The 43,544-nt window shown below is 69.0% G+C and carries 40 protein-coding genes, 2 tRNA genes and 2 pseudogenes (1 of these 44 only partly in view); 22 read left to right on the top strand and 22 right to left on the bottom strand.

Annotated features, from left to right (window positions below; genetic code table 11):
* From RZ1_RS14200 to RZ1_RS14180, 5 genes and pseudogenes are all read left to right on the top strand, one after another.
* Positions 1 to 1,129, top strand: a pseudogene (locus RZ1_RS14200) (transposase); the annotation flags it as partial.
* 101 nt (positions 1,130 to 1,230) lie between these two features.
* Complete coding sequence (locus RZ1_RS14195) at positions 1,231 to 2,502, top strand: pirin family protein (protein WP_072812774.1); 1,272 nt, start codon at positions 1,231 to 1,233, stop codon at positions 2,500 to 2,502.
* Positions 2,503 to 2,689: 187 nt separating this feature from the next.
* The gene (locus RZ1_RS14190; protein ID WP_238072223.1) at positions 2,690 to 3,898 is read left to right on the top strand and encodes an oxygenase MpaB family protein; all 1,209 of its coding nucleotides are present in this window, start codon (positions 2,690 to 2,692) and stop codon (positions 3,896 to 3,898) included.
* 284 nt (positions 3,899 to 4,182) lie between these two features.
* On the top strand, positions 4,183 to 5,166 hold the full coding sequence (locus tag RZ1_RS30860) for a DUF6745 domain-containing protein (protein WP_238072222.1): 984 nt from the start codon (positions 4,183 to 4,185) through the stop codon (positions 5,164 to 5,166).
* A gap of 18 nt (positions 5,167 to 5,184) precedes the next feature.
* On the top strand, positions 5,185 to 5,637 hold the full coding sequence (locus tag RZ1_RS14180; protein WP_072812772.1) for a DUF8820 family protein: 453 nt from the start codon (positions 5,185 to 5,187) through the stop codon (positions 5,635 to 5,637).
* A 4-nt stretch (positions 5,638 to 5,641) separates the two neighbouring features.
* Here the strand turns inward: RZ1_RS14180 and RZ1_RS14175 are convergent, their stop codons facing one another.
* The gene (locus RZ1_RS14175) at positions 5,642 to 6,001 is read right to left on the bottom strand and encodes an amino acid permease (protein WP_072812771.1); all 360 of its coding nucleotides are present in this window, start codon (positions 5,999 to 6,001) and stop codon (positions 5,642 to 5,644) included.
* A gap of 91 nt (positions 6,002 to 6,092) precedes the next feature.
* Here RZ1_RS14175 and RZ1_RS31770 point away from each other — a divergent pair, with 91 nt between their 5' ends.
* Entirely contained in the window at positions 6,093 to 6,380 is a 288-nt protein-coding gene (locus RZ1_RS31770) for a hypothetical protein (RefSeq protein ID WP_169917952.1), read from the top strand.
* Positions 6,335 to 6,490: pseudogene (locus RZ1_RS31870) on the top strand (dihydrodipicolinate reductase); the annotation flags it as partial. The gene RZ1_RS31770 and the pseudogene RZ1_RS31870, both read left to right, overlap by 46 nt.
* A gap of 45 nt (positions 6,491 to 6,535) precedes the next feature.
* On the opposite strand, the gene RZ1_RS14165 reads toward RZ1_RS31870, so the two are convergent.
* Both RZ1_RS14165 and RZ1_RS14160 read right to left on the bottom strand, forming a co-directional pair.
* A complete protein-coding gene (locus tag RZ1_RS14165) occupies positions 6,536 to 8,047 on the bottom strand; it encodes an HNH endonuclease signature motif containing protein (RefSeq protein ID WP_072812798.1) in 1,512 nt (503 codons plus the stop codon).
* An 868-nt stretch (positions 8,048 to 8,915) separates the two neighbouring features.
* Positions 8,916 to 8,989, bottom strand: a tRNA-Ile gene (locus RZ1_RS14160).
* A 172-nt stretch (positions 8,990 to 9,161) separates the two neighbouring features.
* Between RZ1_RS14160 and RZ1_RS14155 the strand changes: the two genes are divergently transcribed.
* Positions 9,162 to 9,950 (top strand): SDR family NAD(P)-dependent oxidoreductase, encoded by a 789-nt coding sequence (locus tag RZ1_RS14155; RefSeq protein WP_238072316.1) that lies wholly within the window; start codon positions 9,162 to 9,164, stop codon positions 9,948 to 9,950.
* Positions 9,951 to 10,014: 64 nt separating this feature from the next.
* Here RZ1_RS14155 and RZ1_RS14150 read toward each other — a convergent pair.
* Positions 10,015 to 10,087 (bottom strand) — tRNA-Asn (locus RZ1_RS14150).
* 151 nt (positions 10,088 to 10,238) lie between these two features.
* Between RZ1_RS14150 and RZ1_RS14145 the strand changes: the two genes are divergently transcribed.
* Positions 10,239 to 10,484, top strand: coding sequence for a hypothetical protein (locus tag RZ1_RS14145; protein WP_072812769.1), 246 nt, complete (start codon positions 10,239 to 10,241; stop codon positions 10,482 to 10,484).
* A gap of 4 nt (positions 10,485 to 10,488) precedes the next feature.
* On the opposite strand, the gene dnaG is transcribed toward RZ1_RS14145, so the two are convergent.
* The 3 genes from dnaG to RZ1_RS14130 are packed head-to-tail and all read right to left on the bottom strand — an operon-like array spanning position 10,489 to position 14,365.
* Positions 10,489 to 12,402, bottom strand: coding sequence for a DNA primase (gene dnaG, locus RZ1_RS14140; RefSeq protein WP_072812768.1), 1,914 nt, complete (start codon positions 12,400 to 12,402; stop codon positions 10,489 to 10,491).
* Positions 12,403 to 12,430: 28 nt separating this feature from the next.
* Positions 12,431 to 13,702 (bottom strand): deoxyguanosinetriphosphate triphosphohydrolase, encoded by a 1,272-nt coding sequence (locus RZ1_RS14135; protein ID WP_072812766.1) that lies wholly within the window; start codon positions 13,700 to 13,702, stop codon positions 12,431 to 12,433.
* 30 nt (positions 13,703 to 13,732) lie between these two features.
* On the bottom strand, positions 13,733 to 14,365 hold the full coding sequence (locus RZ1_RS14130) for a YdcF family protein (RefSeq protein WP_238072317.1): 633 nt from the start codon (positions 14,363 to 14,365) through the stop codon (positions 13,733 to 13,735).
* Positions 14,366 to 14,518: 153 nt separating this feature from the next.
* Between RZ1_RS14130 and RZ1_RS14125 the strand changes: the two genes are divergently transcribed.
* Positions 14,519 to 16,540, top strand: a complete 2,022-nt coding sequence (locus RZ1_RS14125; protein ID WP_072812763.1) for a TPM domain-containing protein — start codon at positions 14,519 to 14,521, stop codon at positions 16,538 to 16,540.
* Positions 16,541 to 16,612: 72 nt separating this feature from the next.
* Here the strand turns inward: RZ1_RS14125 and RZ1_RS14120 are convergent, their stop codons facing one another.
* A complete protein-coding gene (locus tag RZ1_RS14120) occupies positions 16,613 to 18,004 on the bottom strand; it encodes a glycine--tRNA ligase (protein ID WP_072812761.1) in 1,392 nt (463 codons plus the stop codon).
* 165 nt (positions 18,005 to 18,169) lie between these two features.
* On the opposite strand from RZ1_RS14120, the gene RZ1_RS14115 reads away from it, so the two are divergent.
* A complete protein-coding gene (locus RZ1_RS14115) occupies positions 18,170 to 18,505 on the top strand; it encodes an ArsR/SmtB family transcription factor (RefSeq protein WP_072812760.1) in 336 nt (111 codons plus the stop codon).
* Positions 18,506 to 18,513: 8 nt separating this feature from the next.
* Entirely contained in the window at positions 18,514 to 18,951 is a 438-nt protein-coding gene (locus tag RZ1_RS14110) for a Fur family transcriptional regulator (protein ID WP_072812794.1), read from the top strand.
* 36 nt (positions 18,952 to 18,987) lie between these two features.
* Here the strand turns inward: RZ1_RS14110 and RZ1_RS14105 are convergent, their stop codons facing one another.
* The 3 genes from RZ1_RS14105 to recO are packed head-to-tail and all read right to left on the bottom strand — an operon-like array spanning position 18,988 to position 21,009.
* Positions 18,988 to 19,413, bottom strand: a complete 426-nt coding sequence (locus tag RZ1_RS14105) for a hypothetical protein (protein WP_139281841.1) — start codon at positions 19,411 to 19,413, stop codon at positions 18,988 to 18,990.
* Complete coding sequence (locus RZ1_RS14100) at positions 19,410 to 20,216, bottom strand: isoprenyl transferase (RefSeq protein ID WP_072812758.1); 807 nt, start codon at positions 20,214 to 20,216, stop codon at positions 19,410 to 19,412. The genes RZ1_RS14105 and RZ1_RS14100 overlap by 4 nt, the downstream gene beginning before the upstream one ends.
* Positions 20,173 to 21,009, bottom strand: coding sequence for a DNA repair protein RecO (gene recO / locus RZ1_RS14095; RefSeq protein WP_072812757.1), 837 nt, complete (start codon positions 21,007 to 21,009; stop codon positions 20,173 to 20,175). The genes RZ1_RS14100 and recO overlap by 44 nt, the downstream gene beginning before the upstream one ends.
* 139 nt (positions 21,010 to 21,148) lie before the next feature.
* Between recO and RZ1_RS14090 the strand changes: the two genes are divergently transcribed.
* Both RZ1_RS14090 and RZ1_RS14085 read left to right on the top strand, forming a co-directional pair.
* The gene (locus tag RZ1_RS14090) at positions 21,149 to 22,567 is read left to right on the top strand and encodes an amidase (protein ID WP_072812755.1); all 1,419 of its coding nucleotides are present in this window, start codon (positions 21,149 to 21,151) and stop codon (positions 22,565 to 22,567) included.
* Positions 22,568 to 22,569: 2 nt separating this feature from the next.
* On the top strand, positions 22,570 to 23,145 hold the full coding sequence (locus RZ1_RS14085) for a TetR/AcrR family transcriptional regulator (protein ID WP_072812791.1): 576 nt from the start codon (positions 22,570 to 22,572) through the stop codon (positions 23,143 to 23,145).
* Between the two features lie 4 nt (positions 23,146 to 23,149).
* On the opposite strand, the gene RZ1_RS14080 is transcribed toward RZ1_RS14085, so the two are convergent.
* From RZ1_RS14080 to RZ1_RS14055, 6 genes are all read right to left on the bottom strand, one after another.
* On the bottom strand, positions 23,150 to 24,577 hold the full coding sequence (locus RZ1_RS14080; RefSeq protein ID WP_083583684.1) for a wax ester/triacylglycerol synthase domain-containing protein: 1,428 nt from the start codon (positions 24,575 to 24,577) through the stop codon (positions 23,150 to 23,152).
* Between the two features lie 139 nt (positions 24,578 to 24,716).
* Positions 24,717 to 25,634, bottom strand: a complete 918-nt coding sequence (gene era / locus RZ1_RS14075) for a GTPase Era (RefSeq protein WP_072812752.1) — start codon at positions 25,632 to 25,634, stop codon at positions 24,717 to 24,719.
* Between the two features lie 19 nt (positions 25,635 to 25,653).
* Complete coding sequence (locus RZ1_RS14070; RefSeq protein WP_072812751.1) at positions 25,654 to 26,964, bottom strand: hemolysin family protein; 1,311 nt, start codon at positions 26,962 to 26,964, stop codon at positions 25,654 to 25,656.
* Positions 26,965 to 26,987: 23 nt separating this feature from the next.
* Positions 26,988 to 27,530, bottom strand: coding sequence for an rRNA maturation RNase YbeY (gene ybeY, locus RZ1_RS14065; RefSeq protein ID WP_072812749.1), 543 nt, complete (start codon positions 27,528 to 27,530; stop codon positions 26,988 to 26,990).
* Between the two features lie 49 nt (positions 27,531 to 27,579).
* Positions 27,580 to 28,581 carry a PhoH family protein gene (locus tag RZ1_RS14060; RefSeq protein ID WP_138997630.1) on the bottom strand — a complete coding sequence of 334 codons (1,002 nt, stop codon included), beginning with the start codon at positions 28,579 to 28,581 and terminating at the stop codon, positions 27,580 to 27,582.
* A gap of 148 nt (positions 28,582 to 28,729) precedes the next feature.
* Positions 28,730 to 29,311 (bottom strand): TetR/AcrR family transcriptional regulator, encoded by a 582-nt coding sequence (locus RZ1_RS14055; RefSeq protein ID WP_083583693.1) that lies wholly within the window; start codon positions 29,309 to 29,311, stop codon positions 28,730 to 28,732.
* A 232-nt stretch (positions 29,312 to 29,543) separates the two neighbouring features.
* Here RZ1_RS14055 and RZ1_RS14050 point away from each other — a divergent pair, with 232 nt between their 5' ends.
* Positions 29,544 to 31,136 carry an MFS transporter gene (locus RZ1_RS14050; protein WP_072812746.1) on the top strand — a complete coding sequence of 531 codons (1,593 nt, stop codon included), beginning with the start codon at positions 29,544 to 29,546 and terminating at the stop codon, positions 31,134 to 31,136.
* Here the strand turns inward: RZ1_RS14050 and RZ1_RS14045 are convergent.
* The 4 genes from RZ1_RS14045 to hrcA are packed head-to-tail and all read right to left on the bottom strand — an operon-like array spanning position 31,133 to position 34,915.
* Complete coding sequence (locus RZ1_RS14045) at positions 31,133 to 31,891, bottom strand: alpha/beta hydrolase family protein (RefSeq protein ID WP_072812745.1); 759 nt, start codon at positions 31,889 to 31,891, stop codon at positions 31,133 to 31,135. The two genes, RZ1_RS14050 and RZ1_RS14045, sit on opposite strands and share 4 nt — an antisense overlap.
* Before the next feature lie 10 nt (positions 31,892 to 31,901).
* Positions 31,902 to 32,663: a 16S rRNA (uracil(1498)-N(3))-methyltransferase gene (locus tag RZ1_RS14040; protein ID WP_072812743.1), complete on the bottom strand. Its 762-nt coding sequence runs from the start codon at positions 32,661 to 32,663 to the stop codon at positions 31,902 to 31,904.
* A gap of 9 nt (positions 32,664 to 32,672) precedes the next feature.
* Positions 32,673 to 33,827, bottom strand: a complete 1,155-nt coding sequence (gene dnaJ, locus RZ1_RS14035) for a molecular chaperone DnaJ (protein ID WP_072812742.1) — start codon at positions 33,825 to 33,827, stop codon at positions 32,673 to 32,675.
* Positions 33,828 to 33,871: 44 nt separating this feature from the next.
* Positions 33,872 to 34,915, bottom strand: a complete 1,044-nt coding sequence (gene hrcA, locus RZ1_RS14030) for a heat-inducible transcriptional repressor HrcA (protein ID WP_072812741.1) — start codon at positions 34,913 to 34,915, stop codon at positions 33,872 to 33,874.
* Positions 34,916 to 35,077: 162 nt separating this feature from the next.
* On the opposite strand from hrcA, the gene RZ1_RS14025 reads away from it, so the two are divergent.
* Positions 35,078 to 35,479, top strand: a complete 402-nt coding sequence (locus tag RZ1_RS14025; RefSeq protein WP_238072028.1) for a type II toxin-antitoxin system VapB family antitoxin — start codon at positions 35,078 to 35,080, stop codon at positions 35,477 to 35,479.
* Positions 35,480 to 35,574: 95 nt separating this feature from the next.
* Here RZ1_RS14025 and hemW read toward each other — a convergent pair whose 3' ends face one another.
* Positions 35,575 to 36,798 (bottom strand): radical SAM family heme chaperone HemW, encoded by a 1,224-nt coding sequence (gene hemW / locus RZ1_RS14020; protein ID WP_283236161.1) that lies wholly within the window; start codon positions 36,796 to 36,798, stop codon positions 35,575 to 35,577.
* A 364-nt stretch (positions 36,799 to 37,162) separates the two neighbouring features.
* On the opposite strand from hemW, the gene RZ1_RS14015 reads away from it, so the two are divergent.
* The 6 genes from RZ1_RS14015 to ppk2 all read left to right on the top strand — a co-directional run.
* Positions 37,163 to 38,884 (top strand): nitrite/sulfite reductase, encoded by a 1,722-nt coding sequence (locus tag RZ1_RS14015; RefSeq protein WP_072812738.1) that lies wholly within the window; start codon positions 37,163 to 37,165, stop codon positions 38,882 to 38,884.
* Positions 38,881 to 39,609, top strand: a complete 729-nt coding sequence (locus tag RZ1_RS14010) for a phosphoadenylyl-sulfate reductase (RefSeq protein ID WP_072812737.1) — start codon at positions 38,881 to 38,883, stop codon at positions 39,607 to 39,609. Before RZ1_RS14015 ends, RZ1_RS14010 begins: the two co-directional genes overlap by 4 nt.
* Positions 39,606 to 40,550 carry a sulfate adenylyltransferase subunit CysD gene (gene cysD, locus RZ1_RS14005; protein ID WP_072812735.1) on the top strand — a complete coding sequence of 315 codons (945 nt, stop codon included), beginning with the start codon at positions 39,606 to 39,608 and terminating at the stop codon, positions 40,548 to 40,550. The genes RZ1_RS14010 and cysD overlap by 4 nt, the downstream gene beginning before the upstream one ends.
* A gap of 216 nt (positions 40,551 to 40,766) precedes the next feature.
* Positions 40,767 to 42,074: a sulfate adenylyltransferase subunit 1 gene (locus RZ1_RS14000; protein WP_072812734.1), complete on the top strand. Its 1,308-nt coding sequence runs from the start codon at positions 40,767 to 40,769 to the stop codon at positions 42,072 to 42,074.
* A complete protein-coding gene (locus RZ1_RS13995; RefSeq protein ID WP_072812732.1) occupies positions 42,071 to 42,820 on the top strand; it encodes a sirohydrochlorin chelatase in 750 nt (249 codons plus the stop codon). The genes RZ1_RS14000 and RZ1_RS13995 overlap by 4 nt, the downstream gene beginning before the upstream one ends.
* A 96-nt stretch (positions 42,821 to 42,916) precedes the next feature.
* Positions 42,917 to 43,544: the 5' portion of a polyphosphate kinase 2 gene (gene ppk2 / locus RZ1_RS13990; RefSeq protein ID WP_072812730.1), read on the top strand. 263 nt of this gene lie beyond the right edge of the window; the window shows 628 of its 891 coding nt (coding positions 1-628); its start codon is at positions 42,917 to 42,919; the stop codon falls past the right edge of the window.

Below are 43,544 nucleotides of genomic sequence, written 5' to 3'. Positions count from 1 at the left end.
GACCTGCGCAGGTACTACTCCAAACACACCAAGAACGACCGGATCGACTCCGAACTGCTGGCCCGGCTTCCCTGGCTGCACCCGGAAGGCCTGCGGGAGTATTCCGGGCAGGGACCGGCCGACGCGCTGCGCCGCCTGGTCAAGCAACGCTCCACGCTGGTCAAACGCCGGGTCGCGGTTTGTTCCCGCCTCGGTGCACTCGTCGAACTGCTGGGTCCGTCGTGGTATGCGGTACCGGGTTCGAACTACGGCGTCGCCGCGCTCGAGTTCCTGGCACGCTATGCCGACCCGAATGCGGTGATCCGGCTCGGTCACGCGCGACTGACCCGATTTCTGATCGCCCGACCCCGAGGCGGGTGGCGCGACGATCACGCTGCCGCGCTCGTCGCGGCCGCCAATGAAACACTCGCGCTGTGGGGTCCGGGCGGAATGGACTTCGCCGAGCTCGCCGGCGACATCGCTCATAAAGCCGAGCAGGCATTGTTCCTGACCCGTCAGATCAAACAGATCGACGAACGCGTCGCGGACCTCTACGCCGACACCGACCCGGACGGCATCGTCGCCTCGGCGCCCGGCGTCGGACCGGTCATCAGCGCGGTGATCGCCGGCCGGATCGGTGACCCCCACCGGTTCACCTCGCTGGCGGCGATCCGCGCGTACACCGGTCTGGTACCGAAGGTCAGTCAGTCCGGGGTCAGCAAGGTCGAGTCCTCGATCACCAAGGCCGGGGACCCGCTGCTGCGTGAGATGTTGTGCACCGCGGCCGATCAGGCCCGCAAGATCGACCCCCAGATCGCGGCGAAATATCAGCGGCTGATGGCCGGCGACCGCCACCACGATTCCGCGATCTGCCACCTGGCCACGCAGTTGGTGACCCGGATCGCTACCTGCATGCGCTCCGGGAGGCCCTCCGTGCTGCGCGATGTGGACGGCACCGCGATCACCGGAGCAGGGCAGAAAGATCGTCAAGGAGCGTTACCGGATCGAGCCGCGGCACCGCGACAACGTCCGGCACAAGCGGATGGATGAGCGTCGGAAGGTAGAGGCAGGCCGGAAGTCACAGGAGTCGCAGAGCGCTCCAACATCCCGGCCTGCCATCACCAAGCCTACAAACCGCGATGTGGCTTGACCCCTGTTAGGAACTCAGTTTTGCCCGGCATCACCCACACCGGAAGGAGGACGGCGCTTCCTCTCCCTCGCGAACGAGGGGGTATCCGCGCCGAACACCAGATGACCACCCAGCCTTCTCACGGCTCCCCCGACACCGGCCGCGTCTTCCGACTCGGCCGCCCCTGGCGGGCTCTCGACCCCTTCCTGTTCGCGATGCACCACGTCGACCACTACCCCGCCGGCACCGCGAACCTCGGCCCGGCGTCGGTGGCCGACCACGATCTCGGCAGCGACTTCGACAATCCCGCTGGCTGGAACATGTACCACGGCCGCACGGTGCCGGGCTTCCCCGCGCATCCCCATCGAGGGTTCGAGACGATCACGATCGTCGAACGCGGTTACGTCGACCACGCCGACTCGGCCGGCGCGACCGCGCGTTATGGTCAGGGCGATGTGCAGTGGCTGACCGCCGGAAACGGTGTCTCGCATTCGGAGATGTTCCCGTTGCTCGAGGAGAGCGCCTACAACCCGTTCGAGTTGTTCCAGATCTGGCTGAATCTGCCGGCCGCGGGGAAGGCCGCGGCGCCCGAGTTCACGATGCAGTGGAACGAGGACATCCCCGTCGTGACGGTCCGGAGCCCGGCCGGCGCAGCCACGGTCAAGGTGATCGCGGGGCGCTACGGCGCCGCCGAACCCGTTTCGCCGCCGACGAATTCGTGGGCAGCGAATCCCGAGTCGGATGTTGCGGTGTGGTTGATCGAACTGGAACCCCACGCGCGGGTCGAGCTTCCGGCATCCGCGGCCGCCGGGGCCCGTCGAATCCTCTACGTCTACGGCGACGACTCGCATGCGATTGTCGAGGGACTCGGCGTCGCTGCAGGCAACGGCTTCGCCCAGTACATTCACGGGACGACCACCGTGTCGACGGGCGATCGTTCCGCGAAGCTTCTTCTGCTGCAGGGAGTTCCGATCGGCGAGCCGGTCGCCCAGCACGGTCCGTTCGTGATGAACACGTCCGCGGAACTGCAGCAGGCGTACGACGACTATCGGCGCACCGAGTTCGGCGGGTGGCCGTGGGATCGCGTCGACGTCGTGCACGATCGCGGCACCGGCCGGTTCGCCCGGCACTCCGACGGCTCGGTGAGCACCCCTCGTCTCACCGAGCCGCGAGGCGACCGGCAACCGCCCCGACGCGAACGTCGATCAGAAGACCGGGCAGTTGACGATGTAGTCCCAGGCCGTATCGTCGAGACCGGTGACGCGAACCAGCACCGTCGCCAAGCTCGCTACTGCCGGCGCTTCCGGTGGACGGGGCAGCGGACGCGACCGCCGGTACGGCGACGGCCACCGCCACCGCGGTCCCCGCAACAGCAATCTCACTGCGGACCCTGAAGTTCGGCCGGATCGGATTTCCTGACACGTGGCCTCCGTACGTTCGCGGGTGATGTTCCGGCTCGATGGTTCCAGCGACGCCACGGATTGCGTATCGGCCGTTCGCAGGACAACCCCACAGACGAGACCGCATTTTCTGACCCCACCGGTATTGACAATATTCGTTGTCAGTTGCAAGGTGGTGCGTGTGACGATCCCGGCATACGCACCGACCCGCTACATGCGCGACCGCGATCGCAGCGCGCGCATCACCGCACCTCTGCGTCCGTTCGCATGGCCGAATCCCGATGCCGACGCGGAGGAGGCGGACCGGCTCCGGCGGGCGCTGCTCGAGCAGGACGAACCGAGCGCCGTATTGGTCCGCGCGATGCGCGAGGACCGCACCGTCACGATGGCGCAGTTCCGGCAGGCACTGCATCGAGGCATCGACGCCGTACCCGACGCCCCGGCACCGCTGCGCGACTACTTCACCATGCTCGAGGACACCCCGGCTTGGGTCGATCGCGACAAGATCGCCCTCGGTGCGCGCACCTTGCGGCGCGTCGGCACCGATGCCGCGGACGTCCTGGCCTACGGTTCCCTCCTCGGCGGGTACAACAACTCCGGTCCGCTGCCGGTCCTCACCGGATCGGGCAAGCTCACCGGCGACCGGACACTTCGGCGCATCGCCGAAACCGGCGCGTGGTGGTACGGCTGCACGGAGGACGGTGGGCTCGAACGCTTCGGCGACGGGTTCCTCCTGTCCGTCCACGTTCGCCTCATGCACGCCTTCGTCAACTATCACCACGAGCACGAAACAGATTGGGACACAGCCGAACGCGGACTTCCCATCAACCAGTTCGACCAGGCCGGCACGCTCGGCCTGTTCTCGATCACGTTCCTGCTGCACACCCGTGTCCTCGGTGTGCGCTACACCCGTCGGGAGGCCGATGCGGTCCTGCACCTGTGGTGCTACGTCGGATGGCTGATGGGAGTCGACGACCACTGGCTTCCGTTCGACCTCCGGAAGGGACTGCGCATGATGTACCGGATCGGTTCGGCGTCGCCCGCCGCGGACGAGAACAGCCTCCTACTCGCGAAGTCGTTGGTCGATCTGCCGCTCGATTCCGGCCAGACCGGTTTCGGCCCGATGCGCCGACGCTACGAGTACGAGCGCGGACTCTCGCTCGCGACCACGCTCCTCGGCCCCGCGGCGGTCCGCGCCCTGAAAGTTCCGACGCGTCCGCCGTGGTACCCGGCGGCCCGCATCGCGGTGAACGTGACCAAGCATCACGTGATCGGTCGCTTCCCTGCCGGGAAACGCTGGCTACAGCGACTCGGGGAACGCCGGCTGGTCGAGAATCGGCAGCGCATCCTCGGCGGCGAAATCGCCAGCGTCGCAGCGATTCCCGCCTGAACATTGCGCCGCGGCCGAATTCGTGCCATCCTCGACGACCATGACAACAGGAAAGGCGGCCTCCGCCCCCATCGCGTGACCGCCGTGGCGACCACACGGGCGGTCGAACACCGCGTCCCTTCCCACGGCACTGCCCCTCACGACCTGCTCTCCGACGTCCGCGAACTCCGCGACCACTGGCTCGCGCGCGGGCTGAGCACACGACCCGCCGATCGTTCCGTTGCGAATGCGCAGTCGCAGAACTGTATCGGCGCTCCGGTTTCGATCCACCCGAGTTCCTGTGGGTGCCGTCGCCCGCCGCGGCGTCGGCCCTGATCCCGGAATTGACACTTCGGGCTCCCTCGTCGGCCCTCGACGACACTCATCCGTCCGTACGCATCGCGTCGCTGTTGTCGGCCTCACGCGCACGGATGGACGAGCGGATCCGTCGTCGCTATCCTCCGTCGTCCCGATTCGCAGACCCGGGGCGCACGTACGGACCGCCCCTGAACCCGGGGCAGATCATCCGGTTGCTGATGTGGAATTCATTGCGCACCACACTTTTCGATGCGGTCGCAACCGCGATCCGCCGGACACTCCCCCAGCCGGTGGGCACCGTGAGCTGGTACGGGCAGCAGGAAGCCCATCGGGTCGGGTACTACGACGCCATCCGACGATGCGGCCTCGTCGGTTTCGGAGGCCGCGAGAACGACCTGCTCGACGTCCAGGCCGCGCTGGTCGGCGCGACCGGATGGTGGTGGGCGTTCGAGCGGGTGTGCGTGATGGCCGAGCGACCCTCCGAACTGCACACCGAACCGAACCCCGGTGGCGCCCACGGCGAACGCCGCCTCCACCATTCCGACCGCGCAGCCCTCGAATATCCGGACGGAGCAAAGACTTTCGTCCATCACGGCACCATCGTTCCGGAGTGGGTGGTGCTCGACCCTAGCGCCGAACGCATCGGACGCGAACGCAACGTCGAGATCCGGCGGTGCGCGATCGAGCGCATCGGCTGGGACGCCTACATCGACGCGGCCGGGCTCACACTCGTCGACCGCGCCGAGGATCCCGGCAATCCCGGCTGTCTGCTCGAGCTGTACGAGCGTCCCGGCGCCTGGGGCCCACCCGGGCGAATCCTCCTCGCCGTCAACGGATCGGTCGAGCGCGACAGCACTCGCCGCCGCTACGGACTGCCCGTTCCCGCCTGGGCTCCGTCCGCCCTCGACGCCGCCGGCTGGACGTACGGCATCAGCGGCTCCGACTACTCCCGACTCGTTCGCCGAACCTGATTCCCCGAGGTGATCCCCATGAATGCTCAACAATCTCTGTCCGACATCACTGCCTGGAGCGGCATCGACGTCTTCGACTACCTCGATGGTGAGGTGTCCGTCCCGGTCGTCGACGGTCCGCAGGCCCAGGGTGATCTCATCGTCGTCCCACACGCGATGCTCGCCGGCGTGGTGACACCCCACCCGTGGACTCGTTCCCTACCGGTGCCGCCGTCCGGAATCGAGTTGCTGCGCAGCGCTGCCGGCGGCAACCCGCATTCGCTCGTCGCGGACGAAGGTGCCTGCACGTGGACCGGGCCGGTCGCCGACCCGCGCGGTCTTGCGCTCGGCATCGTCGAGGTGACCGGAGTCGCGTACCTCATCCACCCCGAGCACGGCGCCACGGGCATCGCGCCCGGCCGCTACGTCGTCGGCCGGCAACGTGAGCGCAGCAGCGGTCTCTACGGTGCGGCACGGCTCGTCGCTGACTGACCGCTCACGTTCGGTCCCGCCGCCACGTCCAGATGCACGCGACGACTCCGACCGCGGCGACGGTTGGCAGGATCCGCTTCGCCTGCTGCAAGGTTTCGAATCGGCGATACTGCTCGCCGGACAGGAATTGCAGCGACGGTCGGTCGTCCGGGAGCGACAGGTCCCACCAGAAGCTGCCGGAGCCACTCACGAACGCGGGCGCGGCGGTGAATGCCGCGATTGCACAGGCGACCGCTACGCACGTGAGCGGAAAGGCCACCCAGAACCACGGAAACACTCCCGTGGGAGCGCGCTTTCGGCGTGACACGACTGCGCACGCAACCGTCACGACAACACCGAAGGCAACGATCAACAACCACGCCACGAGCTCGAGTTTATCGGGAACGCGCCATCCGCGAGGCGAACGCGCCGTTGCCCGCGAAGGCACGTTCCGCGAAGCGTTTCCCGATGAGCCGATGCGTTTCGGCGTCGGGGTGGAGCCGGTCCGGCAGCGGCAGCGCCCCGTGGTCTGCCTCCCCCTAGAGCTCGGTTCCGTCGAGGCAGTACAGGTTCGGGTCGTCCCCGACGCGCTGCGCGACGATGCGGGCAAGATCGTCACGGATCGTCGTGAGCGTCAGCTTCCCGGCTGCGCGCTCGGCCGGATCTCCCGTCGCGACGAACGCCAGCGTCCCGGCGGCAGGGCTTCGGTGTCGAAGGCATCACCCAGATCACCGGCGACCCGAACATTTACAGCAAGCACATGATCCTCCCTCGCAAGGGATTCGACCTGTCCAGCCCGTAGAACTTCGCGCCCATCGGCATGACGGTCACCGGTCTCCCCGCACTGAACGCGATCAAGGTGGTCGCGAGTTCGGGAGCAGATCGGGCAACGCTCCCCCACACACGGATCGGTCATCAGCTACGGACCGCCGCCGTTGCTCGCGTCTCCGGCGGGTTCCCGCAGCCACCGTCGTCGATGCTCGCGCAGTTCCGCTTCGCGGCGAGCGCGGTAGTGCGCCAACGCCGCCGACAGCAGATCACCGAGGTGATGCCGGTGATTGACCCGTGGCCCCTGCTCGGGGTCGATGTGCGGGGGCGGAATCCATTCGGTGCGGCCCGGATACCCCGAACCTGCCGGCGCTATGCGCGTCTCCCAGCCACCCGGCCCGTCGTGCACCAGCGCATGACATGCGTCGCAGGCAAGGTCCTCGTTGCTGATGTCGGTGGATCCGCCGTCCTTCCACTCGGTGATGTGATGAACCGCGGTGAGTGTGGCCGGTGCGTCGCAGCCGGGTCGGGTGCAGCCCACGGAGGCGGCGATCAACGCGAGCCGCTGATCGGCGGAGGCGAGGCGTTTCGCACGTCCGAGGTGCAGGGGACGGCCGTGATGATCGAAGATCGCCAACACCGGATGTGCAGTCTCGGCCATCCGCAGCGCGTCCCGGACCGGCACCAGTCCACCCGAGGCGGTGGTCACCACCCCGGCCCCGTGTTCGAGTTGCTGGACGCTCATGGTCAGGATCGCGGTCACCGGCAGGCCCCTGTAGCTGCCGAGCACACCCGACGACAGGAGTTGCCGCAGGGCGACTTTCAACGCGTCGTGGTTGCGTTGCACCACGGTGCGGGTGTCGCGGGCGGCGGCCTTGGCCAGGGCGTCCCGGTCGAGGGTGTCGGATTCGACGTCCCCGCGCGGGGAGTCGGGGTCGTCGGGGTTGTTCATGCCGGGCCGGGCGAGTTTCGCGAGCACCGGTTCGAGCAGCGCCCGCGTCTCGGGGTCGAGGAGCCCGGAGATCGGGGTCATGAGGTCGGTGCCTTGTTTGCCGATCCGCAGGCCGCGGCGGCGCGTGCGTTCCTTCTCGTCGGGGACGTCCCCGTCCGGGTTCAGATAGGCAAGCAGGTGCGCGCCGAGTTTGGCGACGTCCTCGGGGGTGACCGAGCAGGCCGCGTCGGCCAGGATCTTCTCGGCGACGGTGATCTCGTCGAACCCGACCCCGTACGGCACTTTCCGCATGACCTTCGCGACCGCGGCGACATGGTCCGGTCCGATCACCCCGGAGCGAATCGCTGCGGCGGTTGCCGGTAGTTCCTCCGCCATATCACCGCCGTCGGCGCCGTGCCACGTGCCGACCTTTTTCGCGCCTTTCACTCTTCTGGCGGCGTCGGCTGCGGAGATGCGCAGGGTACCGATGAGGAAATCATTCACCGAGCGACAGCCGAGTTCCTCTGGGATCCGGCGTTCGACCGATTCGACGGCCAGCCGGTGCCCGACCGCAGAGGCCTTGCGCAGCGACGCTTCCATGCGTTGCAGGACTTCGACGATGTCGTCGCGGGACAGGCCGGTGAAGTCGTGGCCGAGCAGGCCGTCGACCGCGGTGTCGAGGGCGGTCAGCCGCACCTCAAGCGTGTCCCCTCCCACCCGGTTCGAAAGCATGTTCGAAGTGTAGCGAGACCCACCGACAACTTTCCGAGCCGCTTTCACGACAGTCGATAGTCGATAGTCGGACAGAATCAACGTTCCCGGTGGTGCCGCCAGTCCCAGATCGCAGAGTTCAGCCGCCAGTGCGTAGCGGCCGGGCGGGAAGTCCTCGATATCACGCGTAGCGATATTGACACGCAGAGACATTCGATCACCGGGTTCGATGTCGGGCAGCGACGGTGCATGCGAGAACAACAGGATCCCCGGCCGTATCGGCTCACCGTTCTCATCGAGTACCCACCCATGGACAGTCGTGTGATCCCCGGCGCCGTTGACCCATCTCGTGTCTGCAGCATTCACGAGGTCGATCGCCACTGCGGGTAACAGCCCTGCTCTACAGGTTTGCTCACCAGGCCAGCGCAACTCCAGACCAAGGCGACGGGCAGCGCGGCAGGGATACACCCGGATTGGACCGGGAAGCGTACTTACCGTCCAGGCCGTATCTGCATCGTCGACAAACACCATCGCCCATGCATCTGACACCTGCCCGTGCGGTGCACCGAAGGCCTCCCTCGCTCGCGTGAGTTCGGACCAGTGGGGATAGAGCCGCCGCCAACCGTGACACGGGAGATCGAGTACGTCATCAGGCGAGCCCATCTCGACGTGGCGGTCACCGATGAGATCCCACAGCGACGACCCCTGCCCTTCCAAAGAAGCGGGGTCCACCTCGAGTGGTCCAACCTGGACCAAACCGAGGTCCGGAGCGGACGCGGGATCCGAACCCATCCCAGAATCTTGACGCACGCACGATCCGCACGAGACCGATTTCCACGTCCCCATCCACGGAACGTTCATCGCCCACCGAGGTGGGGCGTCTCTGATGTGGGGCGGGCGGGGCTCGAACCCGCGACCAATGGATTATGAGTCCACGGCTCTAACCGACTGAGCTACCGCCCCATCGCGGCCGTCTCGGCAGCGCGTCCCGAATGCTACCCGCCTTCACAGGGGGACTCGCGCACCGGGTCACCGGTGATTGCCGAGGAGATCCGAACCCACCCCAGACCGCTTCAGAATCCTCATCGCACAAATCAGAATGATATTCTCACTCCTAGAAATATTGTTTCGGCATATGGCTGACACGAACGAGGGGATCGCGATGGAAGGACTGAAAGACAAGGTCGTACTGGTCGCCGGCGCGGCGACCGGACTGGGCGCCGACTCGGCGGCCCGGCTCGCCCGCGAAGGAGCGAAGGTCGTCGTCGGCGACCTCGATGGCGCCGGCGCAGAGAAGACCGCCGCCGCCATCGGCGAGGCAGGCGGTGACGCGATCGCCGTGCATTTCGACATCTCCGACGATGACTCGGTCCGGGCGCTCGTCGACGCCACGACCAACGCGTACGGGAAGTTGGACGCGGTTCACATCAACGCGGGCGACATGGGCTCGGTATCGAAGGACACCGACATCGTGGACATCGACCTCGAGATCTGGGATCGCATGGTGGCCGTCAACCTGCGCGGCCACATGCTCGTCACCCGTCACACCGTCCCGCACCTGCTCACGACCGGGGGTGGCGCCATCGTCTACACGTCGTCGATCGCGTCGTTCACCGGCGATCCGCAACGTCCCGCCTACGCCGCGACCAAGGCCGGAATCAACGCCCTCACACGCCACGTCGCCTCTCGCTGGGGCCGCGAGGGTATCCGCGCGAACGCCGTCGCGCCGGGTCTGATCCTCACCGACGAGATCCGTACCGGCGCCGACCCCGAACTGCTGAAGGGACTCATCGGACGCTCCCGCAGCACCCGGGCGGGTGAGGCCCGCGATGTCTCGAGCATGGTCGCATACCTGATGTCCGACGAAGGCTCGTGGATCAACGGGCAGATCATCAACGTCGACGGCGGCACCGTGCTGCGCTGAGGCTGCGAACGACCACCGAAGAGAAAAAGACCCCCACCCGATGATCGGGTGGGGGTCTTCTCTGCTCCCCCGGCTGGACTCGAACCAGCAACCGTTCGATTAACAGTCGAATGCTCTGCCAATTGAGCTACAGGGGATTGTCCTGCGGTGCTCCGCGGTTTCCCTCGGTGCGAGAAGAACTGTAGCCTCCCACCCTCCGCGGTACCAAATCGCCTGCATGTGGGCATGTGGCGCCGGATCGGGCAGGATGGACGCGACGCACAGACACAGGTGGAAAGGACACTCACATTGTTCGGATTGTTGGTCGGGGTCGCGGCGGGATATGTGCTCGGTACACGGGCTGGCCGAGCCCGGTACGAACAGATCAGCAAGACCGCGAAGGCCGTGGCGGACAGTCCCGTCACGAAGAAAGCCATCGAGGTGGGCCGCCAGAAGCTCGCCGACTCGATCAACCCGCAACCGAAGCTCGAACCGATGAAGCCGATCGACGAGCAGACGACGATCCTGATTCCGCGCGATCAGCTGAAGCGGTAGCGGCTCAGCCGGCCAGACCCTCGCCGGTGGCGTCGCCGATGGCCTGGTCCAGCAGGCTACGGCGATACTGCTCGAGGGCCACGAGATCGCCCAGCAGAGCGTGGAATTCGTCGGACTCGGTGGCCGGCGAGATGCGCTGCAGCTTCGACTTGAGTTCGGCGACCTGCTCGCCCACCCAAACCTCCTGCAAGCGCGCGAGCACCCCGCCGATGTACCGCGGCATGCGTTCCTCGTCGGCGGGCAGCGGCTCCACGGCGAGTTCGCTGACGAGCGAATGCACGACGGGGTCGGCGGCGGACCGGCCCACGGCGTCGACCCATTCGGCGCCGCCCATCCCGGCACCGGCTCCCCCGGCGGTCGCGACGGCCTCCCGCACCGCGGCGTAGGCGGGATCGGTGAACGTCTCCCCGGGCAGCGAATCGAACACGGTGCCGGCGATCCCCGGGTACTGCAGCGCGGCCTTCAACGCGTCGCGCTGCGGCCACAACGACGGGTCGTTGGGCCGCGGACGACGCAGCACCGACGCCGGAGCCTCGGGAGTCCCCGCGGCAACCGCGCGGCTCTTCGGACCCGGCGCACGACTTCCCCGGCGGGCTTCTTCCTGCACGCGGCGACGCACGGCCGGGATGTCGTCCCAGCCCACCCAATGCGCGAGTTGCACCGAATAGTTGTCGCGCAGTGTGCGGTCCTTGATGTGCGCGACGACCGGCACGCAGCGGCGCAGCGCCTCCACGCGACCTTCCGCGGTGTCGAGGTCGTGTTCGGCGAGAATCGATCGGACGACAAACTCGAACATCGGGGTGCGGCGGGCCACCAGGTCGCGGACTGCGCCGTCGCCGCTGGCCTGCCGCAGTTCGCACGGGTCCATGCCCTTCGGAGCGATCGCCACGAACGTCTTCGCAGCGGTCTTCTGATCGCCTTCGAACGCCTTCATCGCCGCGGCCTGCCCGGCGGCATCGCCGTCGAAGGTGTAGATGATCTCGCCGCGGAAGTAGCTGTCGTCCATGAGCAGCCGCCGCAGCATCGACAGGTGTTCGTCACCGAAGGCGGTACCGCACGATGCCACAGCGGTTTTCACACCGGCCAGGTGCATCGCCATCACGTCGGTGTAGCCCTCGACGATCACCGCCTGATGCGACTTGGCGATCTCCCGCTTTGCCAGGTCGAGGCCGAACAGCACCTGAGACTTCTTGTACAGCACCGTTTCCGGTGTGTTGACGTACTTCGCGGCGAGAGTGTCGTCGTCGAACAGACGGCGTGCACCGAAGCCGATGACGTCGCCCGCGAGGTTGCGGATGGGCCACAGCAACCGGCGGTGGAACCGGTCGATGGGACCGCGGCGCCCCTGTTTCGACAATCCCGCCGCCTCGAGTTCGGCGAACTCGAAACCCTGCGACAGCAGGTGCTTGGTGAGCGCATCCCACCCGGCGGGCGCGTAGCCGCAGCCGAACATCTGCGCGGCGGCCGCGTCGAAGTTGCGTTCGGTCAGATAGTCCCGCGCAGCCTGGGCTTCCGGAGTGCGCAACTGCTCGGCGTAGAAGACCTGCGCGGCGGCGTTGGCCGCGACCAGCCGGGCCCGGGTCCCGCGGTCGCGCTGGACGGACGGGCCGCCGCCCTCGTAGCTGATGGTGTAACCGACGCGTTCGGCGCACTGTTCGACCGCTTCGACGAAGCTGATGTGCTCGATCTTCTGGAGGAACGAGTAGACGTCGCCGCCTTCGCCGCAGCCGAAGCAGTGGAAATGGCCGTGGTTGGGCCGGACGTGGAACGACGGCGACTTCTCGTCGTGGAAGGGGCACAGGCCCTTCATCGAGTCGGCGCCACCGCGCTTGAGGGCAACATAGTCGCCGACGACGTCCTCGATGCGGATGCGGTCGCGGATGGCCGCGATGTCTCTGTCAGAAATTCGGCCGGCCACGGGGACGAGTCTAAGCGCTCGCGGGCGCCTACCCCCAGCCCGCCTGCGCGGCCAGGCTGTCCTTGTCGATCCGCTCCAGCCGGGACTCGGTGCACGAGGCGATCTGGTCGACGACGACCCGCACGCGCGCCGCGTCGTCCTTCACGTCGTCCCACGCCGGGACGAACAGCGGATCGAGGCCGACCGGGGCGGTCCGCAGCAACCATTCGGCGACCCGGTGGATGCGTTCGCGCTGCCGTTCCTGCCGGGCGCGGTGCGCGGCGTCGGACATCACGAACTGCAATGCCATGGTCTTGAGCAGCGCGACCTCGGAGGCGACGACCGACGGCACCACCAGGTCCACGGCGTAGCGGCTGACCGGTTCACCGCCGGTGACCTCGCGGGTGCCGCTGATCGCGGCGGTGGCGTAGCGGCCGACGAGTTCGCTGGTGAGTGTCTTCAGGGCAACCGAACTGGCGAGGCTGCCGTCGTAGATGCCGACACCGAGGATCACCGGCATCCGGGACAGCCGCTCGGCGGCCTCGACCAGCTCGTCCGGGATCAGCCCGGAAAACTCGCGCATGCCGACGTCGACGAGGCCCTGCACGGCCGCCGGGTCGGACAGCACCCGCAGGTCGATGCGACCGTCGATCACACCGTCTTCGACGTCGTGCACCGAATAGGCGACGTCGTCGGACCAGTCCATGATCTGCGCCTCGAGACACTTCGTCCGATCGGGTGCGCCGTCGCGGATCCACGCCAGAACCTCGGCGTCGTCGTCGTACGCACCGAACTTCGCGCCGGGCCGCGGGCGGGTCCACGGATACTTGAGGGTCGCGTCGAGGGTCGCGCGGGTCAGGTTCAACCCGGCACTGTGCCCGTTCGGGTACAGGATCTTCGGTTCCAGACTGGTGAGGATGCGCAGGTTCTGCGCATTGCCTTCGAAACCGCCGCAACTCGCCGCGACCTCGTCGAGCGCACGTTCGCCGTTGTGCCCGTACGGGGGGTGCCCGATGTCGTGGGCGAGTCCGGCCAGGTCGACCAGGTCGGGGTCGGCGCCGAGTCCCTCCGCGATGCTGCGGCCGATCTGCGCGACCTCCATCGAGTGGGTCAGCCGCGTGCGCGGGGTGTCGCCGTCGCGGGGCCCGACGACCTGGGTCTTGTCGGCCAGCCGCCGCAGCGCGGCACAGTGCTGCACACGGGCGCGGTCACGCGCGAACGGGCTGCGTTCGGCGGCAGCGGATTCCGCGCCGGCGATCCCCGACCGTTTGGGCGCCTCGACGACGCGGCGCTCGAGTTCGTGCTCGGTGTAACCCTGCATCCACCTGTCCTTAGCTCGCTGCGCCGGAGATCATTGCGCCGCAGTGTAGGGAAAGTCCGCCGAGCCGTGGGTGACCTGGTACCAGACCAACGCTCCGGTTTCGCGGGCGATGCCGTGCATCTGCGATTCGCGGGTGAACACCGCCGGTCCCGTCCGGGTCGGCGCGGTCCAGGCGTCGAGCCCGGCATCGCGCGCCATGGTGCGGGTTCGCAGCGAATGCCACGGGTCGCTGACCAGCACCGCCGACGACAGGCCGCGCTCGTGCATCTCCCGGCTGACCGCCTCGACGCTGAGCAGCGTGTCCGTGCCTTCCTCGACTGCGACGATCGCGTCGCCGGGCACCCCGCGCGACATGAGGTAGTTCTTGCCTGCCGCGGCCTCGGTGTACAGGTCACCTTCCTGTTTGCCTCCGACGGTCACGACCGTGTCGGACACCCCGTTCTCGTACAGCCGCACGGCCTGGTCGAGCCGGGCCTGGAACACCGACGACGGAGTACCCGAGTACTGCGCGGCGCCCAGGACGACGATCGCGTCGGCGTGGCTCCAGTCGTCGATGCGGGCGACCTGCCACACCCGCACGGCGGTGCCGGCGACGACGGCGATCGCGGCGAGCAGCACTCCGACCACGATCCGCCGGGCCCACCGTGCGATGCCCGCACCGATGCCACGGCGCTCCGGGGCGGGCGGCGGGGTCGGCCGGGATCGGCGGGCTGCGGTACTCACCCCACGATTCTGCCAGCGGTCGCACCGGGTTCCCTCGGCGACGCGCCACAGCGCCGCACGCGCCGCGCTTCCGCGACCGATAGATTCGACGCCATGCCCGTGTACTCGTCCGCTGTCGCTGCGGCGCCCACCCGACCGGTCCCCCGCCCGATCTTCGCGGCTGTGCCCGCGGTGCTGGCGCTGCTGGCGCTGCTGCTGTGGCCCGCGGCCGCGTCCGCCGACACCCCGCTGCGGCTGCCCGGTCAGATCACCGACACCGCCGGGGTCCTCGACGCGAACGCGGAGACCGAGGTCCAGGCTGCGCTCGACCGGTTGTACGGCGATCATCAGGTGCAGTTGTGGGTCGCGTATGTACCGAGCTTCTCCGGGCAGTCCGGCGCCGACTGGACCGAGGCGACCGCCCGGGCGAGCGGATTCGGGCCGAAGACGGCTCTGCTCGCCGTCGCCACCGCCGGCGACTACAACCTGTGGGTGTCGAATGACGTGACCGATGTCTCCGACGCCGAGATCGAGTCGATCGCCACCGACCGGGTGAGGCCGGAACTGGTGAACGGGGACTGGGCCGGCGCCGCGGTCGCCGCGGCCGAGGGCCTCGGCGACGCGATGACCCCCGCATCCCTGACACCGCTGATCGTCGGCGGCGGCGTGGTCGTCGTCGGCGGGGGTGGCCTCTACCTGTACACGCGGCGGTCCAAGCGCAAGCGTGCCGAGGCCGGTGCGGAGGCGGCCGCCTCGATCGACCCGACCGACACCGCGGCACTGGCCTCGCTGGCGCTGGACGTGCTCGACGTCCGGGCGCAGGACATCCTCGTCGACACCGACAACGCGGTGCGTACCAGCGCCGAGGAGCTCGAGCTCGCCCGCGGCGAGTTCGGTGAGCAGGCGGTCGCACCGTTCGCGACGGCCTTCGCGCAGGCCGGAGCGGCGCTCGCGAAGGCGTTCGAGATCCGGCAGCGCCTCGACGACGCGATTCCCGAGACCCCGCAGCAGCGCCGCGACATGCTCGTCGACCTGATCTCCACGTGCGGTCGCGCCGGCCGTGAACTCGATGCCCGGGTCGCCGAGTTCGACGGTATGCGCGATCTGCTGCTCGATGCTCCGGCCCGTCTCGACGCGCTCACCCAGCAGGTCGTCACGCTCACGGCGCGGGTGCCCGCCTGCGAGTCGGTGCTGACCGCACTGCGCGCCGAGTTCCCGGCCGAGACGCTCGCGCCGGTCGCGCAGAACACAACGCTCGCGCGCGAGCAACTCGCGTTCGCCGAGAAGTCGATCGCGGACGGTCGCGACGCGGTCGCGTTGCCGGCCGGCAAGCAGGGCCCGGCGGTCGGTGCGATCCGCGCCGCCGAGGGCGCGTTGATCCAGGCCTCGACGCTGCTCGACGGCGTCGATCATGCGGAGACCGACATCCGGCACGCGATGGCGACGCTGCCCGCGGCGATCGCGGACCTGGAGCAGGGTGTCGCCGCCGCCGGGCAGCTCGCGGCGAGCGGGGGCGCGGACCTGGCGACCGCGAAGGCCGCGGCCGCCGAGGCGCTCACCCACGCACGGGCGTCGCAGGCGACCGATCCGCTGGGCAGTTTCACCCGCATCGTCGAGGCAGATGCCACGCTCGACGCCGTGCTCGCCCGCACCCGCGAAGCGCAGGAGCAGGCGGAGCGTGCCCGGCAGAAGCTGCAGCAGGATCTGACGGCCGCGCAGTCGCAGGTCACCTCCGCGGCCGATTTCATCGGGACCCGGCGCGGCGCAGTCGGCGCCGAGGCCCGCACCCGGCTGTCGGAGGCGCAGCGGCACCTGCAAGCCGCGCAGCAGCTGGCGTCGACCGATGCGTCGCAGGCGCTGCAGCACGCGCAGGCCGCGACGCAGCTCGGTGCGAAGGCGCTGTGGGCCGCGCAGAGCGATGTCCGGCAGTGGGAGCAGCGGCAGCAGCCGCGCAGCTCGGGCAACGACATGACCGGGGCGATCCTGGGCGGCATCCTGATCGACAGCATCCTGCGCGGTGGTGGCGGCTTCTCGCGCGGCGGGGGTTACCACGGGGGCGGTGGCCGCGGTCCCGGCTCGTTCGGTGGGCCCAGCAGCTCGGGCCGGATCGGCCGCAGCAGCGGCGGACGTTTCTGACCGCGGCCGCGGGTTCGGCACGACGACACCGCCCGGCCTCCGATTGGAGGCCGGGCGGTGTCGTGGTGGTTGTCAGGCGCCGAGCAGGCGCTGCGCGAGGTACGACTCGACCTGATCGAGGGCGATGCGCTCCTGCGCCATGGTGTCGCGCTCGCGGATCGTGACGGCCTGGTCTTCGAGGGTGTCGAAGTCGACGGTGATGCAGAACGGGGTGCCGATCTCGTCCTGGCGACGGTAGCGGCGGCCGATGGCGCCGGCGTCGTCGAACTCGACATTCCAGTTCCGGCGCAGCTGCGCAGCGAGATCCTTGGCCTTGGGGCTCAGGTCGGCGTTGCGGCTCAGCGGCAGCACCGCGGCCTTGACCGGCGCGAGCCGGCGGTCCAGGCGCAGGACCGTGCGCTTGTCGATACCGCCCTTGGCGTTAGGGGCCTCGTCCTCGGTGTACGCGTCGACGAGGAACGCCATGAGCGAGCGGGTCAGGCCGGCGGCCGGCTCGATGACGTACGGGGTGTAGCGCTCGTTCGTCGTCTGGTCGAAGTAGCTCAGGTCGGTGCCCGAGTGCTGCGCGTGGGTCGCCAGGTCGAAGTCCGTGCGGTTGGCGACGCCCTCGAGCTCACCCCACTCGCTGCCCTGGAAGTGGAAGCGGTACTCGATGTCGACGGTGCGCTTCGAGTAGTGCGACAGCTTGTCCTGCGGGTGCTCGTACAGGCGCAGGTTGTCTTTGTTGATGCCCAGGCCGGTGTACCAGTCCATGCGGTAGTCGATCCAGTACTGGTGCCATTCCTCGTCCTCGCCGGGCTTGACGAAGAACTCCATCTCCATCTGCTCGAACTCGCGGGTCCGGAAGATGAAGTTGCCGGGGGTGATCTCGTTGCGGAAGCTCTTGCCGATCTGGCCGATACCGAACGGCGGCTTCTTGCGCGAGGTGGTGAGCACGTTCGCGAAGTTCACGAAGATGCCCTGGGCCGTCTCGGGGCGCAGGTAGTGCAGACCCTCTTCGCTCTCGATCGGACCCAGGTACGTCTTGAGCATCATGTTGAAGTCGCGCGGCTCGGTCCACTGGCCCTTGGTGCCGCAATCCGGGCACGCGATCTCGGACATGGGAACGGCGTCCGGGTCGTCGAGCTTGTTCTTTTCCGCGTATGCCTCCTGCAGGTGGTCCTGCCGGTGCCGTTTGTGACAGCTCAGGCACTCGACCAGCGGGTCGTTGAACACGCCGACGTGGCCGGAGGCGACCCACACCTGGCGCGGCAGGATCACCGAGGAATCGAGGCCGACGACGTCCTCGCGGCTGGTGACCATGTTGCGCCACCACTGCTTCTTGATGTTCTCCTTGAGCTCCACGCCGAGCGGCCCGTAGTCCCAGGCCGACTTGGTGCCGCCGTAGATCTCACCGCACGGGTAGACCAGGCCTCGGCGCTTGGCGAGGTTGGCGACGGTATCGATCTTGGATTTGGGTGCCACGCGGATTCTCTCCATCTTCGATGCGGGGTTCGCAACATACGTCGGCGACAAGCCTATCGCCCCCGCGGCACTGCCCGAATTCCGGCGCGGTTGACATGCACATTCGTGCATATCAAAATGGAATCGGTTTGCATTAACAATACCCGTTCGGTCGAAGGAGAATCGTTGAGCGTCCCCACAGGCCAGCACGACTGCCGGGGCGAGCACCTTGCACCCCCGTCGCAGCACACGCTCACGCTCGCGGGCGAACTGCTGCGTGCGCTATCCGCGCCGGTACGCATCGCTATCGTGCTGCAGCTACGCGAATCCGAACGCTGCGTGCACGAACTGGTCGGGGCGCTCGGAGTGACGCAACCTCTGATCAGCCAGCACCTGCGGGTGCTCAAGTCGGCCGGTGTCGTGTGCGGGGAACGGTCCGGCCGCGAAGTGCTCTACCGTCTCGCCGACGACCATCTCGCCCACATCGTCGTCGACGCCGTCGCCCACGTCCAGGAAGGTTGAAGCTCGCCGTGACCACTGCCCGCAAGCCCGTCGTCGGGGTCCGCTCCACCAGGCAGCGCAGCGCGATCGTGGCCCTGCTCGAGGACGTCGAGGAGTTCCGGTCGGCCCAGGACCTGCACGACGCCCTGCGCAAGCGGGGTGACGGGATCGGGCTCACCACGGTCTACCGCACCCTCCAGTCGCTCGCCGAGGCCGGCAGCGTCGACGTGCTGCGCACCGACACCGGCGAGTCGCTGTACCGACGCTGTTCGTCGGGCCACCACCACCACCTGGTGTGCCGCACCTGCGGTTTCACCGTCGAGGTGGACGGACCGGAGGTCGAGCGGTGGTCCCACGAGATCGCCGAGTCGAACGGGTTCGCCGACGTCAGCCACACCGTCGAGATCTTCGGCACGTGCCGCGACTGCGCCACCGCCGAGGGCGAGCAGTCGCGCCGGCCGGAATAGCGGTCGCGCCCTACCGGTCGCCAGACCGCTCGCCGCTCACTGCTCCCCCGCTCCCGGGTCCTCGGCCGGTTCGACAATCGCGGTGCGCGCGTCGGCCGCGCCGCCGAGGACCAGCAGCAGCATCGTCGTCAGCGCCGTATCGCCCAGGCCGGTCGCCGGGAACGAGTAGCGCAGCACCACATCGGCGTCGGAGTCCCGCTCGACGGCGTGCACCGACCCGAACTGCACCGCGTCCGCCGCGGACGCGACCCGGGCCCGCAGACCGTCGTCGAGGGCGAGGTCCCAGCCGAGCACGCTCGTCAGCGACACGACGTCGAGTCCCTCGCTGAGGGTGACCACCCGCAGCGCGCAGGGCACACCGGCGTAGTCGAATCCGAACGCGTCGTCGCCGTCGACGGACGGCGCGTGCATGTCGACGAAGGATGCGAGCGCCGCACCGATCCGTTCCCGCAGTTCGTTCACTTGACCCCACCGAACCTGCGGTCGCGGGAAGCGTACTCGACGCACGCGGCCCACAGGTCGCGGCGGTCGAAGTCCGGAAAGTTCTTGTCCTGGAAGACGAACTCGGCGTATGCCGCCTGCCACAGCAGGAAGTTCGACGTGCGCTGCTCGCCGGACGGGCGCAGGAACAGGTCCACGTCGGGCATGTCGGGTTCGTCGAGGTACCGCTCGATCGTCGCCTCGGAGACCTTCTCCGGGTCGATCTCACCGGCCGCGACGCGACGCGCGATCTCGCGTGCGGCGTCGGCGATCTCGGCGCGGCCACCGTAGTTGACACACATGACCAGGGTCATGACGTCGTTGTTCTTGGTGAGCTCCTCGGCGATCTCGAGTTCCTTGATGACGCTGCGCCACAGCCGCGGTCGCCGGCCGGCCCAGCGCACCCGCACACCCATCTCGTGCATCTCGTCGCGGCGGCGGCGGATCACGTCGCGGTTGAAGCCCATGAGGAAGCGGACCTCTTCGGGGCTGCGCTTCCAGTTCTCGGTGGAGAACGCGTATGCCGAGAGCCACTTGACGCCGATCTCGATGCAACCTTCGACGGTGTCCATGAGGACGGCCTCGCCGCGTTCGTGTCCGGCGGTGCGCGGCAGACCGCGTTCCTGCGCCCAGCGGCCGTTGCCGTCCATGACGAGGGCGACGTGCCGGGGAATCAGTTCGGGTTGCAGGATCGGGGGCCGGGCACCGGAGGGGTGGGGGTCCGGTGGCCGGATCGCGCGGTCAGGCGATGCTTGCGGGGCGCGTCGTCGAATCACGGTCCTCATCCTGCCTGACGGCTTCGGCATGCTGCCCCACGGCACCGGCCGGCTCGGCGGCCGGATGGTCGAGGGAACGCTCGACGAGAGGGAGCGTGCGCAGCCGCCGCTCGAGATGCCATTGCAGGTGCGCGGCGATCAGGCCGCTGGCCTGGCTGCGCACGGCCGGTTCGGCGGTCTCGGTACCGTCCCACCGTCCGTGGTTCAGGGCGTCCATCAGGGCGAGGACGCCCGGTGCCGGGGTCGCCGCGCCGGGCGGCCGGCAGTGCACGCAGACCGCTCCCCCCGCGGCGACGTGGAACGCGGTGTGCGGCCCGGGCCGGTCGCAGCGGGCGCAGCGGCCGATCGCGGGCGCCCAACCCGCGTAGGTCATGGCGCGCAGCAGGTACGCGTCGAGGAGCAGATCCGGAGGTCGGGTCCGGTCGCACAAGGCCCGCAGCGCCCCGACGGTCAGTGCGTGCAGGCGTGGCACCGGTGCGCGTTCCTCACCGGCGAGGCGCTCGGCGGTCTCGAGGATCGCGCAGGCCGTCGTGTACCGGGGGTAGTCGTCGACGATGTCGGCTGCGAACGCGTCAAGGGTCTGCACCTGCGTGACGATGTCGAGCGATCGGCCAGGATGCAGCTGAACATCGATGTGCGCGAAGGGCTCGAGCCGAGCGCCGAACTTCGATCGGGTGCGGCGCACGCCCTTCGCGACGGCCCGCACCAGCCCGTGCCGACGGGTGAGCAGGGTGACGATGCGATCGGCCTCGCCCAACTTGTGCTGGCGCAGCACCACCGCGTTGTCCCGATACAACCTCACTCCCCGAGTCTGTCATGGGAGACCGACAGCCGTGGCCTCGTGCGCACCCGGCACGCCTCCACCGACCGAAAGACGCACCGCAGGCTTGCCCGCCCGAGTGGAACACGTTACTGTTCGTTCGAACGAACAGGGGATCGCCATGACCACTTCCAGGGAAGACACCCGCGCGGCCGGTCTCGCCGCCGAAGCCGCCGCACTCGCCGCCGGGACCACCACGTCGGTGCAACTGACGCGGGCCGCGCTCGACCGCATCGAGACCGCACAGCACACACTCAACGCATTCCGGGTCGTGCGCCGCGAAGCCGCGCTCGCCGAGGCCGCGGACGCGGACCGCCGACGGGCAACCGGCGCACGTCTGCCTCTGCTCGGCGTCCCGATCGCGATCAAGGACGACACCGACATCGCCGGTGAACCCACCGCGTTCGGCTGCGCCGGTGACTTCCCCGCCCAGGACTACGACGCCGAGGTCGTGCGACGCCTGCGCGAAGCGGGGGCCGTCATCGTCGGAAAGACGCACTCCCCCGAACTGGGCCAATGGCCGCTGACCGGCGGCAGCGCCTTCGGGCACACCCGTAACCCGTGGTCGCGCGAGCACACACCGGGCGGGTCTTCCGGCGGCAGCGCCGCCGCGGTCGCGGCCGGACTGGTCTCGGCAGCGCTCGGTTCCGACGGCGCCGGATCGGTCCGCATCCCCGCCGCGTGGAGCCACCTCGTCGGCATCAAACCGCAACGCGGCCGCATCTCGATGTGGCCCGACCCCGAAGCGTTCAACGGTCTCACCACCCACGGCGTCCTGGCGCGCACCGTCGCCGACGCGGCCCTTCTGCTCGACGCGGTGTCCGGCAACCACGCCGGTGACCGGCACCACCTCGACCCGGTCACCGTCACCGACGCCGTCGGCCGTGACCCCGGGCGCCTGCGCATCGCGCTGGCGCTGCGCACCCCGTTCACCGCGACGCCCACCCGGCTCACCCCCGAGGTCCACGCAGGCGTCGATTCGATCGCCCGGGCGCTGCGCGAGCTCGGCCACGAGGTCACCGTCGCCGATCCCGACTACGGCATCACGTTCGGCCTGAACTTCCTGCCCCGCTCGATGGCCGGTCTCGACGACTGGCTGCACCGGCTTCCCGACCCGGCCCTCGCCGACGCCCGCACCCGCGCCAACGCCCGCACCGGACGCCTGCTCGGTGGCGCGCCGCTGCGCGCGGCACGCGCCCACGAACCGCGGTTGCGACGCCGGGTCGGCGCGATCTTCGACCGATTCGACGTGGTCCTCGCCCCCACCACCGCCACGCCCCCACTTCCGATCGGAGCGATCGACGACATCGGCGGCTGGCAAACCGACAAGGTCATCACCGCCGCGTGCCCCTACGCGTGGCCGTGGAACGTGCTCGGGTGGCCGGGGATCAACGTGCCGGCCGGTTTCACCGACGCGGGCCTGCCCGTCGGCGCCCAGCTGCTCGGTCACGAGAACACCGAGCCGATGCTGGTTTCCCTTGCTGCCCAACTGGAGTCGTCGCTGCGGTGGCACGAGGCGAGCCCGGAACGCTGGTGGTGACGATGTCCACCTCCGTCCGCGACCGCATCATCGCCTCGACCCTGTATCTGATCGGGACCGACGGCATCGCCGGGATCACCAACCGCCGGATCGCCGCACACGCGAACGTCTCGCTCGGCTCGGTCACCTATCACTTCCCGAGCCAGCCCGATCTGCTGCGCTCGGCGCTCACCACCTTCGTCGCCGAGGAGACAACTCGGCTACGCGAGATCGCCGAATCCCATCGCGGACAGGGCATTTCGCTCGCCGAAGCAGCCGGGTTCGCCGAACGCGTCGCCGAGGACCTGTCGTTCTCCGCCGAACGGATCGCGCCGTTCGAGCTGTACGTCCAGGCCGGCCGCGACCCCGAACTGCGCGCGGCCGCGGACCGCTGCTGGGCCGCGTACGACGAGCTGACGGTCACGATCCTCACCGAGCTCGGGCTACCGAATCCCGAAGCGATCGCGCCCACACTGGTCGCGACCATCGCCGGGCTTCAGTTGCGGCGCTTGTCCACCGGTGGCGGCAGCGATCTCTCGACGTCGGTGCTGTTGCTGCTGCGGGGAGCCGTCCTCGCCGGCGCCGGCCAACAGCGGTAAACCGCTACCGCACCGACGTGGTCGCGGGAAGGGCAGACCGCAGACGCGCGAAGGCCGCCTCCAGCAGATGCTCGTACTCCTCCGGGTCCGGCATCACCGCCCGCTTCGTCGAGAAGGTCAGGTCGAGTGAATCACCGAGCGTCACCACCGCGTGCATCAGACCCAGCAGCCGGTTGAGGCAGGGGGCGCTGAATCCGTCGACCGCGGGACTGTCCCCGAACCGCAGGTCGTCGACGGTGCCGCGCGGCACGTTCGACAGACTGGTGTTCGTCGGTCCGACATGGTCGCCGGTCGACGCAGTCACCTTGCGCACGGCACGCCTGATCGAATGGCGCAGGCACACGGCCGGCATCGCGTCGAGGGCAGCTTCGACGACGATCGACTCCGGCCGCCCCACCCGGTCCTTCTCCCGGGCCGCGGACTCGTGGATCAGGCGCAGCCGGGTCAGCGGATCGGTCCGGTCCGTGTGCAGATCGACGCGCAGGTCGCTGGTCTTGTTCTCCGACACCAGGTCGGGCCTGCCACTGAGAGAAATCGGAACCTGAGCGGCCAGCGAGCCCGCAGGTGTCTCATCCCGCTCCGCGAGGTAGGTGTGCACCGCGTCCGAGACGACTGCCAGCATCACGTCGTTGACGGTCGTTCCGGTAGCGTGTCCGAGCGCACGGACGTCATGGAGGTCGAAACGAACCCGGCCGAACAGTCGCGGGCTGTAGTCCACGACGTTGAACCGGGTGCGCGGACGCCGACGCGGAGGCTCGACGATCTCACCCGCGCGGACCAGCGCGTCGAGCGATCGTCGGCCCGTCATCCACCGGCCCACCGCCCCCGCGTAGCTCAGGTAGTCACCCGGCAATTTCCGGGCCGCCGTGGCCGGGCCGGGGACCGGGGCCGGCCTGCCTCCGGTGGAGGGCTCCGCATCCGGATCCTCGAACAGGGCCCGCGCAATCTGTACCGCACCTCTTCCGTCGGTCACCGAGTGGTGCACCCGCAGCACGACGACGGTCGCGCGATCCGGGAGGTCGCTCACGCCCCGGACATCGGTCAGCACGTGCAGTCCCCAGAGCGGCCGCCCCAGGTCGAGCGGCCGCTCCGCAAGCGAGGCAAACAGCCGGTGCAGGTGGGTGCGGGTCGTCTGCCCGATCCGCCGGAACTCGATGTGGTGATCCGGGTCGATGCCGGCCTCGACCCAGTACGGATAATCCAGGTCACCCGGCACCCGGTGCAGGCGCCTGCGCAACGCGGGGGTCCGGTGTGTGCGCCGGAGGATCCAGTCGACGGCGTGCGCGCGGGTCGCGACCGGCGTTCGTCCCTGTCGTGTGTCGAACACATAGAAATGCGACATGATGCTGGGAGTGTCCCCCCGGCTCGCTTCGTCCCCGAAAACGTACACGGCGTCACGCGCCGAGAGCCCGGTTCCCGACTTCCTGGCCATGGTCTCTTACCCCGTGCGGTTACTCTGATCGGCTATCGAGCTTGTTCGGTCAGGCACGTCCATATTTAGTGACGTACCCGAAAGACCGTACCTGCTCGGGGCCCGAGCCGCTGTGCGGGTGCGCGCCGAGGCGCGCGTGTCAGAAGCCGAGTCGCCCCAGCTGCTTCGGGTCGCGCTGCCAGTCCTTGGCGACCTTCACGTGCAGGTCGAGGTAGATCTTCACCCCGAGGAGCTTTTCGATCTGGGTGCGGGCCGCCGTGCCGACCTCGCGCAACCGCGCACCGCCCTTGCCGATGACGATGCCCTTCTGGCTCGGCCGCTCCACATACAGCAGGGCGTGCACGTCGAGCATCTCGCCCTGCTTCTCGGTGCGGCCCTCACGCTCGACGATCTCGTCGATCACCACGGCCAGCGAGTGCGGGAGCTCGTCGCCGAGGCCTTCGAGCGCGGCCTCGCGGATGAGCTCGGCCATGAGCGTCTCTTCGGGCTCATCGGTGAGTTCGCCGTCGGGGTAGAACGCCGGTCCGGGTTCCATGTGCGAGGCCAGCACGTCGACGAGCACCTCGACCTGCTCACCGGAGGTCGCGGAGACGGGCACGACGTCGGCGTCCGCGCCGAGCAGTTTCGAGACGCCGAGCAGTTGTGCGGCGACCTGCTCCTTGCCGACCTTGTCGATCTTCGTGACGATGCCGACCAGCGGGGTCTTCGGCGCGACGTGCCGGAGCTGATCGAGAATCCACCGGTCGCCGGGGCCGATCTTCTCGTCCGCGGGGAAGCACATGCCGATGGCGTCGACCTCCGAATAGGTGTCGCGCACCAGGTCGTTGAGCCGCTGTCCGAGCAACGTGCGGGGCCGGTGCAGGCCCGGGGTGTCGACGAGGATCAGCTGGGCGTGGTCGCGGTGCACGATCCCGCGGATGGTGTGCCGGGTGGTCTGCGGCCGCGACGACGTGATGGCGATCTTGCTGCCGACCAGAGCATTCGTGAGCGTGGACTTGCCGGTGTTCGGGCGGCCCACGAAACACACGAAGCCGGAACGGAAGTCGGTGTCGGTCATGCAAGCTCCTCGGGGTGGGTCATCGTTCGGGTTCCTCGGCGGGTTCCGGCTCGGGCTCGTCGTCGACCGGGGCGCGCTGGACATGCACCGTGTTGATCCGCACCCGGCCGCGCACGCTCGAGCCGCCCTCGCCGCGCAGGATCAGTCCGCGGGTGGTGACCTCCGACCCCGGCAGCGGCACACGGCCGAGGGCGAATCCGAGGAGACCGCCGACGGTGTCGACCTCGTCGTCCTCGATCTCGATGTCGAACAGCTCACCGAGATCCTCGACGGGCAGTCGCGCGGACACCCGGTAGGAACCGTCACCGAGGTCCTCGACGTCCGGGATCTCGCCGGTGTCGTATTCGTCGGCGATCTCTCCGACGATCTCCTCGATGACGTCCTCGATCGTGACCAGGCCCGCGATGCCGCCGTACTCGTCGACGAGCACCGCCATGTGGTTGCGGTCGCGCTGCATCTCCGCGAGCAGGTCGTCGAGCCGCTTCGAATCGGGGACGAAGACCGCGGGCCGCATCACGTCGGCGACCTTGACGCTGCGCCCGCCGTCGCGCGAGTAATACGTCTGCTGGACGAGGTCCTTGAGGTAGACGACGCCGCGGACGTCATCGACGTTCTCGCCGATGACCGGGATCCGGGAGTGCCCGCTGCGCACCGCGAGGGAGGTGGCCTGCCCTGCGGTCTTGTCCTCCTCGATCCACACCATTTCCGGGCGCGGCACCATCACCTCGCGGGCGGTGGTGTCGCCGAGATCGAACACCGACTGGATCATGCGGCGTTCCTCGTCGGCGACGACACCGCGTTCCTGGGCCAGGTCGACGAGTTCGCGCAGTTCGATCTCGTTGGCGAACGGGCCGTTGCGGAAACCACGGCCGGGTGTGAGGGCGTTGCCGATGAGGATGAGCAGCCGGCCGAGCGGACCCAGCAGCACACCGAGAAACCGCAGCGGGATCGTCGCGGACAGCGCGATCGGATAGGCGTGCTGACGGCCGAGCGTGCGCGGCCCGACACCGATGACGACATAGTCGACGAGCACCATCACCGTGGCGCTCACGACCAGCGCCCACGTCCGGTCCATGACCTCGAGCAATGCCCCGGCGAGCACCACGGCCGCGGTGATCTCGCACAGGATCCGCAGCAGGACCATGAGATTGACGTAACGGGGGCGATCCTCGAGGATCACCCGCAGCCGCTGCGCTCCCGGGCGTTCGTCCTTGGCGAGCTCGTCGACGCGGGCGGCGGAAACGGTGTTCAGCGCCGAATCGACGGCGGCGAACAGCCCGCCGAGCGGCACCAGGACGACCGCGATCGCCACGAGTGCAGCGGCGCTCATGCGTTTGCTCCCACGACGCCCCGCTACTGCTCGGGAGTGTCGGACAAACCGACCTTGCCGAGAAGCTGCTGGTCGCGCGCGGCGAGACGGGCCTCGTGCTCGGCGCGGCGCAGTTCCTCGTACCACTCCTCGAGGAGCTGGTTCTGCAGGCCGAACATCTCCTTCTCCTCCTCGGGCTCGGCGTGGTCGTAGCCGAGCAGGTGCAGCATGCCGTGCACGGTGAGCAGGGCGAGCTCGTGGTCGAGGGAATGCCCGGCCTTGGTGGCCTGTTCCGCCGCGAACGACGGGCACAGCACGATGTCACCGAGCATCGACGGACCCGGTTCGGGTGCATCCGGACGACCGCCCGGTTCGAGTTCGTCCATCGGGAAGGACATCACGTCGGTGGGACCCGGCAGGTCCATCCACCGCATGTGCAGATCGGCCATGGCGTCGCAGTCGACGAGCACCATCGACAGTTCCGCCGCGGGGTGCACGTCCATCCGCGCGATCACGAAGCGGGCGACGTCGAGCAGGTTCTCCTCGACGACGTCCATCCCGGATTCGTTCGAGATCTCGATGCTCATCGGTGTCGTTCCTTCTGCACTGCGGGCTGGATTCCAAAGTGGGGGTTGCTCATCGGCGCTGTACCCGGTGCTGGGTGGCGCGCCGCTGCGCCCGGTTGCCGATGCCGACACCGCCGGAGCGTTCGGCCTCGTAGCGGCCGTAGGCGTCGACGATGTCCGACACCAGCTTGTGCCGCACCACGTCGCTGCTGTCGAGCATCGCGAAGTGGATGCCGTCGATGTCGTCGAGGATCTCGGTGGCGGCGCGCAGGCCCGAACGGGCCCCGCCGGGCAGGTCGACCTGCGTGATGTCGCCGGTCACAACGATCTTCGACCCGAATCCGAGACGGGTGAGGAACATCTTCATCTGCTCGGCCGTGGTGTTCTGTGCCTCGTCGAGGATGATGAAGGCGTCATTCAACGTGCGGCCACGCATGTATGCCAGCGGAGCGACCTCGATGACCCCGGCCTGCATGAGCTTCGGGATCGACTCCGGATCCATCATGTCGTGCAGCGCGTCGTGCAGCGGGCGCAGATAGGGATCGATTTTCTCGTGCAATGTGCCCGGCAGGAATCCGAGGCGTTCGCCGGCCTCGACCGCGGGGCGGGTCAGGATGATGCGCGTGACCTGCTTGGTCTGCAGGGCCTGCACAGCCTTCGCCATCGCGAGATAGGTCTTGCCGGTACCGGCGGGACCGACGCCGAAGACGATGGTGTTGGAGTCGATCGCGTCGACGTAGCGCTTCTGATTGAGCGTCTTGGGCCGGATCGTCTTTCCGCGCCGCGACAGGATGTCCAGGCTCAGCACATCGGCCGGGGATTCGGACAGCCCCTGGGTGAGCATGCCCACGGTGCGGCGCACGGCGTCGGGGGTCACGCGCTGGCCGCGGCCGACCAGGGTGACGAGTTCCCCGATGACCCTTTCGGCGAGTGCGACGTCGGCGGAGGTCCCGGTGAGGGTGACGGAATTGCCGCGCACGTGGATGTCCGCGTCGAGTACGCGTTCGAGGGCGACGAGGTTCTCGTCGGCCGCCCCGAGCAGCGGTGCCGCGGCCTCCGGCGGCAGGTCCATGCTGGATCGAACGGTGACCCGTTCGGCATTTCCGGGGTCGCGGGTGTCGTCTGATTCACTCACGTGGACGGTACGGCCTGCTTTCGATTCAGCTCGCACACGACGGTTGTCGCGTGCGTGTCAGTCTAGCGCCGGACAGCGGGGACATTCACCGCATTACCCCCGCCTCCGGGTCGGGAGCGTGCTCGCGCAGCCACCGGCGAGCCTGTTCGACGACCTCCGCGGCACGATCCGGGGCGACCCCGGCCAGCACCAGCGTGCCCAGCGCGACGCTGTCCCCGGAGTCGCGGACGAGTCCGAGATTGGCCTGTTCCAGGGTGGCCATGGTCAGACCCTCCATCATCCCGACGAGTACCACCGCCGGCAGATAGCCGGAGAAGATCCCCGCGGCGCGACCACGTTCGACGACATCGAGCGTGCGGGTGCGCACGGGTGCGACGAGGTCGGCGATGCACTGCTCGCCCACCTCCTTGCGGGCGAAGGACAGCAGCAGCCGGAACCGGTCCCCGACCGGCCAGATTCGCAACGCACCGACCGCGAGGGCGAGGTCGGGGCCGTCGGGTTCGGCGAGATCGACCGCGGCGGCCAGTTCCGCGGCGGCGTCGGCGGCGATGCCGTCGACGAGGGAGTCTCGATTCGGGAAGTGCGCGTAGACGGTGCGGCGGACGACACCTGCGCCACGCGCGACGTCGTCCATGCTGGCGTCGGGGTCGGCCGCGAAACACTCCATCGCCGCGTCGAGGATGCGGCGCCGGTTGGCCTTCGCCCGGGTCCGCGGCGGCGGAACGCGAGAACTCGCGCGCGGTTGCGCGACCGATTCCTGCACGCTGCACACCTCTTCCACGAATTCCTGTGATCTCGATCAAGTTTAGTTGCACACCCGTGTGCAGAAACCTAGGTTGCACACTGTTGTGCAATTAGTGTTCCGCGTCACCCCGTTCCGAAGCGTCGAAGGAGAGTTCATGACGACAGTCGCCGGCCACGCGCCGTCCGCACCCGCCCCGCCCTATCCGCGCCGCTGGGCTGGACTGGCGGTGCTGTGCCTGAGCCTGCTGATCGTCGTGATGGCCAACACCGCGCTGATCGTCGCGGCACCGAGCATGCTCCGCGAACTCGCGCTCACCAGCGCCGACATGCAGTGGATCATCGACGGCTACACCGTCCCCTACGCAGCGCTGATGCTGCTGTGCGGGGCGCTCGGCGACCGCTACGGCCGGCGAGCAGCACTGCTGACCGGTCTGGCGATCTTCGCGGCCGGTGCGATCGCCGGCAGCCTCGCCGACACCGCGACCGCGGTGATCGTCGCGCGCATCGTCATGGGCACCGGCGCCGCGGTGATCATGCCCGCGACCCTGTCGCTGCTGGTGGCGATGTTCCCCGCCTCCGAGCGGGCACGCGCGATCGCCGCGTGGGCCGCGACGTCCGGGCTTGCCATCGCACTCGGGCCGCTGCTGGCAGGGTGGCTCCTCGAGAGCCACTCCTGGGGATCGACGTTCCTCATCAACGTTCCCATCGCCGCGTTCGCCGCGGTCGCGGCGCTCGCGCTGGTTCCGGCATCGAAGGCCGACGGGATCACGCGCGTCGACTGGATCGGCGGCGCCCTGTCGGTGATCACCCTCGGCGGCATCATCTATGCGATCATCGACGGCTTCCACTTCGGTTGGAGTGCCCCGGCACTGGGTGCGCTCGGCGCCTCGGTCGTCGCCGCGCTCGCATTCGTCGCGTGGGAACTGCGGCATCCGCAGCCGCTGCTGAACCTGCGGCGCGTGACCGATCGCCCGGTCGGCGGTGCCTGCATCGCGGTGCTGCTGCTGTTCTTCGCGACCTTCGGGCTCATCTATTTCGTCGCCCAGCAGTTCCAGTTCGTGCTCGGGTACGGACCACTCGAGACGGGCCTGCGCCTGCTGCCGCTCGCGGCGTCGGTCTCGGTCGGTGCCGCGCTCAGCGGCCGCCTCGTCCCCCGGCTCGGCGCGCGCTTCCTCGTGTCCGGCGGCATGGCCGCGACGTCCGCCGGGGTGCTGCTGCTCGTCCTGCTCGAACCGGCTTCCGGTTACGGCATCTTCCTGGCGTCACTGCTGCTGGTCGGTCTCGGCATCGGCCTGGCCGTCCCCCCGGCGACCGATCTGATCATGGGGGGATTCCCCGGCACCGAGCTCGGTGCGGCCGGTGGCCTGAACGACACCGCCGTCGAGTTCGGCGGCTCCCTCGGCATCGCGCTGCTCGGGTCGGTGCTCGCCACGTCGTACCACGACGAGATCGCCGGGTTCCTGTCCGGCCTACCACTGAACAACCTCACCGGCGATCTGGCCGACCAGGCTGCCCTCGCGCTGGAGGCGGCCGGCGATTCGGTCGGTGGCGCCGCGATCGTCGCGGAGGAACTGGCCGCGAACCCGTTCGCGAAGTCCTACGCCCAACCGCTGCTGGATTCGTCGAGCGCGGCGTTCGCCCATGCGATCGTCGACGCCGCGCTGGTCGGCGGCATCGCGCTGGCTGTCGGCACCGTCGTGGTCGCGCTGATCCTGCCTGCGACGGTCTCTGTCGGCAGGACCCCCTAGGACTGCGCGAGCAGCAGATCCAGCGACAGCTTCCAGCAGGCGGTGTCCCTGTTCAGGAACGCGAAGTGGTCCTCCCCGTCGACGACGTGCAGGGCCACTTCGTCACCGGCCTCCCGGGCCGCATCGGCGTAGCGCGCGGCGATCTTCGCCGGGACCTGCTCGTCCTCGGAGCCGTGGACGAGCACGATCGACCGGCCGATCGGCAGGCGGTGTCGCGGCGACGCCGACCGGTACACGTGCGGGTTCTCCTCGAAGGGCTCGCCGAACAGGTCCTCGAGATAGTCGACGCGCCGGCCCCGCTCCCCGGCCGACGCCAGATCCAGGGCGGCGGCCTGGCCCACCACCAGCGACGGTCGCACCGCGGTGTCCTCGCCGGCGAGCCAGACCGCGAGCTGTCCACCGGCCGAGTGCCCGACGACCCGCACCTGCGTCGGATCGAGTTCGACGCCGGCGGCGCGGGCGTCGTCGGCGACGAGCGTCGCGGTCGCTTCGAGCGCGGCCACCACGTCCGCGGACATCTCCGGCCACCGGCCGCCCGCCCCGAGACGGCGGTATTCGATGTTCCACGCGGCTACGCCGCGCCGGGCGAGTTCCGTCGCGAGCGGGGTGCCGAGGTTGAGGTGGTAGCTGCCGCTCCAGTACCCGCCGTGGATGACCATCACCACCGGCACCGGCTCCCCGGCCGTACCGTCCGGCAGGTAGAGATGACCGAACTGCTCGGGCTCCGGGCCGTAGGCGATGCGGGTACGCGACATGCCCGAAACGCTAGTCGAGCGGGCGTGTGCCCCAGCGACCGGACAGCACCCCGACCGCCCCGAGCGCGACCGCGGCGGCCGTCGATGTGCGCAGCACGGTCGGCCCGAGCAGCACCGGCGTGGCACCGGCCTCGGTGAGCGCCGCGACCTCGCTGTCGTCGAGTCCGCCCTCCGGTCCGACGACGAGTACCAGCTCCGGAACATCCGCGAGCGGCAGCGACGCGAACGGTGCGGTCGCCGACTCGTGCAGCACCGCGACGACACCGCCGCGCGCGACCGTCTCGCGGACCAGGGCGACGACTCCGGCGGTGCGGGTCGCCGGCGCGACGGCGGGAATGTGCGGCCGCCGCGACTGCTTGGCCGCCGCGACCGCGACGGCCTGCCAGCGGGCCACACCCTTGTCGGCCTTCGGTCCGTCCCAGCGGGCGATGCACCGCGCGGCCTGCCACGGCACGAACGCGTCCGCGCCGGCTTCGGTGGCGAGTTCGACGGCCAGCTCCGACCGCTCCGACTTCGGCAGTGCCTGCACCACGGTCACCGAGGGTGCCGGTGCGGCCAGCTCACGACGGTTCAGGACCGTCGCCTCGAGCCGGTCCTTCGCGACGGCGCTCACTTCGACCTCGGCGACACCGCCGCGACCGTCGGAGAGCACAAGCCGCTCCCCGACCGCGATGCGGCGGACCGTCGCGGCGTGCCGGCCTTCCTTGCCGTCGAGCACCGCGACCTCACCGGTGCCGGGCAGCGGATCCAGATAGAACAGGGTCGCGGCCACCGCGGTGGCCTAGCGGGCGCTGAACGCGTCGCGCAGCCGGGAGAACAGGCCCCCGGAATGCTGCGAGGTGTTGGACACGACCTCGGCGCGATCGCGATCGCTGTGGCGCCGCAGGTCCTCGAGCAGCTTGGCCTGCTTGTGGTCGAGCTTCGACGGCACGACCACCTCGAGGTGGGCGTGCAGATCGCCGCGGATGCCCGAACGCAATTTCGGCATGCCGTGCCCGCGCAGCACCGCGACCGAGCCGGGCTGCGTGCCGGCGTCCACGGTGATCTCGGTGGGGCCGTCGAGGATCGTGTCGAGCGTGACGGTGGTGCCCAGTGCGGCGTCGACCATCGGCACCCGGATGGTGCAGTGCAGATCGTCGCCGTCGCGGACGAACACGTCGTGCTGCTGCTCGATCACCTCGACGTACAGGTCGCCGGCGGGGCCGCCACCGGGGCCGACCTCGCCCTGCGCGGCGAGCCGGATGCGCATGCCGTTGCCGACACCGGCCGGCACCTTGACGGTGATGTCGCGGCGCGAACGCACGCGGCCGTCGCCGCCGCACTTGCGGCACGGGTCCGGGATGGTCTCACCGGCACCCCGGCAGGTCGGGCACGGTCGGGACGTCATGACCTGGCCGAGGAACGAACGCTGCACGGACTGGACCTCGCCGGCGCCGCCACAGGTCTCGCACAGGACCGGCTTCGAATCGCCGTTGGTACCCGACCCGGTGCAGCCGTCACACAGGATCGCGGTGTCGACGGTGATGGTCTTCGTGACGCCGGTCGCGCATTCGTCGAGGGTCAGCCGCGTACGCAGCAGTGAGTCGGCACCGGGTTGCACGCGACCGCGAGGCCCCCGCGTACCGCCGCCCCCGCCGCCGCCGAAGAACGCCTCGAACACGTCGCCGAGGCCACCGAATCCGGCGCCGCCGAAGCCGCCCGCCCCGGCGCCACCACCGGACGCCAAGGGGTCCCCGCCCAGGTCGACGATGCGCCGCTTCTCCGGATCCGACAGCACCTCGTATGCCGCGGAGATCTCCTGGAAGCGCTTCTGCGCCGACTCGTCCGGGTTCACATCCGGGTGATGCTCACGCGCCAGCTTGCGGTACGCGCGCTTGATCTCCTGGTCGGTCGCGTTCTTGGACACGCCGAGCGTCCCGTAGTAGTCCCGTGCCACGTTAGGTTCTCGTCCTTACTTCTCTACACAGATATGGACGGTGCTCAGCGTTCGCCGAGCACCTCGCCGATGTATCTCGCAACGGCCGCGACCGACGCGATGGTTCCCGGATAGTCCATCCGGGTGGGGCCCAGCACACCGAGGCCGCCGAATACGGTACCGGCGGTGCCGTAGCCGGTGGACACCACCGACGTCCCGCGCATTTCCGCAACCTTCGTCTCCTCCCCGATCCGGACGGTCACGCGGCCCGCGTCCTGACTGGCGGTGAGCAACTTGAGCACGACGACCTGCTCCTCGAGGGCCTCGAGGACCGCACGCAGCGAACCGGGCACGCCGGTGTGGCCGTCGAAGTCGCCGGCGTTGCGGGTCAGGTTCGCGGTGCCGCCGAGCACCAGCCGCTCCTCGGGATGTTCGACGAGCGTCTCGACGAGCACGGTCGCACAGCGGATCACCGCGTCGCGCAGGTCGTCGGGCGCCTCCTCGGCCAACTCCGAGACGGCGATCGACGCCGCGGCGAGCCGCTTGCCGGCCAGCGCCGCGCCGAACAGGTCGCGCAGCCGCGCCAGGCCGTCGTCGTCGACGACATCGCCGAGCTCGACGATGCGCTGATCGACCCGCCCCGAGTCGGTGATGAGCACCAGCAACAGCCGCGCCGGGGTCAGGGCGACGACCTCGAGGTGCCGCACCGACGATGCCGACAGCGTCGGATACTGCACGACCGCGACCTGCCGGGTCAGCTGCGCGAGCAACCGGACCCCGCGGCGCAGGACGTCGTCGAGGTCGACGCCGGACTCGAGGAACTGCAGGATCGCGCGACGTTCGGCGCCCGAGAGCGGCTTGACGTCGGCGATCCGGTCGACGAACTGCCGGTATCCCTTGTCGGTGGGCACGCGCCCCGAACTCGTGTGCGGCTGGGTGATGTATCCCTCGGCTTCGAGCACGGCCATGTCGTTGCGGACGGTCGCGCTGGATACGCCGAGGTTGTGCCGCTCCACGAGCGTCTTCGACCCGATCGGTTCCTTGGTGGACACATAGTCAGCAACGATCGCGCGCAACACCTGGAATCGCCGTTCCTCGGTGCTCGACATCCCCGCCCACCTCCGTCTCTGCCGCCACGAACCGCGCGCTACGCCCGCACGTAGCCTGCACGCGGCGCCGTGCGCTACGTGCCTCGTCGACCCAGTCTAGTCGCCGCACGAACCACCACCCGAGGACACGGCGGTCTCGCGAGGCCCACGTACTGTGGGTTCATGATTTTCAAGGGTGTCCGGGACGGCAAACCGTATCCCGATCACGGCCTGTCGCTGCGCGACTGGTCTCGGATCCCCCCGCGGCAGGTTCGGCTCGACGAGATCGTCACCACCACGAAGGTCCTCGAACTCGACCGCCTGCTGTCGGAGGATTCCACGTTCTACGGCGATCTGTTTCCCCACGCGGTGCAGTGGCAGGGCGTGCTGTATCTCGAGGACGGCCTGCATCGTGCGGTGCGGTCGGCGCTGCGCAACCGCGTCGTGTTGCACGCGCGGGTTTTCGACTACGACGCGCTGACCCCGGGTGGCGACCTCGGCCCGAGCGCCGAGGCACCGAGCGCCGAGGTGAACTGGTTCGACCTGGACGCGGACCGCCCGGACGAACGCGGCGACGCCGACTGACCCGATTTCCGAGCGAACGGCACGTTCAGTCGGATGACGAAGACGAACGGTACATTCGCTCGGGAAAACCCGTAGAAGGTCGGGCCGAAATCCGGTTAGACGAGGATCGAGCGGACCACCGCGTCGGCGAGGAGCCGACCGCGGCCGGTGAGGACCAGGTGGTCACCGTGCAGATCGGCGAGCCCGTCCGCGACGACCGTGCGCGCGGCATCCCGCTCCGACGGCGCGAGCGCCGCCCACGGCAGGCCGGTCCGCAGCCGCACGGTGAGCATCACGAGTTCGGTGTGGACGTCCTCGACGGTGAGCTGCTCGCTGCCGCCGACCGGCAGCCGCCCCTGCGCCAGGGTCTCGGCGTAACGGGCCGGGTGTTTGACATTCCACCAGCGGACCCCACCGACGTGGCTGTGTGCGCCGGGGCCCGCGCCCCACCAGTCGCCGCCGTCCCAGTACCCGAGGTTGTGGGCACACCGCGCGGACGGATCGCCGGCGCGCGCCCAGTTCGACACCTCGTACCACGTCAGCCCGGCGGCCGCGAGGCGTGCATCGATCCGTTCGTAGCGGGCGGCGAGCACGTCGTCGTCGGGTGCGGGCAGTTCACCGCGACGCACTCGGCGCGCGAGGGCGGTGCCGTCCTCGACGATCAGGGCGTACGCGGAGACGTGGTCGACGCCGGCGTCGAGCACGGCGTCGAGGGAGCGGTCGAGGTCCTCGTCGCGTTCCCCGGGGGTGCCGTAGATGAGGTCGAGGTTGACGTGGTCGAACCCGGCGGCGCGGGCCTCTCGGGCCGCCGCGACCGGCCGCCCGGGGGTATGGGTGCGGTCGAGCACGGCAAGCACGTGCGACGCGGCCGACTGCATGCCCAGCGACACGCGGGTGTAGCCGGCTGCGCGGATCCGCGAGAAGAACTCGGGTCCGGTCGATTCGGGGTTGGATTCGGTGGTCACCTCGGCGCCGGGCGCGAGCCCGAAACTCGACCGGACAGCGCCGAGCACGTCGGCGAGGCCGCGCGGTCCGAGCAGCGACGGGGTGCCGCCGCCGACGAACACGGTGTCCGCGGCGGGTGCGCCGATCATGTCCGCGGCGATGTCGAGTTCGCGACGCAGGCCCTCGAGCCAGGACTGCGGTGACGCCGACGAGCCCAGCTCCCCCGCGGTGTAGGTGTTGAAATCGCAATAGCCGCAACGGGTCGCACAGAAGGGCACGTGCACGTACACGCCGAACGGCCGGGTGCCGACTCCGGCGCGGGCCGCGACCGGGAGCTCGAATCCGTCGTCGGTCCCGGTTCCGTTGCCCGTTCTCGTCTCACTCACGGCCTCCAGTGTTCCAGAGCCGGGCGGGGCACCGACGGGCCGTGGGGCGATGACCTGGGTATTTCCCGAAATTTTGGTGGAAATACCGGCCAGGATTCGGATTCACCCCCGTGACATGGCACAATGGTCGCCATGACCGGACTCGGAGTGCGACTCGTGGCTCGCCGCCACGTCGACTTCAAGCGCGTCTGCGCGTCCTGCTGTCAGCCTTGCGCCGCCTGTTCCTGCGCCGACTGTCGATAGTCACTCACTGTCGCCGGCCGGCACCATCCCGGCAAACCCCTCAGAACCGCCGGGTCGAGGCATGTCTGCGCGGATTCAGCCCATCTCGACGCTCCCGACCCGGTCCATCGCAAATCCCAGGAGTTCCTGCATGTCGTCGACCACCGACGTCTCCCCCGCGGGAGAACCCGCCGCGCCCATACGGCCGCGGGCGGCACGGCCGGCCAAACGCCGCGCCGAAGGCCAGTGGGCTCTCGGTTACCGCGAGCCCCTCAACGCCAACGAGCAGGCGAAGAAGGACGACAACCCGCTCAACGTGCGCCGCCGCATCGAGGACATCTACGCGCACCAGGGTTTCGACAGCATCGACAAGTCCGACCTGCGCGGCCGGTTCCGCTGGTGGGGTTTGTACACCCAGCGCGAGCAGGGCTACGACGGCACCTACACCGGTGACGAGAACCTCGATCTGCTCGAGGCGAAGTACTTCATGATGCGGGTGCGCTGCGACGGCGGCGCGCTGAACGTCGAGCAGGTGCGCACCATCGGCGGCATCTCCACCGAATTCGGACGCGACACCGCCGACCTGTCCGACCGGCAGAACGTCCAGTACCACTGGATCGAGGTCGAGAACGTTCCCGAGATCTGGCGTCGCCTCGAGTCGGTGGGCCTGAAGACCACCGAGGCGTGCGGCGACTGCCCGCGTGTGGTGCTCGGGTCCCCGCTCGCCGGCGAGTCGCTCGACGAGATCGTCGACGGCACCCCCGCGATCGACGAGATCGTCCGTCGCTACATCGGCGACCCGCAGTACTCGAACCTGCCCCGCAAGTTCAAGACGGCGATCTCCGGTCAGCAGGACGTCGTGCACGAGATCAACGACGTCGCCTTCGTCGGCGTGAACCACCCCGAGCACGGTCCCGGCTTCGACCTGTGGGTCGGTGGCGGACTGTCCACGAATCCGATGCTCGCGCAGCGGGTCGGTGCCTGGATCTCGCTCGACGAGGTTCCGGACGTGTGGGAAGGCGTGGTCGCAGTGTTCCGCGACTACGGCTACCGCCGCCTGCGCTCCAAGGCCCGCCTGAAGTTCCTCATCAAGGACTGGGGCATCGAGAAATTCCGTGAGGTTCTCGAACAGGAATACCTGAAGCGTCCGCTGATCGACGGTCCCGCCCCGGAGCAACCGGCGCGTCCCATCGATCACGTCGGTGTACAGAAGCTGCGCAACGGCCTCAATGCCGTCGGGTTCTCCCCCATCGCGGGCCGCGTGTCCGGCACCATCCTGACGAAGGTCGCCGACGCGGTCGAGCGGATCGGTTCGGACCGGATCCGTTTCACGCCGTACCAGAAGCTGATCGTCCTCGACGTCGCCGACGACAAGGTCGAGGAACTGATCGCCGAACTCGAACCTCTCGGCCTGCAAGCCCGGCCGTCCGCGTGGCGCCGGAACCTGCTGGCGTGCAGCGGCATCGAGTTCTGCAAACTGTCGTTCGTCGAGACCCGCAAGCGCTCCCAGGTGCTCGCACCCGAGCTCGAGGAGCGGTTGACGGACATCAACGCACAGCTCGACGTCCCGATCACCATCAACATCAACGGCTGCCCCAACTCGTGCGGCCGGTCGCAGATCGCGGACATCGGATTCAAGGGTCAGCTCGTCGACGACGGCGAGGGCAACCAGGTCGAGGGGTACCAGGTACACCTCGGCGGCAGCCTCGGCCTCGACAGCGGTTTCGGCCGGAAACTGCGCCAGCACAAGGTGAACAGCACCGAACTCGGCGACTACATCGAGCGTGTAGTGCGCAATTTCGTCAAGCACCGGACCGAGGGCGAGCGGTTCGCCCAGTGGGCCGTGCGCGCAGAAGAGGCGGACCTCCGATGACCATCACCACAGAGACCACCGAGGACCTTCGAGATCTCGCCGCGCAGGGGGCGGCAAGGCTCGAAGGCGCCTCGGCACTGGAGTTGCTGCAATGGACCGAGGAGACCTTCGGTTCCGCAGTGAGCGGCGAGCGCAGCGGCTACATCGTCGCGTCGAACATGCAGGACGGGGTGCTCGTGCATCTCGCCACGCAGGTGCGGCCGGGCGTGGACGTGCTCTTCCTCGACACCGGTTACCACTTCGCCGAGACGCTCGGCACCCGGGACGCGGTCGCCCAGGTGTACGGAGCGAACCTCGTCGAGGCGAAGGCGGCCCACTCGGTAGCCGAGCAGGACGAGTTGCTCGGCAAGGATCTGTTCTCACGCGATCCGAACGAGTGCTGCCGGTTGCGGAAGGTCGTGCCGCTGACCGAAACCCTGAAGGGTTACCGCGCGTGGGTCACCGGCATCCGCCGGGTCGAAGCCCCGACACGGGCCAACGCGCCGCTCGTCTCGTTCGACGAGGCATTCGGACTGGTGAAGATCAATCCGATCGCCGCGTGGTCGGACGAGGACATGCAGGACTACATCGACGAACACGGGATTCTCGTCAATCCCCTGGTCGACGAGGGCTATCCGTCCATCGGATGCGCCCCCTGCACCGTCAAACCACTTCCCGGAGCCGATCCGCGCAGCGGACGGTGGGCCGGCCGAGCCAAGACCGAATGCGGGTTGCACTCCTCATGACACTCACCGATACGAACCTTCCGGAATCCCGAATCAGGTTGGACGGCAACAAGTTCGACACTCTCGACGCGCTCGAGTCGGAGGCGATCCACGTCTTCCGCGAGGTCGCCGGCGAATTCGAACGTCCGGTGATCCTGTTCTCGGGCGGCAAGGACTCCACGGTTCTGCTCCACCTGGCACTCAAGGCCTTCTGGCCCGCGCCGCTGCCGTTCGCGCTGCTGCACGTCGACACCGGGCACAATCTGCCCGAGGTTCTGGCGTTCCGCGACCATGTCGTCGAGAAATACGGTTTGCGCCTGCATGTCGCGAAGGTCGAGGACTACCTCGCCGACGGTCGCCTCACCGAACGTCCCGACGGCATCCGCAACCCGCTCCAGACCGTTCCGTTGCTCGACGCCATCGGCGAGAACCGCTTCGACGCGGTGTTCGGCGGCGGTCGCCGCGACGAGGAACGCGCCCGCGCCAAGGAGCGGATCTTCTCGCTGCGCAACGCGTTCGGCCAGTGGGACCCCAAGCGCCAGCGCCCCGAGCTGTGGAACCTGTACAACGGCAAGCACGCCCCGGGCGAGCATGTCCGGGTGTTCCCGCTCAGCAACTTCACCGAACTCGACATCTGGCGGTACATCGCCCGCGACGACGTCGAACTCGCGAGCATCTACTACGCACACCAGCGTCCGGTGTACCGGCGCGACGGCATGTGGATGACCCCCGGCGTGTGGGGCGGTCCCGCCGACGGCGAGGAACTCGCGACCCGTTCGGTGCGGTACCGCACCGTCGGCGACGGGTCCACCACCGGCGCGATCCTGTCCGAGGCCGCCACCAACGAGGACATCCTCGCCGAGGTCGCCGCGTCACGATTGACCGAGCGCGGCGCCACCCGCGGCGACGACCGAGTTTCCGAAGCGGCCATGGAAGACCGCAAGCGCGAAGGCTACTTCTGATGCGGGTCACCCGACCGAGCGCAACGCACAATGCTCGACCCGGGGCGAGCAACGACCGAGTTTCCGAAGCGGCCATGGAGGACCGCAAGCGCGAAGGCTACTTCTGATGCGGGTCACCCGACCGAGCGCGACGCACAATGCTCGACCCAGGGCGAGCAACGACCGAGTTTCCGAAGCGGCCATGGAAGACCGCAAGCGAGAGGGCTACTTCTGATCATGAGCGCGTCACAGCTCCTGCGCCTCGCAACTGCGGGCAGCGTCGACGACGGCAAGTCCACCCTGGTGGGCCGCCTTCTGTACGACACCAAATCCGTCCTGGCCGACCAGATCGACGCGGTCACCCGCGCCTCGGTCGACAAGGGTCTCGACACCCCCGACCTGTCGCTGCTCGTCGACGGCCTGCGCGCCGAACGCGAACAGGGCATCACCATCGACGTCGCCTACCGGTACTTCGCGACCCCGAAGCGTAGCTTCGTGCTCGCCGACACCCCGGGCCACGTGCAGTACACCCGCAACACGGTCTCCGGCGCGTCCACCGCGCAGCTCGTGGTGTTGCTCGTCGACGCCCGCAAGGGCGTGATTTCGCAGACCCGCAAGCACGCCGCCGTCCTCGCGCTGCTCGGTGTGCCGAGGCTGGTGCTCGCGGTGAACAAGATCGACCTCGTCGAGGATCCGGCGGCGGTGTTCGCACAGATCTCCGGCGAATTCAGCGAGCTGACCTCGTCGCTGGGCTGGGCTCCCGAGGACGTGCAGGAGATCCCGGTTTCCGCCCTGCACGGCGACAACGTCGCGACCCGCTCGGAGAGCACCCCGTACTACGACGGTCCGACGCTCATCGAGCACCTCGAGTCGGTCCCCGTCGACGCCGACGTGCACGGCCGTCACGAGTCCGGTCTGCGCTTCGCGGTCCAGTACGTGATCCGCCCCCGCACCGCCGAGTACCCGGACTACCGCGGCTATGCCGGGCAGATCGCGTCCGGCTCGGTCCGTCCCGGCGACGAGGTCGTCGTCCTGCCGTCGGGTATCCGCACCACCGTCGAGCGCATCGACACCGCGGACGGCGAGCTCGACGTCGCGCATGCGGGCCGGTCGGTCACCCTGATCCTCGCCGACGACGTCGACGTCTCCCGCGGTGACCTCATCGCCACCCCGGAGGGGGCACCCGAGCCGATCGGCGAGTTCGAGGCGACCGTCTGCTGGCTCGCCGAGAAGCCGCTGCGCCCCGGCGCCCGGCTGCTGCTCAAGCACGGCACCCGCACGACCCAGGCCATCGTCGGGACACTCGAGGAACGTTTCGACGAGCAGAACCTGACGTCGATTCCCAATCCGGAAACGTTGGAGCTCAACGAGATCGCCCGCATCTCACTGCGGGTGGCGGAGCCGATCCCGGCCGACGACTACACCGTGAACCGCCGCACCGGCAGCTTCCTGCTCATCGATCCGGCGGGTGGGAACACGCTCGCCGCCGGCCTGGTCGGCAACGGGCTGGCTCAGATCGAGCTCGGGGACCACGTCCCGGCATGATCCCGGTGATCGCCGTCGCGCACGGCAGCCGCGACCCGCGCGCCGCGCAGGCCATGGCTGCCGCGCTCACGGCGTTGCGGGCGCGACGACCGGACTGGGACGTACGCCTGGCATTCCTCGACCTGAACGCGCCCTCGGTGCGGCAGGCCGTCGACGCCGTCGCCGCCGAGGGCCATCACCGGGTGGTCGTCGTTCCGCTGTTGCTGGGCAGCGCATTCCACGCCCGCGTGGATCTGCCCGGCATCCTCGCCGAGGCCCACGTCCGGCATCCGCACCTCGAGCTGGTCCGCACCGACGTCCTCGGTCCCGACCGGCTGCTGGTCGCGGCGGCACGGAACGCGGTGGCCGCCACCGGCGTCTCGCGCCTCGACCCGTCCGTCGGAATCGCAATGTGCGCGGTCGGTTCACGACGGGCCGGCGCCGACGCTGCGACCGCCGCCGTCGCACCACGACTGCTCGCCGGCACCTCGTGGACCCACGTGCGAGCGTGCTTCGCGACCTCCACCCCCGATGTCGTCGGCGCGCTCACCGCGCTTCGGGAGGCCGGCGCCCGCCGGCTCGTCGTCGCGCCGTGGCTGCTCGCTCCCGGTCTGCTGTGGGACCGGGCGTGCGACGCTGCGCAATCCGCCTTCCCCGACATCCGGATCGCCACCCCCCTCGCTGCCGGCGACGCGGTCGGCCGCGTCGTCGAGCGCCGGTGCCTCGATGCGCTTGCCGACTCCACCGGGGTCCTGCGCAGCGCCTGAGCACTTCCGGCCGCGTGCCGTTCTACTCTGGTTCATCCGCAGCCGATACAACGGACGCCTACTTCCCCCGTTGGGCCCCAGAACCAGGAGAATCCCGTGCAGAGCGAACTGCGCCACTACATCGACCGGCTGCGCACCGAGGGATTCTCCGTGCGCGACGACCGCGGCGAAGACCCCGACCTCATCGACATCGACGGCCGTGCCGTCGACACCTGGCGGGAGAACTACCCGTACGAAGACCGCATGGACCGGGCCATGTACGAGGTCGAGAAGTATCTGCTGCAGATCGAGCTGCTGAAGTTCCAGGCATGGTCGCTGGAGAACGGTTCCAAGCACATCATCGTGTTCGAAGGTCGCGACGCCGCAGGCAAGGGCGGGACGATCAAACGCTTCCAGGAGTACATCAACGTCCGGCACGCCCGGGTGGTCGCGCTGAGCAAACCGTCCGACCGCGAGAGCGGCCAGTGGTATCTGCAGCGTTACATCGAGCACTTCCCCACCGCCGGTGAGCTGGTGATGTTCGACCGGTCCTGGTACAACCGCGCCGGCGTGGAACGCGTCATGGGTTTCTGCACCGACGCCGAGTACGAGCGGTTCATGACGCATGTGCCGCTGTTCGAGCAGCTCGTCGTCGACGCCGGGATCTCCCTGACCAAGTTCTGGTTCTCGGTGACCCGCAACGAGCAGCGCACCCGGTTCGCGATCCGCCAGCTCGATCCGGTCC

Origin of the sequence: Rhodococcus zopfii NBRC 100606 = JCM 9919 (assembly GCF_001895025.1) — a bacterium.
Taxonomy (GTDB): domain Bacteria; phylum Actinomycetota; class Actinomycetes; order Mycobacteriales; family Mycobacteriaceae; genus Rhodococcus; species Rhodococcus zopfii.
This window is presented reverse-complemented; position numbering and strand designations above follow the sequence as displayed.

Excerpts from the sequence above, each read along its gene's own strand:
- RZ1_RS14055 (WP_083583693.1), bottom strand. The coding sequence starts at position 29,311 with ATGGAGTGTTTCGCGGCCGACCCCGACGCCAGCATGGACGACGTCGCG.
- cysD (WP_072812735.1), top strand. The coding sequence starts at position 39,606 with ATGACACTCACCGATACGAACCTTCCGGAATCCCGAATCAGGTTGGAC.
- RZ1_RS14025 (WP_238072028.1), top strand. The coding sequence starts at position 35,078 with ATGATTTTCAAGGGTGTCCGGGACGGCAAACCGTATCCCGATCACGGC.
- RZ1_RS14060 (WP_138997630.1), bottom strand. The coding sequence starts at position 28,581 with ATGGACCTGCCGCCGGAGGCCGCGGCACCGCTGCTCGGGGCGGCCGAC.
- RZ1_RS14195 (WP_072812774.1), top strand. The coding sequence starts at position 1,231 with ATGACCACCCAGCCTTCTCACGGCTCCCCCGACACCGGCCGCGTCTTC.
- RZ1_RS14165 (WP_072812798.1), bottom strand. The coding sequence starts at position 8,047 with ATGCTTTCGAACCGGGTGGGAGGGGACACGCTTGAGGTGCGGCTGACC.
- RZ1_RS14155 (WP_238072316.1), top strand. The coding sequence starts at position 9,162 with ATGGCTGACACGAACGAGGGGATCGCGATGGAAGGACTGAAAGACAAG.
- RZ1_RS14045 (WP_072812745.1), bottom strand. The coding sequence starts at position 31,891 with ATGTCGCGTACCCGCATCGCCTACGGCCCGGAGCCCGAGCAGTTCGGT.
- era (WP_072812752.1), bottom strand. The coding sequence starts at position 25,634 with ATGACCGACACCGACTTCCGTTCCGGCTTCGTGTGTTTCGTGGGCCGC.
- RZ1_RS14000 (WP_072812734.1), top strand. The coding sequence starts at position 40,767 with ATGAGCGCGTCACAGCTCCTGCGCCTCGCAACTGCGGGCAGCGTCGAC.
- RZ1_RS13995 (WP_072812732.1), top strand. The coding sequence starts at position 42,071 with ATGATCCCGGTGATCGCCGTCGCGCACGGCAGCCGCGACCCGCGCGCC.
- RZ1_RS31770 (WP_169917952.1), top strand. The coding sequence starts at position 6,093 with ATGCGTTTCGGCGTCGGGGTGGAGCCGGTCCGGCAGCGGCAGCGCCCC.
- RZ1_RS14010 (WP_072812737.1), top strand. The coding sequence starts at position 38,881 with ATGACCATCACCACAGAGACCACCGAGGACCTTCGAGATCTCGCCGCG.
- RZ1_RS14135 (WP_072812766.1), bottom strand. The coding sequence starts at position 13,702 with ATGCAGGGTTACACCGAGCACGAACTCGAGCGCCGCGTCGTCGAGGCG.
- RZ1_RS14015 (WP_072812738.1), top strand. The coding sequence starts at position 37,163 with ATGTCGTCGACCACCGACGTCTCCCCCGCGGGAGAACCCGCCGCGCCC.
- ybeY (WP_072812749.1), bottom strand. The coding sequence starts at position 27,530 with ATGAGCATCGAGATCTCGAACGAATCCGGGATGGACGTCGTCGAGGAG.
- RZ1_RS14070 (WP_072812751.1), bottom strand. The coding sequence starts at position 26,964 with ATGAGCGCCGCTGCACTCGTGGCGATCGCGGTCGTCCTGGTGCCGCTC.
- RZ1_RS14090 (WP_072812755.1), top strand. The coding sequence starts at position 21,149 with ATGACCACTTCCAGGGAAGACACCCGCGCGGCCGGTCTCGCCGCCGAA.
- RZ1_RS14080 (WP_083583684.1), bottom strand. The coding sequence starts at position 24,577 with ATGGCCAGGAAGTCGGGAACCGGGCTCTCGGCGCGTGACGCCGTGTAC.
- RZ1_RS14125 (WP_072812763.1), top strand. The coding sequence starts at position 14,519 with ATGCCCGTGTACTCGTCCGCTGTCGCTGCGGCGCCCACCCGACCGGTC.
- hrcA (WP_072812741.1), bottom strand. The coding sequence starts at position 34,915 with ATGTCGAGCACCGAGGAACGGCGATTCCAGGTGTTGCGCGCGATCGTT.
- RZ1_RS14100 (WP_072812758.1), bottom strand. The coding sequence starts at position 20,216 with ATGAGGACCGTGATTCGACGACGCGCCCCGCAAGCATCGCCTGACCGC.
- RZ1_RS14180 (WP_072812772.1), top strand. The coding sequence starts at position 5,185 with ATGAATGCTCAACAATCTCTGTCCGACATCACTGCCTGGAGCGGCATC.
- RZ1_RS14050 (WP_072812746.1), top strand. The coding sequence starts at position 29,544 with ATGACGACAGTCGCCGGCCACGCGCCGTCCGCACCCGCCCCGCCCTAT.
- RZ1_RS14085 (WP_072812791.1), top strand. The coding sequence starts at position 22,570 with ATGTCCACCTCCGTCCGCGACCGCATCATCGCCTCGACCCTGTATCTG.